This is a genomic window from Kitasatospora sp. NPDC058444 (genome assembly GCF_042721415.1).
In the GTDB taxonomy this organism is placed as follows: domain Bacteria; phylum Actinomycetota; class Actinomycetes; order Streptomycetales; family Streptomycetaceae; genus Kitasatospora.
Genome location: NZ_JBHXLL010000015.1, coordinates 35,316 through 92,863, shown reverse-complemented (window position 1 = coordinate 92,863; position 57,548 = coordinate 35,316). Strand labels below are relative to the sequence as shown.

General features: G+C 72.9%; 47 protein-coding genes (1 of these 47 only partly in view). 25 read left to right on the top strand and 22 right to left on the bottom strand.

The window, feature by feature from the left end; translation table 11 throughout:
* Positions 1-449, top strand: partial view of a MarR family winged helix-turn-helix transcriptional regulator gene (locus ACFWP2_RS17985; RefSeq protein ID WP_380452278.1) — the 3' portion only. It extends 79 nt beyond the left edge of the window; 449 of the gene's 528 nt are visible here — the last part of the coding sequence; its start codon lies beyond the left edge, outside the window; its stop codon occupies positions 447-449.
* Positions 450-640: 191 nt separating this feature from the next.
* Here ACFWP2_RS17985 and ACFWP2_RS17980 read toward each other — a convergent pair whose 3' ends face one another.
* A complete protein-coding gene (locus ACFWP2_RS17980; protein ID WP_380452275.1) occupies positions 641-2,635 on the bottom strand; it encodes a hypothetical protein in 1,995 nt (664 codons plus the stop codon).
* A 273-nt stretch (positions 2,636-2,908) separates the two neighbouring features.
* Between ACFWP2_RS17980 and ACFWP2_RS17975 the strand changes: the two genes are divergently transcribed.
* Positions 2,909-4,891, top strand: a complete 1,983-nt coding sequence (locus tag ACFWP2_RS17975) for a glycoside hydrolase family 5 protein (RefSeq protein ID WP_380452272.1) — start codon at positions 2,909-2,911, stop codon at positions 4,889-4,891.
* A 97-nt stretch (positions 4,892-4,988) separates the two neighbouring features.
* Here the strand turns inward: ACFWP2_RS17975 and ACFWP2_RS17970 are convergent, their stop codons facing one another.
* Positions 4,989-6,074 (bottom strand): NlpC/P60 family protein, encoded by a 1,086-nt coding sequence (locus ACFWP2_RS17970; RefSeq protein ID WP_380452270.1) that lies wholly within the window; start codon positions 6,072-6,074, stop codon positions 4,989-4,991.
* Between the two features lie 491 nt (positions 6,075-6,565).
* Between ACFWP2_RS17970 and mutA the strand changes: the two genes are divergently transcribed.
* The 5 genes from mutA (at position 6,566) to ACFWP2_RS17945 (ending at position 13,115) form a co-directional block, all read left to right on the top strand.
* Positions 6,566-8,434, top strand: coding sequence for a methylmalonyl-CoA mutase small subunit (gene mutA, locus ACFWP2_RS17965; RefSeq protein WP_380452268.1), 1,869 nt, complete (start codon positions 6,566-6,568; stop codon positions 8,432-8,434).
* On the top strand, positions 8,431-10,659 hold the full coding sequence (gene scpA, locus ACFWP2_RS17960) for a methylmalonyl-CoA mutase (protein WP_380452265.1): 2,229 nt from the start codon (positions 8,431-8,433) through the stop codon (positions 10,657-10,659). Before mutA ends, scpA begins: the two co-directional genes overlap by 4 nt.
* 12 nt (positions 10,660-10,671) lie before the next feature.
* Positions 10,672-11,658 (top strand): methylmalonyl Co-A mutase-associated GTPase MeaB, encoded by a 987-nt coding sequence (gene meaB / locus ACFWP2_RS17955; RefSeq protein WP_380452263.1) that lies wholly within the window; start codon positions 10,672-10,674, stop codon positions 11,656-11,658.
* A 301-nt stretch (positions 11,659-11,959) separates the two neighbouring features.
* Positions 11,960-12,310, top strand: a complete 351-nt coding sequence (locus ACFWP2_RS17950; RefSeq protein WP_380452261.1) for a hypothetical protein — start codon at positions 11,960-11,962, stop codon at positions 12,308-12,310.
* A 199-nt stretch (positions 12,311-12,509) separates the two neighbouring features.
* Entirely contained in the window at positions 12,510-13,115 is a 606-nt protein-coding gene (locus ACFWP2_RS17945; RefSeq protein ID WP_380452259.1) for a putative quinol monooxygenase, read from the top strand.
* A gap of 145 nt (positions 13,116-13,260) precedes the next feature.
* On the opposite strand, the gene cyaB is transcribed toward ACFWP2_RS17945, so the two are convergent.
* On the bottom strand, positions 13,261-13,830 hold the full coding sequence (gene cyaB, locus ACFWP2_RS17940; protein ID WP_380452256.1) for a class IV adenylate cyclase: 570 nt from the start codon (positions 13,828-13,830) through the stop codon (positions 13,261-13,263).
* A 327-nt stretch (positions 13,831-14,157) separates the two neighbouring features.
* Here cyaB and ACFWP2_RS17935 point away from each other — a divergent pair, with 327 nt between their 5' ends.
* Positions 14,158-14,745: an RNA polymerase sigma factor gene (locus ACFWP2_RS17935; RefSeq protein WP_380452253.1), complete on the top strand. Its 588-nt coding sequence runs from the start codon at positions 14,158-14,160 to the stop codon at positions 14,743-14,745.
* The gene (locus ACFWP2_RS17930; RefSeq protein WP_380452251.1) at positions 14,746-15,486 is read left to right on the top strand and encodes a hypothetical protein; all 741 of its coding nucleotides are present in this window, start codon (positions 14,746-14,748) and stop codon (positions 15,484-15,486) included.
* A 98-nt stretch (positions 15,487-15,584) separates the two neighbouring features.
* Here the strand turns inward: ACFWP2_RS17930 and ACFWP2_RS17925 are convergent, their stop codons facing one another.
* On the bottom strand, positions 15,585-16,616 hold the full coding sequence (locus ACFWP2_RS17925) for a glycosyltransferase family 2 protein (protein WP_380452248.1): 1,032 nt from the start codon (positions 16,614-16,616) through the stop codon (positions 15,585-15,587).
* A gap of 341 nt (positions 16,617-16,957) precedes the next feature.
* Positions 16,958-17,560, bottom strand: coding sequence for a superoxide dismutase (locus ACFWP2_RS17920; RefSeq protein WP_380452246.1), 603 nt, complete (start codon positions 17,558-17,560; stop codon positions 16,958-16,960).
* A gap of 200 nt (positions 17,561-17,760) precedes the next feature.
* On the opposite strand from ACFWP2_RS17920, the gene tsaD reads away from it, so the two are divergent.
* The 5 genes from tsaD (at position 17,761) to ACFWP2_RS17895 (ending at position 24,719) form a co-directional block, all read left to right on the top strand.
* Positions 17,761-18,813, top strand: a complete 1,053-nt coding sequence (tsaD, locus tag ACFWP2_RS17915; RefSeq protein WP_380452244.1) for a tRNA (adenosine(37)-N6)-threonylcarbamoyltransferase complex transferase subunit TsaD — start codon at positions 17,761-17,763, stop codon at positions 18,811-18,813.
* A 253-nt stretch (positions 18,814-19,066) separates the two neighbouring features.
* Positions 19,067-21,358 carry a M9 family metallopeptidase gene (locus ACFWP2_RS17910; RefSeq protein WP_380452242.1) on the top strand — a complete coding sequence of 764 codons (2,292 nt, stop codon included), beginning with the start codon at positions 19,067-19,069 and terminating at the stop codon, positions 21,356-21,358.
* Positions 21,359-21,918: 560 nt separating this feature from the next.
* Entirely contained in the window at positions 21,919-23,016 is a 1,098-nt protein-coding gene (locus ACFWP2_RS17905) for a cytochrome P450 (protein ID WP_380452239.1), read from the top strand.
* Positions 23,017-23,126: 110 nt separating this feature from the next.
* On the top strand, positions 23,127-24,143 hold the full coding sequence (locus ACFWP2_RS17900; RefSeq protein WP_380452237.1) for a JmjC domain-containing protein: 1,017 nt from the start codon (positions 23,127-23,129) through the stop codon (positions 24,141-24,143).
* 111 nt (positions 24,144-24,254) lie between these two features.
* Entirely contained in the window at positions 24,255-24,719 is a 465-nt protein-coding gene (locus ACFWP2_RS17895) for a DUF6193 family natural product biosynthesis protein (protein WP_380452233.1), read from the top strand.
* Between the two features lie 88 nt (positions 24,720-24,807).
* On the opposite strand, the gene ACFWP2_RS17890 is transcribed toward ACFWP2_RS17895, so the two are convergent.
* Positions 24,808-27,189, bottom strand: coding sequence for an FtsX-like permease family protein (locus tag ACFWP2_RS17890; protein WP_380452230.1), 2,382 nt, complete (start codon positions 27,187-27,189; stop codon positions 24,808-24,810).
* Positions 27,186-27,875: an ABC transporter ATP-binding protein gene (locus tag ACFWP2_RS17885; RefSeq protein ID WP_380452227.1), complete on the bottom strand. Its 690-nt coding sequence runs from the start codon at positions 27,873-27,875 to the stop codon at positions 27,186-27,188. The genes ACFWP2_RS17890 and ACFWP2_RS17885 overlap by 4 nt, the downstream gene beginning before the upstream one ends.
* 207 nt (positions 27,876-28,082) lie before the next feature.
* On the opposite strand from ACFWP2_RS17885, the gene ACFWP2_RS17880 reads away from it, so the two are divergent.
* The gene (locus ACFWP2_RS17880) at positions 28,083-29,321 is read left to right on the top strand and encodes a sensor histidine kinase (protein ID WP_380452225.1); all 1,239 of its coding nucleotides are present in this window, start codon (positions 28,083-28,085) and stop codon (positions 29,319-29,321) included.
* Complete coding sequence (locus tag ACFWP2_RS17875; protein ID WP_380452222.1) at positions 29,318-30,013, top strand: response regulator; 696 nt, start codon at positions 29,318-29,320, stop codon at positions 30,011-30,013. The genes ACFWP2_RS17880 and ACFWP2_RS17875 overlap by 4 nt, the downstream gene beginning before the upstream one ends.
* 70 nt (positions 30,014-30,083) lie before the next feature.
* Here ACFWP2_RS17875 and katG read toward each other — a convergent pair whose 3' ends face one another.
* Positions 30,084-32,300 carry a catalase/peroxidase HPI gene (gene katG, locus ACFWP2_RS17870; RefSeq protein WP_380452219.1) on the bottom strand — a complete coding sequence of 739 codons (2,217 nt, stop codon included), beginning with the start codon at positions 32,298-32,300 and terminating at the stop codon, positions 30,084-30,086.
* A 299-nt stretch (positions 32,301-32,599) separates the two neighbouring features.
* Between katG and ACFWP2_RS17865 the strand changes: the two genes are divergently transcribed.
* Complete coding sequence (locus ACFWP2_RS17865) at positions 32,600-33,031, top strand: Fur family transcriptional regulator (RefSeq protein ID WP_380452216.1); 432 nt, start codon at positions 32,600-32,602, stop codon at positions 33,029-33,031.
* 18 nt (positions 33,032-33,049) lie between these two features.
* Positions 33,050-33,670, top strand: coding sequence for an L-threonylcarbamoyladenylate synthase (locus ACFWP2_RS17860; RefSeq protein ID WP_380452213.1), 621 nt, complete (start codon positions 33,050-33,052; stop codon positions 33,668-33,670).
* Positions 33,671-33,819: 149 nt separating this feature from the next.
* Here the strand turns inward: ACFWP2_RS17860 and ACFWP2_RS17855 are convergent, their stop codons facing one another.
* Positions 33,820-36,030: an MMPL family transporter gene (locus ACFWP2_RS17855; protein WP_380452210.1), complete on the bottom strand. Its 2,211-nt coding sequence runs from the start codon at positions 36,028-36,030 to the stop codon at positions 33,820-33,822.
* A 221-nt stretch (positions 36,031-36,251) separates the two neighbouring features.
* Here ACFWP2_RS17855 and ACFWP2_RS17850 point away from each other — a divergent pair, with 221 nt between their 5' ends.
* Together ACFWP2_RS17850 and ACFWP2_RS17845 are read left to right on the top strand one after the other, a co-directional pair.
* The gene (locus ACFWP2_RS17850; RefSeq protein WP_380452203.1) at positions 36,252-37,589 is read left to right on the top strand and encodes a histidine kinase; all 1,338 of its coding nucleotides are present in this window, start codon (positions 36,252-36,254) and stop codon (positions 37,587-37,589) included.
* Positions 37,586-38,350 (top strand): response regulator, encoded by a 765-nt coding sequence (locus ACFWP2_RS17845; protein WP_380452201.1) that lies wholly within the window; start codon positions 37,586-37,588, stop codon positions 38,348-38,350. The genes ACFWP2_RS17850 and ACFWP2_RS17845 overlap by 4 nt, the downstream gene beginning before the upstream one ends.
* 62 nt (positions 38,351-38,412) lie before the next feature.
* On the opposite strand, the gene ACFWP2_RS17840 is transcribed toward ACFWP2_RS17845, so the two are convergent.
* Complete coding sequence (locus ACFWP2_RS17840; RefSeq protein ID WP_380452199.1) at positions 38,413-39,654, bottom strand: serine hydrolase domain-containing protein; 1,242 nt, start codon at positions 39,652-39,654, stop codon at positions 38,413-38,415.
* Between the two features lie 256 nt (positions 39,655-39,910).
* Positions 39,911-41,212 carry a cytochrome P450 gene (locus ACFWP2_RS17835; RefSeq protein WP_380452195.1) on the bottom strand — a complete coding sequence of 434 codons (1,302 nt, stop codon included), beginning with the start codon at positions 41,210-41,212 and terminating at the stop codon, positions 39,911-39,913.
* 166 nt (positions 41,213-41,378) lie between these two features.
* Between ACFWP2_RS17835 and ACFWP2_RS17830 the strand changes: the two genes are divergently transcribed.
* Positions 41,379-43,388 (top strand): tetratricopeptide repeat protein, encoded by a 2,010-nt coding sequence (locus ACFWP2_RS17830; protein WP_380452192.1) that lies wholly within the window; start codon positions 41,379-41,381, stop codon positions 43,386-43,388.
* Here ACFWP2_RS17830 and ACFWP2_RS17825 read toward each other — a convergent pair.
* Both ACFWP2_RS17825 and ACFWP2_RS17820 read right to left on the bottom strand, forming a co-directional pair.
* Complete coding sequence (locus ACFWP2_RS17825) at positions 43,316-44,155, bottom strand: helix-turn-helix domain-containing protein (RefSeq protein WP_380452190.1); 840 nt, start codon at positions 44,153-44,155, stop codon at positions 43,316-43,318. The genes ACFWP2_RS17830 and ACFWP2_RS17825 overlap by 73 nt on opposite strands.
* 69 nt (positions 44,156-44,224) lie before the next feature.
* Positions 44,225-45,013 (bottom strand): SDR family NAD(P)-dependent oxidoreductase, encoded by a 789-nt coding sequence (locus tag ACFWP2_RS17820; protein WP_380452188.1) that lies wholly within the window; start codon positions 45,011-45,013, stop codon positions 44,225-44,227.
* A 154-nt stretch (positions 45,014-45,167) separates the two neighbouring features.
* On the opposite strand from ACFWP2_RS17820, the gene ACFWP2_RS17815 reads away from it, so the two are divergent.
* Entirely contained in the window at positions 45,168-45,830 is a 663-nt protein-coding gene (locus tag ACFWP2_RS17815; protein ID WP_380452185.1) for an NADPH-dependent F420 reductase, read from the top strand.
* Between the two features lie 119 nt (positions 45,831-45,949).
* The gene (locus tag ACFWP2_RS17810; RefSeq protein ID WP_380452182.1) at positions 45,950-46,822 is read left to right on the top strand and encodes a DeoR/GlpR family DNA-binding transcription regulator; all 873 of its coding nucleotides are present in this window, start codon (positions 45,950-45,952) and stop codon (positions 46,820-46,822) included.
* Here ACFWP2_RS17810 and ACFWP2_RS17805 read toward each other — a convergent pair.
* From ACFWP2_RS17805 to ACFWP2_RS17765, 9 genes are all read right to left on the bottom strand, one after another.
* The gene (locus ACFWP2_RS17805; protein ID WP_380452179.1) at positions 46,819-47,928 is read right to left on the bottom strand and encodes a LacI family DNA-binding transcriptional regulator; all 1,110 of its coding nucleotides are present in this window, start codon (positions 47,926-47,928) and stop codon (positions 46,819-46,821) included. The two genes, ACFWP2_RS17810 and ACFWP2_RS17805, sit on opposite strands and share 4 nt — an antisense overlap.
* A gap of 73 nt (positions 47,929-48,001) precedes the next feature.
* Entirely contained in the window at positions 48,002-49,774 is a 1,773-nt protein-coding gene (locus ACFWP2_RS17800) for a glycoside hydrolase family 36 protein (RefSeq protein ID WP_380452177.1), read from the bottom strand.
* A gap of 2 nt (positions 49,775-49,776) precedes the next feature.
* Positions 49,777-50,604 carry a carbohydrate ABC transporter permease gene (locus ACFWP2_RS17795; protein ID WP_380452174.1) on the bottom strand — a complete coding sequence of 276 codons (828 nt, stop codon included), beginning with the start codon at positions 50,602-50,604 and terminating at the stop codon, positions 49,777-49,779.
* Positions 50,601-51,560, bottom strand: coding sequence for a carbohydrate ABC transporter permease (locus tag ACFWP2_RS17790; RefSeq protein WP_380452172.1), 960 nt, complete (start codon positions 51,558-51,560; stop codon positions 50,601-50,603). The genes ACFWP2_RS17795 and ACFWP2_RS17790 overlap by 4 nt, the downstream gene beginning before the upstream one ends.
* Complete coding sequence (locus ACFWP2_RS17785) at positions 51,557-52,903, bottom strand: extracellular solute-binding protein (protein ID WP_380452169.1); 1,347 nt, start codon at positions 52,901-52,903, stop codon at positions 51,557-51,559. Before ACFWP2_RS17785 ends, ACFWP2_RS17790 begins: the two co-directional genes overlap by 4 nt.
* 235 nt (positions 52,904-53,138) lie before the next feature.
* Positions 53,139-54,365 (bottom strand): radical SAM protein, encoded by a 1,227-nt coding sequence (locus tag ACFWP2_RS17780; protein ID WP_380452167.1) that lies wholly within the window; start codon positions 54,363-54,365, stop codon positions 53,139-53,141.
* 98 nt (positions 54,366-54,463) lie between these two features.
* Positions 54,464-55,198 (bottom strand): hypothetical protein, encoded by a 735-nt coding sequence (locus ACFWP2_RS17775; protein WP_380452164.1) that lies wholly within the window; start codon positions 55,196-55,198, stop codon positions 54,464-54,466.
* 187 nt (positions 55,199-55,385) lie between these two features.
* A complete protein-coding gene (locus ACFWP2_RS17770) occupies positions 55,386-55,640 on the bottom strand; it encodes a hypothetical protein (RefSeq protein ID WP_380452162.1) in 255 nt (84 codons plus the stop codon).
* 20 nt (positions 55,641-55,660) lie between these two features.
* A complete protein-coding gene (locus tag ACFWP2_RS17765; RefSeq protein ID WP_380452160.1) occupies positions 55,661-56,074 on the bottom strand; it encodes an ATP-binding protein in 414 nt (137 codons plus the stop codon).
* 272 nt (positions 56,075-56,346) lie between these two features.
* Here ACFWP2_RS17765 and ACFWP2_RS17760 point away from each other — a divergent pair, with 272 nt between their 5' ends.
* Both ACFWP2_RS17760 and ACFWP2_RS17755 read left to right on the top strand, forming a co-directional pair.
* Positions 56,347-57,234, top strand: coding sequence for a helix-turn-helix domain-containing protein (locus ACFWP2_RS17760; RefSeq protein WP_380452158.1), 888 nt, complete (start codon positions 56,347-56,349; stop codon positions 57,232-57,234).
* Positions 57,221-57,430, top strand: a complete 210-nt coding sequence (locus tag ACFWP2_RS17755) for a DUF397 domain-containing protein (RefSeq protein WP_380452155.1) — start codon at positions 57,221-57,223, stop codon at positions 57,428-57,430. The genes ACFWP2_RS17760 and ACFWP2_RS17755 overlap by 14 nt, the downstream gene beginning before the upstream one ends.
* The last annotated feature ends 118 nt before the right edge of the window (positions 57,431-57,548 follow it).

The following is a 57,548-nucleotide window of genomic DNA, read 5'->3' as shown; positions in this document are numbered from 1 at the left end:
AGCAACCCGCAGACCCGTCCACGGGCGGACCGACGGACCGTCCCGCCGCCCCGGAGCCACTCCTGGTCGAACTGGTCACGCTCGCGCACCGGCGGCTCTCCGGCGGCCTCGCCGCCGCCCTGGCCGAGGAGGACTGCACCGTCGACCAGTGGCGGCTGCTGCGCGCCCTCGCGGACGGCCGGGGGCACGCGATGGGCGAGCTGGCCCAGGCCCTGCTGATCCCGCAGGCGAGCCTGAGCCGGCTGGTGGACTCGCTGTGCGACTCCGGCTGGGCCTACCGGCGCCAGGGCGACCAGGACCGCCGCAGGATCACCGCCCACCTCTCCCGCCAGGGCCGCACCCGGCTGACCCGCCTGGACGCCCTCGCCGCCGCCCACGACGCCGCCGTCCGCCGGGCCTGCGGCCTCACCGACCCGGCGCAGCTGCTGCGACGGCTCGCCGCGCTCTGATCGCCCTGACCGCTCCGACTGCTCCGACTGCTCCGACCGCTCTGACCGCTCCGACCGCTCCGACCGCTCCGACCGCTCCGACCGCTCCGACCGCTCCGACCGCTCCGACCGCAGAACGTCTCGCACAGGCCGACGGCCGGACGCCACCCCCCGGTGAGGAGTGACGCCCGGCCGGATGCCCGGTGCGACGGTCAGGCGAGCTTCTGGCAGAGCAGGGCGTACGGCCGCGCCGCCCACAGCTGCCACCAGGGCTGGCTGTAGGCCACGCCGGCGACGAACTCGTCGTTCGCGCACTGGCCCTTGGCGAAGCCGTACGCGAAGTCGCCGCCCGAGGCCACCGCGGGCCGGTTGTCACCCTTGTCGAACCAGAGCGTGCGGGTCGAAGCGCCCGTCGGGGCGGCCGACTTGGCGCACAGCACGCCCATCGTCCGGCCGTTGCGGCTGTAGCCGGACACGTAGGAGCCGGCGGGGCACTGGGCCTTGCTGTAGCCCGGCGCCCAGTCGGTGTTCACGTAGGTGCCGCCGTGGTCGACGACGTACGCGTGGCCGGCGTCCCACAGGTCCGTCTTCGTGACGTCCGTGCACAGGCCGTCGTCACCGCCGTGGCTGAGACCGATCAGCCGGCTGCCGTCCGGGCAGGACGCCTTGAGGGCGTACGGGTCCCAGTCCGGCCGGGTCTTCAGGTAGGCGGAGTGGGCGTCGTCGGACAGGCCGGCGCTGAGCGAGGTCCAGTCCACCAGGCGCGGCGGGTTCGGGCCGGTGCTCACCGAGGCGAGCAGCCACTCGCGGTGGAACGCGAGGAAGGGCAGATCGGCCGAGAGGATCGGGGTGCCGAGGATGGCGAGCCGCGCCATCAGCGCCCCGTTGATGTCGAGTCCGCCGTAAAGCGCGGCCGTGCCGTTGATGTCCGGGGTGCCGCCGGCGCCGTTGAGGACGATCGAACCGTTGACGGCGGCCCGCAGGTACGGCTCGATCGACGCCTTCACGCCGACGGTGTCGTACAGGGCGATCGAGCCTTCGGCGAGCAGTCCGGCCTTCGCCGAGGCGGAGCCCCTGAGGTCGAGGCGCAGCGGGGTGACGGTGGAGGTCCCGGGGTCGGTGGTGGTGGTCCAGCCCGGGCCCTTGACGTAGTCGGAGTGGACGCCCCACTTGCCGTCGTACGCCTGCTCGGCGTCGAGGGTGACGGTGCCGTCGGCGGCGATGTCGGCGGAGAGGGTGAAGTTCAGGTTGATGACGACGGGCAGGGGGCCCACCATCACCACGGGGCTGGCGCTGTACGTGGCCAGCGGTATCCGGACCGCCCCGGTGCTCGCGGTGAGGTCCGCGCTGACGTGCCAGTCGGCGTGCGCACCCAGGCTGAAGCCGATCCGGGCCTGCTGGGGGTCGATCAGGCCGAGGCCGCCCTGGTAGGAGAAGTCCACGGCCGGGGTGAGCGAGACCGAGCCGGAGAGCTTCGCCGAGGACCCGTTCGGCAGCGGGACGGTGGCGTTGGCGGTGAGCCCCAGGCTCCCGGAGACGGAGCCCTGGCCCGAGGTCGTTCCGAGGTCGGTGGTGACCTGGATGCCGCCGATCTGCGGCTGGACCTGGAACGCGCTCGGGCTGACGGCGCTGTGCAGGCTGGTGCTGGTGGCGCCGAGCAGCTCGGGGAGGGTGGCCGGGCGGGTGGTGACGACGACCTTGCCGTCGGCGGTCGGCTGCACACCGGTGACGGCGACCAGCGCGCCCTGCGGGGCCGCCGGGGTGGGCGGGCTGTCGATCAGCTGGCCGGGCTGGACGGCGGCCGCGGCGTCGGCGGCGGCCGGGGCGTCGGCCCGGGCGGAGAGCGACTGCGGGCCGGTGGCGGTCGGCGCGAGCACGGCGGCGCCGGTGGCCGCGTCATAGGAGGAGAGCGCGAGGCCGGGGGCGGCGGTGGCGGTGGCCGGCGCGCTGCCCTGCGCCGGCGTGGCCACGACGGCCTCGGCCGTACCGGACGCCGGGGGCGCCAGCGTCGCCGGCGTGCCGGGGCCGGCGGCCGGGTCGGCCGTCGCGGTGGTCGTGGCGGTCGCGACGGTCGTGCTGGTCGCGGTGGTCGTACTGTTCGTGGTCGCAGCGGCCGGTGATGCCGCCGCCCCGTTCAGGATGGCGCCGCAGAGGAGGAGCACGGTCGTTGTCGCGGCGGCTGACGACGTCAGCTTGCGCACGGTCACGTGGAGGGTCCCTTCGGGTCAACTGAGCTGAAGCGGAGGTGACTTGTGGTGGGGCGCATGGCCCGGGGCCATCGCACTGGCCCCGACCGACGGGTAACTTAACACTCGCTGACGGTGTTTCTGAATGGTTCGCGCGCTCGCGGATCGCGATCACCGAGACTTCACGATCCCGGAACAGGGCCTTTCCCAAGGGTTAATTCAGGACCTGTTCCGCGGACGGCGGTCCGACGTACCGTCAGCACTCCTGCCCCTGCCCCGCCTCATGGAGACCCAGTGAACCCCAGCTGTCCAGCCCGACCACCGCGGACCCGCCGCCGCTTCCTCGTGGCCACCGTCGCGACGGCGTCCCTGCTCGCCGGACCGGCCGCCGTCGCGGCCCCGGCCCCCGCCTCCCCGACCGTCCCGGCCGCCGCCCCGCAGTCCCCCGCGGCCGCCACGCCGGCCATGGACGGCCCCGCGCTCGCCGCCTCCTGGACCGGCCCGCTGAGCACCCGAGGCCGCTACATCGTCGACGCGAACGGCGACCGGTTCAAACTGAAGGCCGGCAACTGGGCCGGCGCCCAGGGCACTTGGGAGGGCAGCGGCTCGACCACGGACCCGGCGAACAACCAGGCCGGCCAGGTGTCGTACAACATCCCGCTGGGCCTGGACCGGGCGCCGATCAGCCGGATCCTCACCGGCCTGCACGGCCTCGGCCTGAACAGCGTCCGGCTCCCGTTCGCCAACGCGATGATCCACGACACCACCCCGGTGCCGGACGCCGCCGTCACCGCCAACCCGCAGCTCAGGGGCAAGACGCCGCTCCAGGTGTACGACGCCGTCGTCGCCGCGCTGACCGCCGACGGCTTCGCGGTGGTCCTCAACAACCACACCACCAGCTACCGGTTCTGCTGCGGCCTGGACGGCAACGAGCGGTGGAACAGCGGCCAGTCGACCGCGCAGTGGGAGGACGACTGGCTGTTCATGGTGAACCGCTACAAGGCGGACAAGCGCGTCGTCGGCGCCGACCTGCGCAACGAGGTGCGCCGGGACACCTGGGACGACCCCAACTGGGGGATGGGCGACGCCCACGACGAGTACGCCGCCTTCGAGGAGGCCGGCAACCGCATCCTCCAGGCCGACCCGGACATGCTGGTCGTCATGGAGGGCATCAACTGGTACGGGATCCCCGCCGCCGGGTTCTCCCACGGCCGGCCGATGCTCACCCCGGTCGCCACCCTGTCGAACACCCTCGTCCGGTCCGACAAGCTGGTCTACGCCGCGCACTTCTACGCCTACACCGGCCCGGCCAACACCGGCGCGGCCGGCGGTCTGGGCGCCACCGACGACCCGCGCTACCAGGACTTCACACCCGAGCAACTGGCCCAGGTGGTCGACCAGCAGGCGCTGTTCGTCACGCGCTCCGGCCAGCACTTCACCGCACCGGTCTGGATCAGCGAGTTCGGCGCCGCCGGACGCGGTTCGACGAACACCAAGGAACAGGCCTGGTTCGACCGCTTCACCGACATCCTGGCCGCCAACGACACCGACTTCGCCTTCTGGCCGCTGGTCGGCTGGCAGAACGGCGGCGTCCCGAACGACGACTGGGCGCTGCTCTCCTACGACGCCGACGGCCGGCAGCTCGGCCTCGACGACCCGGGCGACTGGCGCGCCGCCGACTGGCACAAGCTGGTCGACGCGCCCTCGTACACCGGCCGGGTCGCACCGGTGAGCCACTGGAACATGCTCGACCTCGACCACGCCGACCAGAACGTCTCCAGCCGCATGCTGGCCCTGCCCGACTGGAGCACCGGCAACCGCAAGGGCAACTGCCCCGACGGCCAGCGGCTGGTCGGCCTCGGCCGCGGCGACAGCCGTGGCCTGTGCACCGACGCCGGCCGGCCCGTCACCGGCGGCGGTGCCTGGGTGACCGTCACCGACCAGCGCTACGTCACCGGGGGCGACTGGGCCTCCGGCTACGACAAGCTCCAGTGCCCCGACAACACGTTCGCCGTCGGCTACAGCGTCAACCGCAACGCCATGTCCGCCCTGCTCTGCGCCCCGTCCGCCACCCCGCTGCCCACCGCCGGCCGGACGGTGTGGTTCGACCACGGCGACAACCGCCCGGCCACCGGCGGCGCCACCGCCGGCGACTGGGCGCCGGGCCACTACAAGGGCCAGTGCTCCGACGACGAGTACGTCGCGGGTGTCGCCGACACCTGGAAGTGGCTCCACTACGGCGTCCCGGACGTCCTGCTCTGCCGCCCGCTGCGCTGACCCCACCGCGGCCGGAGGGCCGCCGTGGGCCGGTGACCCCGGTCCGCGGCGGCCCGCGGCGTTCGTCAGCCCCGCCGGCGGGGCGCGCGGTCAGCGGTCAGGCCGGGCGGACGGCGCCCTTGTAGGGCATCGCGGAGATCGGCAGGACCTCGATGTTCTTGCCCGTGCGCGGGGCGTGGATCATCTTGCCGTCGCCGATGTACAGGCCGACGTGGTGGATGTCGTCGTAGAAGAAGACCAGGTCGCCGGGCTGCAGGTTGGCCCGGTCGACGTGCGGGCCGTCGTTCCACTGGTCCTGGGAGATCCGGGAGAGCTTGACGCCCGCCGCGCGGTAGGCGGCGCCGGTGAGGCCGGAACAGTCGAAGCTGTTGGGGCCGGTCATGCTCCAGCCGTAGGGCTTGCCGAGCTGGGCCTGGGCGAAGGCGATGATGGTCGCGGCCCGGCCGCTGGCCGCCGGCACCGGGGCGTTCATGTCCGGGCGGTCGGCGGAGCGGGAGGCCCGGTCCTTGGCGGCCGCGGTGGCGGCCTGCTGGGCCTCGGCCTTGGCCTTCTCGGCGTTCTGCTGGGCGTTGATCTTGGCGCGGTCCTCGGCGCTGAGCTTGTTCAGCATCGCCTGGGCCTGGGCCAGCTTGCCCTGGATGTCCTTCTTCTGCTCCGCCAGCTGCGTGCCCACCGAGTCGAGCGCGGCCAGCGTGGCGGTGGCCTCGGCGCGGTCCTGGTCGAGCCTGCGCTGCTCGTCCTGGGCCTGCTTGAGCAGGTTCGCCTGGGATTCGGAGACCTGGTTCTGCACCGCGGCGCGCTCCAGGTAGGCGGACGGGTCGGAGTCGAGCATCAGCTGGACCGACGCGTCTATGCCGTTGCTGCGGTACTGGTCGGCGGCGACGGCGCCGAGCCGGGTCCGCAGCTCGTTCATCGTCTCCTGGCCGCGGGCGACCTTCTCCTGGATGAGGTTGGCCTCGCCCTGGAGCTTCTGCTGCTTCTCCTGGAAGCCGTTGAACTTCTCGATCGCCTGCTCGGCCTCCTCGTTGAGCTGGTCGACCTGCTCCTTGACGGTGGCGAGGTTCGGGGCCGGCTCGGCGTGGGCGGTGCCGGAGGCGAGGACCGCGCCGCCGGCCGCCATGGCCGTGGTGAGGACCGCCATGCGGGCCCGGCTCGGGGGGCTGGGCTTGCGACGCTTACCCACGGCGGTCTCCTTCGGGGGATTCTGGGACGGTCCGGACGGGGCCTGGGAGACGGCTCGGCCGGGACCACGGACGACGAAGGCGGGCAGGGCGAGCAACGGGGGGGTGCTGCCCCGCCCACCTTCTTCGAAGTAACTTAATAGATGAGGGGGCGGGTTCCGCAATCCCCCTGATCATGACGTTTTGACCGCATGACGGGACATCGATCGCGTTCCGTGCCATCGGCGTTGACCTCGGACACCGCCGGCCGCCGCCGACGGCTCGGGACCGCCCCGCCGACCACGGCCGCCGACCGCCTCCGCCCGTCGCCTCCAGCACCCCTCCTACCCCTCCGCCCCCACGTCGCGACACCCCTCCCCACCCCCGGTGCCACCTGCACGGACACCCCGTGGCACTCCCCGTCCCGGCGAGTGCTCGAAATCGGCCGGACCGAGGGAAAGGTCACACGGAATCCCCCTCCTGCGGCCCCGCGAACGGGCGCTAACCTGCGCACATGAAGGTCCCGCCCGAAGGGCTCCCCCTCGCAGCCGAGTTCCCGGCCGCGCACCGTGAGCAGTGGCAGCAACTCGTCCAGGGCGTGCTGCGCAAGTCCGGTGCCGAGCCCGAGGACGGCCCCGCCGCCGAGCAGGCGCTCACCACCCGGCTCCAGGACGGGCTGAGCGCCCGCCCGCTGTACACCGCCGAGGACACCGCCGCCGACCCCGGCTACCCGGGCTTCGCGCCGTTCGTGCGCGGCAGCCGGCCGCAGGGCTCCGCCGTGGCGGGCTGGGACGTACGCCAGCGGCACGCCGACCCGGACCGCCGGCGCACCAGCGAGGCCGTGCTGGCCGACCTCGAGCACGGCGTGAGCTCGCTCTGGCTGGAACTGGGCGGTGCGGGCCTCCCGGTGGACGCCCTGCCCGAGGCGCTGTCCGGGGTGTACCTGGACCTGGCCGCCGTCGCGCTCGACGCCGGACCCGAATTCGCCGACGCCGCCGAGCAGTTGTTCCGGCTCTACGAGGAGCGCGAGGTCTCCCCCGGCGCCGCCGCCGGCAACCTCGGCGCCGACCCGCTCGGCCTCCAGGCCCGCACCGGCCAGAGCGCCCGCACCGACGCGCTGCTCGCCCAGGCCACCGCGCTGGCCGCCCGCTGCGCCGCCGGGTACCCCGGCCTGCGGGCGCTCACCGTGGACGCCCTCCCGTACCACGAGGCCGGCGCCTCCCCCGCCCAGGAGCTGGGCTGCTCGCTGGCCACCGGCGTCGCCTACCTGCGCGCGCTGACCGCCGCCGGGCTCTCGGTGGACGAGGCGCTCGGCCAACTGGAGTTCCGCTACGCCGCGGACGGCGACCAGTTCCTCAGCATCGCCAAGTTCCGTGCCGCGCGCCGACTCTGGGCCCGGGTCGCCGAGGTCTCGGGGGCCGGCGTGGCGGCCTCCGCGCAGCGCCAGCACGCCGTCACCTCCCGCGTGATGATGACCGCCCGCGACCCGTGGGTGAACATGCTGCGCACCACGGTCGCCTGCCTGGCCGCCGGGGTCGGCGGCGCCGACTCCGTCACCGTGCTGCCCTTCGACAGCGCGCTCGGCCTGCCGGACGCCTTCGCCCGCCGGATCGCCCGCAACACCCAGGCGATCCTGCTGGAGGAGTCCCACCTGGCCCGGGTGATCGACCCGGCCGGCGGCTCCTGGTACGTCGAGCAGCTGACCGACGAGCTGGCGCGGGCCGCCTGGGCCTGGTTCCAGGAGATCGAGCGGGCCGGCGGCCTGCGCGCCGCCCTGGAGTCCGGCCTCGTCGGCGAGCGGATCGCCGCGACCTGGGCGGAGCGGTCCGTACGGCTCGCCAAGCGGCGCGAACCGATCACCGGCGTCAGCGAGTTCCCGCACCTGGACGAGCAGCCGCTGGTCCGCGAGCCGGCCCCGGCCGCGCCCGGCGGCGGACTGCCGCGGGTGCGCCGCGCCGAGGCCTACGAGGCGCTGCGGGACCGCTCGGACGCCCGGCTCGCCGCGCACGGCGCCCGCCCGACGCTCTTCCTCGCCTCGATCGGCGGCGCCTCCGCGCACACCGCGCGCACCACCTTCGCCGCCAACCTGTTCCAGGCCGGCGGCATCGCGACCGTCTCGGCCGAGTCCGTCGACCCGGCGGCCCTCGCCGAGGCCTTCCGGGCCTCCGGCGCCACCGTCGCCTGCCTCTGCTCCAGCGACGCCCTGTACGCCGAGCACGCCTCGCCCGTCGCCCAGGCCCTGAAGACGGCCGGCGCCGAGAAGGTGCTGCTGGCCGGACGGCTCGGCGAACTCCCGGCCGGAGTGGACGAGTTCATCTTCTCGGGGGGCGACGCGGTTGCCGTCCTGACCTCCCTGCTGGACCAGATCGGAGCCGCTCGATGATCCCCGACTTCACCGGAATCGGACTGGAGGGCGACGCCCCGGGCGCTGCGGACGTCAGCCAGGGCGCGGACGTCACCGACGAGCAGTGGCAGGCCGCCTGGCGGCAGTCCACGGGCAAGGACGTCGACGAGCTGCTCTGGGACACCCCCGAGGGCATCGGCGTCAAGCCGCTCTACACCGGCGCCGACCTGGCCGGCCTGGACTTCCTGGAGACCTACCCGGGCATCGCCCCGTACCTGCGCGGGCCCTACCCGACCATGTACGTCAACCAGCCCTGGACCGTCCGCCAGTACGCGGGCTTCTCCACCGCCGAGGAGTCCAACGCCTTCTACCGCCGCAACCTCGCGGCCGGCCAGAAGGGCCTGTCCGTCGCCTTCGACCTGCCGACCCACCGCGGCTACGACAGCGACCACCCGCGCGTCACCGGCGACGTCGGCATGGCGGGCGTGGCGATCGACTCGATCTACGACATGCGCCAGCTGTTCGACGGCATCCCGCTGGACAAGATGTCGGTGTCGATGACCATGAACGGCGCCGTCCTGCCGATCCTCGCGCTGTACATCGTCGCGGCCGAGGAGCAGGGCGTACCGCCGGAGAAGCTCGCGGGGACCATCCAGAACGACATCCTCAAGGAGTTCATGGTCCGCAACACCTACATCTACCCGCCGCAGCCGTCGATGCGGATCATCTCGGACATCTTCGCGTACACCTCGCAGAAGATGCCCCGGTACAACTCGATCTCCATCTCCGGCTACCACATCCAGGAGGCCGGTGCGACCGCCGACCTGGAGCTCGCCTACACCCTGGCCGACGGGGTGGAGTACCTGCGCGCGGGCCTGGACGTGGGGCTGGACGTGGACGCCTTCGCGCCGCGGCTGTCGTTCTTCTGGGCGATCGGCATGAACTTCTTCATGGAGGTCGCCAAGCTGCGCGCGGCCCGGCTGCTCTGGGCCAAGCTGGTCAAGCAGTTCGACCCGAAGAACCCCAAGTCCCTTTCACTGCGCACCCATTCGCAGACCTCGGGCTGGTCGCTCACCGCCCAGGACGTGTTCAACAACGTCACCCGCACCTGCGTGGAGGCGATGGCCGCGACCCAGGGCCACACCCAGTCGCTGCACACCAACGCCCTGGACGAGGCACTCGCCCTGCCCACCGACTTCTCCGCCCGCATCGCCCGCAACACCCAGCTGCTGCTCCAGCAGGAGTCGGGCACCTGCCGGGTGATCGACCCGTGGGGCGGCTCCGCGTACATCGAGAAGCTGACCCACGACCTCGCGGCGCGGGCCTGGGAGCACATCCAGGAGGTCGAGGCGGCCGGCGGCATGGCCAAGGCCATCGACGCGGGCATCCCCAAGCTGCGCGTCGAGGAGGCCGCCGCCCGCACCCAGGCGCGGATCGACTCCGGCCGCCAGCCGGTGATCGGCGTCAACAAGTACCGGGTGGAGAACGACGAGCAGATCGACGTGCTCAAGGTCGACAACTCCTCGGTGCGGGCGCGGCAGCTCGAGAAGCTGCGCCGGCTGCGCGAGGAGCGCGACGAGGCCGCGTGCCAGGACGCGCTGCACGCCCTCACCCGGGCCGCCGAGGCCGGTCCGCAGCGCGGCGGGCAGTTGGACGGCAACCTGCTGCACCTGGCCGTCAACGCGGCCCGGGCCAAGGCCACCGTCGGCGAGATCTCGGACGCCCTGGAGAAGGTGTACGGCCGCCACTCCGGCCAGATCCGTACCATCTCGGGTGTGTACCGAGACGAAGCGGGCCCGTCGGCCTCCCTCCAGCGCACCCGCGACCTGGTCGAGCGGTTCGAGCAGGCCGAGGGCCGCCGTCCGCGCATCCTGGTCGCCAAGATGGGCCAGGACGGCCACGACCGCGGCCAGAAGGTGATCGCCACCGCCTTCGCCGACCTCGGCTTCACGGTGGACGTCGGCCCCCTGTTCCAGACCCCGGCCGAGGTCGCCCGCCAGGCCGTCGAGGCGGACGTCCACATCGTCGGCGTGTCCTCGCTCGCCGCCGGGCACCTGACGCTGGTGCCCGCGCTGCGCACCGAACTCGCCGCCGCGGGGCGGGAGGACATCACCATCGTGGTCGGCGGCGTGATCCCGCCGCAGGACTTCGACGCCCTGTACGAGGCCGGCGCGGCGGCGGTCTTCCCGCCGGGGACGGTCATCCCGGACGCGGCGTACGACCTGCTGAAGTCCCTGGCGGCCGACCTCGGCCACGAGCTGTGATCGCCTGATCCCATGCCTCCGCGGACGATCGACCTCGACAGCTATGTGACGGGCGTACTGGACGGCTCGCGCGCCTGGATCGCGCGCGCCGTCACCCTCGTCGAATCCACCCGGCCCGACCACCGCGCGCTGGCGCAGCAGCTGCTCCAGCGGCTGCTGCCGCACGCGGGCGGGGCGGTCCGGGTCGGCATCACGGGGGTACCCGGCGTCGGAAAGTCGACCTTCATCGACTCCTTCGGGACGATGCTGACCGGCCAGGGGCACCGGGTCGCGGTGCTCGCCGTCGACCCGACGTCCAGCCGGACGGGCGGGTCCATCCTGGGCGACAAGACCCGGATGGAACGGCTCGCCGTCGACCCCGCGGCCTTCGTCCGGCCGTCCCCGACCTCGGGGACGCTGGGCGGAGTCGCCAAGGCCACCCGGGAGTCCATGGTGGTCATGGAGGCGGCGGGGTACGACGTCGTGCTGATCGAGACGGTCGGCGTCGGCCAGTCCGAGACGGCGGTGGCGGGGATGGTCGACACCTTCCTGCTGCTCAGCCTGGCGCGCACCGGCGACCAGCTCCAGGGCATCAAGAAGGGCGTGCTGGAGCTCGCGGACGTCATCGCCGTCAACAAGGCCGACGGGCCGCACGAGACGGACGCGAAGGCGGCGGCCCGCGAACTCGCGGGCGCGCTGCGGCTGTTGCAGCCCCCGGACGCGGCGTGGACGCCCCCCGTGCTGACGTGCAGCGGCCGCGACGGCGCGGGGCTGGACGTGCTGTGGGAGCGGTTGCAGCAGCACCGCAAGGTGCTGGACGCGACGGGGGCGCTGGCCGCGAAGCGCCGCCAACAGCAGGTCGAGTGGACCTGGGCCATGGTGCACGACCAGCTGTACGCCCGCCTCCACGAGAACCCCGAAGTACGGCGCCTGACCCCGGAGTTGGAGACTCAGGTCCGCGCCGGCACACTGCCCGCCGGGTCGGCCGCCCAACAGATCCTGGACGCCTTCTTCGGCTGATCCGCAGTGCGAACGCCGATCGCCGTGCCCCACTCGAACGTGGGGCACGGCGCTTCGCGGGTCTCGGAGCACTCGAAGAAGTCCAGCTTCCGCCGGCGAACTTGTCCGGCCTCGCCAGACGGCTTGCTTGCCCGCAGGTCGGGCGGCGCATGCTCGTTAATTCAGCGGCCGGGCCTCACTGTGGGTTGTTAGGGTGGGGGCCGGTCAGGGACAGCTAACGTGCGGGGGATCCATGGGTTCGCAAGACGGTAGTGACCGTGCGGGTTTCGGGTGCGTGGCGTGCTGCGCCGAGGACGCTGCGGTGGCGCAGGAGCACCACCGCAGCCGCGACGGGGTTCGGCTCGAGACGATGATTCGGGACGACTCGCATTTCATCGTCTCTGTTCAGCGGTGCGGCCTGTGCTCGCAGGCCTTCGTGAGCGTGTTCACCGAGTTCGTCGACTGGGTCGCCTCGCAGGACGCGCAGTACCGCACCGTGCTGCCGATCACGGACGCCGAGGCGGACGACCTGGTGGCGGGGCGGTTGAGCCCGCACCGGGTAGGGGCCCTGGGACACGGCCGCCGCCATCTGCAGAGCGACTGGCCGAGCGGTGCCGAGGAGCCGTCCGTGTACTGGGACAGCGGCGCCTTCGGGGTCAGCGAGGGGCACTGACCCGGACGGCGTGCTGCGGGCCTGTCGGTTGTGCATGTCGTTGTCGCCCCGCCTACGGGCGGGGGAGTGGTGTCCGGAGAGAGGGGCTCGACTCTCGCGTGCACCGGCGCCGGGAGAGTCCGAGTCCGGGGCGCCAGCGGGTTCGCTGACCGTCCGGGGGTCCGGTGGCGCCGGAGTCGACGCCGGGTGGGCGGCCGCCGTGGTGCTGCGGGAGATCATGCCGGAAGCGCGGCCACGTTCGTGCGGAAACGGCGGAACGGGTGCCCAGAGCGCGCCCTCCCCAGCCGTGTGGAACGGGGCCGTCCGCCTCGCGGTACCTGGCCGAGTCGGCTGCGAGGCCGGGCTCCGGCTGACCTACGACAAGTCCTCGATCTCGTACTGGCTCTCCGGCACGACCCCCCGGGCCGAGGTGCAGGAGGTCGTCCGGGAGACGCTCTCACGCCGGCTCAGGCGCCCGGTGACGCCTGAGGAGACCGGCTTCGGTTCCGACGGGCCCGGAGCGGGATTCGCACTCGTCGTCCGCTTCGTAGCTCGCAACGCCGCAGCGGCCCGCGCCTTCGATCAACTGGCCGCGGCCGCAATCGAAGGCATCCGCGCCGAGGAACCCGGCACGCTCCTCTACATCAACCACACCGTGCCGGACGAGCCGAACGTCCGGCTCTTCTACGAGCTGTACGCGGATCGCTCAGCCTTCGAAGAACACGAGCGACAGCCCCACGTCCGCCGGTTCCTGGCCGAACGCCGCCAGTACCTCGAATCGTTCGAGGTCACGTTCCTGGACACGATGTCCGGCAAGGGGCCTTGAGACACGTTGCGCATCAGGTAGCTGCTTCTCGCCGGCTTCATGCCCGAAGCAGCCCGCAGCCAGTCGAGGGAGTCGGTCGCCAGAACGGCATCGGCCAGGCCGTCCCGTCACTGTCCGGCTCCCCTCGCGCTCCCGGGCGGCGCAGTCACACCGGCCGTGCCGCCGCGACCGCGTCGGTGTACAGCTCGGTCGTCACGTCGTCCTCGCTGATACCGAGTTCCGTCAACACGCTACGGACCAGCGCCAGCGCAGAGGCGAGGTCCGCCTCCGCAGCAGCCGACGTCTCCACCTCGACGAACGTCGCGCCATCCAGTTCCGGAACGCGGACGAGTGTGGCCAGCAGAGGCCAACCGTCCTGCTGGAAACTGTAGTTGCGGCACCGCTTCTCGAACGCGATGCGCGGAGTGAATCCCAGGCCCCGGACGATCTCGTGCAGGGCATCGGCGTCCTCGACCCTGGTCTCGGCCTCCGGCTTCGACCCGGATGCCTCGTCCACCCGAGCGCCCTTGTACGTCAGCACGGTGCGGGTGTCGTCCGGGCCGTGCACCGTGCGGATCCGCAGCTCACGGTCGCCGGCCATCAGGCTGCCGTCCGGCGCGTCGTAGTACGTGTCCTGGTAGACCTCGGCCCGGCCGGTGCCGCACCGCTCCTCCAACTGCTCGAGCACGCCTTCCGGGTCCCGCACGATCGCCTTGAGCTCCGCTTCGATCGCCATCCCTCCGCCTTCCCTCAGATCACACGCTCGGCACTGTCCACCATGGCATCGAACTGCCGGCACCAGCCCCGGTACAGGGGACCGTGCGGGGTGGGCAGCACCTTATAGGTTGCCGACTCGTGCCCTTCCCAATCCGCGTCGAAGGATCCGACGAACAGGCTGCGGTCCAGCCGGATTCTCCGCCCCTTGAGCGCGTCCGGCCGCGGTGGCAGCCGGACGCGCCCTCGGCATCGCTCGACGGAGGACGGCCTGCAGACTGCGGATGTAACGCTCCTGCCGTGCGTCGCCAAGAGGAGATGAGGGGGACGGACGGACAAGGGAGTCGATGTGAGGCAACCGCCGGACAGCGGTCTGGTCGCGCGGATCGGTGAGGATCCGGAGGCGTTCGAGGCCTTCTACCGTGAGCACGTGCAAGCGGTGCTGCGGTACGCGACCCGGCGGACCCGGGACCCGCACGCCGCGGCCGATCTGGTCGCCGAGGTGTTCCTCGCGGCGATCTCCGCCGCCGGCGGGTACCGGCCGCAGCTGGGCACGCCGATCGCCTGGTTGCACGGCATCGCCCGCAACGTGGCCGCGTCCCAGGAACGGCGCGCGGCGCGGATCTGGGCGGCCGAGGGCCGAATAGCCGGCCACCGGCTGCTGGACGGCGATGACATCGCACGGCTGGAGGAGCGCATCGACGCCGAGCGCGCCTCGCGGCAGTTGCTGGAACGCATCGCTCTGCTGCCACCCGGTCCGCGGGAGGTGCTGGAACTGGTGGCGGTGGACGGTCTGAGCGTCTCCGAGGCCGCCAAGGCACTGGGTATCAGCACCGTGGCTGCCCGGGTCCGGCTGCACCGGGCCCGCAAGGCCCTGCAACAGCCCGGCGCCCATCCCGAATCCGCTCCGTCCCCCTCGTCCCTTGTGGAGGCCTGAATGAACGCCGAACGCTTCGAGGAGCGGTTGATGCACGAGCTCAAGAACCACGTCCAGCAGCGGGCTGACAGCCCGCACCCCGACCGGTCGGCCACGGCCCGGCCCCGCCGTGGCGTCCGCGTGCGCTGGGTCCCGGTCGGTTTGGCCTCGGGCCTGGCCGCCGCCGCCGTGGCGGGGGTCGCCCTGACCGTGCTGCCGACCCAGACCGCGGCCGCCTACACCCTGCGGAACGACGGGAGCGACCTCGTCAAACTCACCATCGTCAACCCGGCCGGCACGATCGACCTGGGCAAGCTGCAGAAGGACCTGGACCGCATCGGCGTTCACAGCCGCGTGCTGGCCGGTGACCCCGACTGCGCCACCCCGTGGGGCAGCCCCGACCCGTCCGCGTCCCCCAGCCCGTCCGCGTCCCCCAGCCCGTCCACGTCCCCGTCCACGCCCCCGAGCCCGGAACCGCCCCACAACGAGACGCCGCGCTCGGCACCGCCCGCTTCGGCCAGCCCCAGCCCCGGTGGCACCAGCTCGTCGGCGAACGGTTGGGACATCGGCTGGGAGGACGGCAAGACCGTTCTCTCCATCCGCCCCAGCAGGATCCCCGCCGGCAAGCTGCTCATGGTGGGCTTCCCGCTCGCCAAGACCGACCCCTCCCACGCCTACGGCCTGATCACCGGAGGTCTGCTGGACGGATCGGGCCCGGACTGCCTGCCGGCCCCGCCGCCCGGCACCGTTCACTTCCAGTAGGACCATGACCGTGCCCACGGGAGTCTCGCCCCGGGCCGCGGCGGCACCCTCCGCCGCGGCCCGGGGCGGCTGCGGCTGCGGCTGCGGCTGCGCCGACCTCAGCGGCGGCCGACGGCCTGGCGGGTGCGGCGGACGGCGCGGTGGAGGCGCTGGAGGGCGACGAAGCGGTTCATGCGGTCGGCCTGGGTGAGGCCGTACTTGAGGCGCAGTTGGGGGCTGAGGCCGGCCTGGGCCTCGGGGCCGATGGCCTGGAGGAGGCGGGTGACGTGCCGCTGGTAGGCGGCGCGGTAGGCGCGGTCGCCGTCCGGGACGGTCCAGAAGAACATCGGGATCTCCTCGACCAGGCAGTTGCGGTCGTAGGCGCGCAGGTGGTCGGCGAAGACGGGTTCGGGGCGGGCGAGCAGCCATGCGCGGACGAGTTCCATCGAGCGGACGCGGTCGACCAGGCCGCGCGGGTCGGTCTTCTTCTGGGTGATGGAGAGGTCGCCGTCCTCGCGCACCCGCCAGTGGTAGATCGGATCGGCGAGCACGTCGACGCGTGCGGCGAGGAAGTGGTGGGGCACGCTGACCGGGGCGTCCTCGTACAGGATGCCCTCGGGGTAGAGGATGCCCGCGCCGTCGAAGAAGGAGCGCCGGTAGACCTTGTTCCAGGCGGTGCGGTCGGTGACGAGGGCGGGCAGTTCGCTGACGTGGGTGCGCAGCCGGGTCTCGCAGAACGGGCGGCGGTGGCCGTGCGAGGGGGTGAGGCCGGTGGTGCGCAGGCGCAGCGCGTTGCCGGCGGCGAAGTCGGAGCCGGTCTCGTCCAGGGTGCCGGTCATCAGCTGGTAGGCGTGCGGCGGCAGGGTGTCGTCGCTGTCGACGAAGGCCAGGTACTCGGTGCCGGGGGTGAGGTGGCGCCAGCCGGTGTTGCGGGCGGCGCCCAGGCCCTGGTTGTGCTGGCGGACCAGCCGGAAGCGCGGGTCCTTTCCGGCGTACTCCTCGGCGATGACCGGGCCGTCGTCGGTCGAGCCGTCGTCGACCATGACGCACTCGAAGTCCTCGAAGGTCTGCGCCGCGATCGAGTCCAGGCACTCCCGGAGGTAGCGCTCGACGTTGTAGATCGGGACGACGAGGGACAGACGCGGGGCCATCGGGCGCCCTTTCGCTCGGCGGCGGCGGCAGCGGCAGCGTCGGAGGCGGCGGCTGCGGCAGCGGCAGCGGACGGGCCGGGAGGCCGTTGGCGGCCGGTCACCGGCGGTGGTCCGAGCGAGCGTAGGGAGCGCACGCGACCGGCGGGCGAACGACGGGTGGCGTCCAGCCTGCGGCGGGGTGCACCGGCCGTGTCCGTTCCGGCGCGCGCCGCGGGCAACTCCCGTGGGAGGGCGGGGAAAGGCCCCGGACCGCCCGACCGGCCCGGGACCTTGCGTCACCCGATGCGGATCACCCGATGTGGGGCATCCGACGCGGATCGCCCGAGGTCACCCGATGCGGGTCAGGCGCTCTTGACGGCCGCGAAGCGGTCCGACACGTCCTGCCAGTTGACGACGTCCCACAGGCGGGTGACGTAGTCCGGGCGGACGTTGCGGTACTGCAGGTAGTAGGCGTGCTCCCACGCGTCGAAGGCCAGCAGCGGGGTGGTGTTCTGGCCGACGTTGCCGTGGTGGTCGTAGACCTGCTCGACGATCAGGCGCTGCCCGAGCGGCTCCCAGGACAGGATGCCCCAACCGGAGCCCTGCACGCCGGTGGTGGCGGTCGAGAGCTGCTTCTTGAAGGCCTCGAAGCTGCCGAAGTGCTCGGTGATGGCGTCGGCCAGCTCGCCCTCGGGGCGGTCGCCGCCCTCGGGCGAGAGGTTCTGCCAGAACAGCGAGTGCAGCACGTGGCCGGACAGGTGGAAGGCGAAGGTCTTCTGCAGCCCGACCAGGCCGCCGAACTGCTCCTTGTCGCGGGCCTCGGCCAGCTGGTCGAGGGTGTCGTTGGCGCCCTTGACGTAGGCGGCGTGGTGCTTGGAGTGGTGCAGCTCCAGGATCTCGGCCGACATCGCCCGCTCCAGTGCGGAGTAGTCGTACGGCAGGTCGGGAAGCGTGTAGGCGCTCATCAGGTCTCGGCCCCTTTCGGCGGGCTGAACGATGGTCATCGTGCGGGTGGTCGTCGTGCGGTGGTGGTGCGGTGATCGTGCCGGGGACACACTATTGCGTATCAGTTGCAAGAGCACAGTATGGGCTCCTGCTTATTCCTCACGTCCCGTCGGGCACAATGGTCACCGTTCCGTGTAATGACCGACAAGGGTGAGTGACTATGACAGGGTCGCCGGTGGTGCTGGGCATCGAGTCCTCCTGCGACGAGACCGGCGCGGGGCTGGTGCGCGACGGCGTGCTGCTCGGGCAGGCGGTGGCCTCCTCGATGGACGAGCACGCCCGGTACGGCGGAGTGGTGCCCGAGATCGCCGCCCGGGCGCACGTGCACGCGATGGCGCCGGTGGTCCGGGAGGCGCTGGACCGGGCCGGGCTCACCCTGGCGGACGTCGGCGCGGTCGCGGTGACCACCGGCCCGGGACTGGCCGGGGCGCTCCAGGTGGGCGTGGCCGCCGCCAAGGGGTACGCCTTCTCGCTGGGTGTCCCGCTGTACGGCGTGCACCACCTCGCCGGGCACGTCGCCGCGGCCGCGCTGGACGGCGGGCCGCTGCCCGACCCCTGCGTGGTGCTCATCGTCTCCGGCGGCCACACCTCGCTGCTGCTGGTGCGCGACCTGGCCCGGGACCCGATCGTCCACCTCGGCGACACCCTGGACGACGCGGCCGGCGAGTGCTTCGACAAGGTCGCCCGGATCCTCGGACTCCCCTACCCGGGCGGCCCGGCGATCGACCGCGCCGCGCGCGAGGGCGACCCGACGGCCGTGCGGCTGCCGCGCCCGCTGACCGGGCCGCGGGACGACCCGTACGCGTTCTCCTTCTCCGGACTGAAGACCGCCGCCGCCCGCTGGGTGGAGTCCCGACGCGAGCCGCGGGTGCCGGACGCGGCGGCCGCGCTACAGGAGGCGATCGCCGACGTGCTGACCCGCAAGGCGGTGCGGGCCTGCGTGGACCACGGGATCGGCAGCCTGGTGGTGGTCGGCGGGGTCGCGGCCAACTCCCGGGTGCGGGCGCTGGCCGAGCAGCGGTGCGCGGCGGCCGGGATCGCGCTGCGGGTGCCGCCGCTGCGGCTGTGCACCGACAACGGCGCGATGGTGGCGGCGGCCGGGGACCTGCTGGTCCGCGCGGGTGCGGAGCCGGCCCCGGCGGACCTGTCGGTGGACCCGTCGGCGCCGCTGGAGTTCGCGGCGCTCATCCCTCGGCCGCTCGCGCGGGCCTGACGGCCCCACACACACCCGACAGCCGCACACACCCGACAGCCGCACGGACCCGCCGCCCGCGCGGGCCCGACGCCCACACGGACCGTTCGCCCGCGCGAACCTGACAACGTTTCGGTCTCGCCGGGCGGCAATCCGTTCCCGGCCCTTCCCTCCGCGTTCTCCGTTGTGCCATTTTACATGTCACACAGCAAGGCCCGTGCGCCCCACGCAGCACGGCAGCCCCCACCCTCGACGGCCCCGGAGGCCCCCACAGATGCGTCCCTCCTCGATAGCGAAGGACACCGCGCGCAGACTCCCCGCGCTCGGCACCGCACTCCTCCTCTCGCTCGGCCTGTTCGCGCCGGCCGCGCAGGCCGCCGGCACCACCGGCGCCGCACCGGCCGGGAGCCCGGCCGCCTCGGCCACCCCCGCCTCCGCCGCCGGGAAGGCCGCGCCGCGCACCATCCCGGTGCCCAAGTCCCCCGACACCCCCAAGGACGCCCGCCCGCTCGCCTCCGACCCGCAGGCCAAGGCGACCGCCCCGACGGCGGGCAGCTCCGTCGGCGCCGCCAAGTCGGCCCGGCAGTTCTCCGCCGCGGCCGCCTGCGACGTCTCGGCCTTCACCGGCAAGTCCGGTGCCGCGCTGGTCCAGCAGGTCAAGTCGGCCGGGCTCGACTGCGTCAACACGCTGTTCCAGCTCACCGGCAACGACGCCAAGGGCGCCTTCAACGAGGCCCAGATGGTCACCGTCGCCAACGCCCTGCGCGACACCGCCGCCACCTACCCCGGCGACAACTCCACCTCGGCCGGGAACCTGGTGCTCTTCCTGCGCGCCGGCTACTACGTCCAGTGGTACAACAAGGACGCCGTCGGCCCGTACGGCGACAGCCTCAAGACCGCCATCCGCGGCGCGCTGGACTCCTTCTTCGCGGCCCCGCGCACCAGGGACATCAGCGACGCCAACGGCAACACCCTCGGCGAGGCCGTCACCCTGATCGACAGCGCCCAGGAGAACGCCCGCTACACCGGCGTCGTCAAGCGGCTGCTGAACGACTACACCGGCAGCTGGCCGGCCGCGATGACCACCGCCGTGGCCAACACCGAGACCGTCATCGAGCGCGGCTTCGACCTGCCGGAGTTCGTCTCCGCGCTCCAGGCCGACCCCACCTTCGCCACCACCGCGGCCTCCTTCGTCACCCGCAACAGCGGCCTGATCAACGGTGGCGACGTGGTCACCAAGATCGGCATCCAGCTGGGCAACCTGGTCGCCCACGACGAGCTGCGCCCCCAGGGCCGGCCGATCCTCAAGGACCTGATCAACCGCTACCCGCTGGTCGGCAACACCGGTCCGCTCACCATGAACCTGCTCTGGTTCACGGAGAAGAAGGACGAGGGCAACTGTTCCCTCTACGGCACCTGTGACGTCCCGGCCAAGCTGGTCCCGCTGGTGCTCACCGTCGACCACACCTGCAACGCCAACCTGCGCGTCCGCGCCCAGGACATGACCGCGCAGCAGCTCGCCGACACCTGCACCAGCCTGATCAACCAGGACGCGTTCTTCCACAAGATCGTGAAGGACAACGGCCCGGTCGCCAACGACAACAACACCAACCTCGAGGTCGTCGTCTTCGACGACTACTACAACTACAGCCTGTACGCCTGGGAGATGTACAAGATCGACGTCGACAACGGCGGCATGTACGAGGAGGGCGACCCGGCCAAGGCCGGCAACCAGGCCCGCTTCATCGCCCACGAGGCCTCCTGGCTGCGCCCCCAGTTCCAGATCTGGAACCTCAACCACGAGTACACCCACTACCTCGACGGCCGCTACGACATGTACGGCGACTTCAACGCCGGCATGACCACCCCGACCATCTGGTGGGTCGAGGGCCTCGCCGAGTACGTCTCCTACAGCTACCGCGGCGAGCACTACGACGCGGCGGTCGCCCAGGCCGGCCAGGGCACCTACGCGCTGAGCACCCTGTTCGACACCACCTACGAGAACTCGAACTCCACCCGGACCTACAACTGGGGCTACCTGGCGGTCCGCTACATGCTCCAGTCGCACCCGGACGACGTCACCGCGCTGCTCGCCAAGTACCGCGCCGGTGACTGGAACGGCGCCCGCACCCTGCTGAAGACCACCATCGGCACCAAGTACGACGCCGACTTCGCCACCTGGCTCAAGTCCTGCGCCGCCGACAACTGCGGCTCGCTGCCCACCACCCAGGCCCCCCTGTGCACTGCCGCCGACGCCCGCCAGTTCGACAAGAACTGCCGCCGTGACAACGTCGCCGCCACCACCGGGAACTACAGCTACAGCTTCCTGACCCTGCCGGCCGGCGTGAAGCAGCTGACCATCACCACGAGCGGCGGCACCGGCAACGCCGACCTGTACTACAACAGCGGCGCCTGGGCCACCACCGGCTCGTACCAGGCCAAGTCGACCACCAGTGGCAACGGCGAGACCCTGACCATCACCAACCCGCCGGCCGGTTACGTCTTCTTCAGCCTCTACGCCCAGCAGGGCTTCGGCGGCGTCACCGTCACCACGACCTACAACTGACCGACCGCGCCGTAGGCGCCGTACGTACGGTACGCACCGTACGCGCGCACCGTGCGCACAGAAGGGCCCCGCGGCTTCGCGGGGCCCTTTCGCGTTCCCGTTCCCCTCCCCCGCCATGGATATCCATGGGTTATAACGATTCGACCATCGAATAGATCGTCAACACCCCGCAAGAGATCGCATAATCCTCTGTCGAGGGGGTGTCCGGACGACGAAGTTTCGGTTAGGGTCCATGAACAGATCAACCGTTCGGCGTCCGGCACCGGAACGCCGAATATCTCTGACGGCTCGAGTGCGGCATTCTCGCCGTACCCGCCGATCCCCGGAATGGAGAGTAGTCATGAAGATGGTCAAGGCGCTCGTCAAGAAGTTCAAGAAGAACGACGACCTCGCGAACCACGCGTGGGTGCTGCACGTCATCTGACGTGGTCAGCCGCTGGCGGGGGCCCGGGTCGGCCGTGCCCCCGCCGGCGCCACGGCGCGTCCGGGATTCCTCCGCCCGCCGTACTGAACGCACTGACCGGCCATTTCGCATTGGAGGCAGAATTCCCGTGGAAGAAATGGCGACGGCAACCCCGCGCAGCCATTCCATCGTGTTCGCCCCGAGGATTCAGGACCTGCTGGCCAGGGACGAGAAGGTGTTCCGGATCGACCCGGGCAAGGTGGGCGTCTCGGACTCCCGGCTGATGGCCGAAATCGTCGCGGCCCGCCCGGTGCTTTCCACCGAACGCTCGGTCTACAAACCCGCCGCCGGCGCCGAAATCCCCCATGACAGCGCGACCCGGACGATCCGGGCACTGGGGCAGGACGCCATGGCGGGCATCCGCAAGCCGCCGCCCCTGGTGCGCGGGATGGCCGGCTCCTGGCCCTACGCCGGCACCTCCTACCTGCGCCGCTGGCTGTTCTCCGCCGACCCGCTGCCCGTCTCCCTGCTGTCGAAGCGCGGCGTCACCCGCTCCGACACCCTCTCCCGGCTCGTCGACCGCGCCGTCACCCGCTGGCCGGGCTCCGCGGACCAGGACGGACGGCAGGACGGACCGCAGGACAGACCGCAGGACGGACGGCCGGACGGCGGCACCGCGCTGGCCGGGCTGATCCGCGGTGCCGGCGACACCCTGGAGCGCAAGCAGGCCGTCGCGATGTACCGGCGGGCGACGGCCACCCTCTGCGACGGCGTGGCCGCCCTGACCGGCAACGCCCTGTGGCTGATGGGCCCGGAGCGGGACCGGCCGGAGCACCGCGCCGACCTCACCGCCGTCCTCTGGGAGACGCTGCGGCTGCTCCCGCCGGCCTGGATGCTGTACCGCAACGGCGGCGCCGCGTACACCGCGCTGCACCCCGAGATCCGCCCCGAGGACGACGTCGCGCTCTTCCCGCTGCTGATGCACCGCCACCCGGACTACTGGTCCGACCCGCTGGAGTTCCGCCCCGAGCGGTGGGACGGCGTCGCGGACCCGGAGAAGGCACCCGCGTTCATGCCCTTCGGCTTCGACGGCGCCCGCTGCTGGGCCAAGCACCTGGTGGTGCCGCTGGCCGAGCGCCTGCTGACCGTCGCTCTGGACAGCCGGCTGGTCGTCCACAGCCCGCGGCAGGAGGCGCAGGTGCCCCTGCGCTCGCTGCTCTCCGTCCGGTTCGAGGCCCGGGTCGCCGGGGCCTGACGGCCCTCCACCCCGGGCACACGGCGCCCCCGAACACGCTGGAAACACCCCGGAACACCCCGGAACACCCCGGAACACCCTGGAACACCCCTGACACCACGGGACACACCATGGAATCGCCCACACTGGCCGACTGGGTCGGCGACGTCCGGAGCTTCGCCGGCCGCCAGTGGCAGCGCGAGCCCGCGCTCTTCCCCCGGACGGACCCGACGGCCCCCGCCCCACCGTTCGACCTCGACGAGCTGGACGCCGCCTTCGACGGCGGACTGCTGCGCACCCCCTACCTGGAGATGGTCCGCTCCGACAAGGTCACCGTCCCGCCCGAGGCCTTCACCACCGCACGCGTGATCAACGGCGTCAGCCACCACGGCTTCGCCGACCGCGCGAAGGTCCTCGCCCTGCTGCGCGGCGGGGCGACACTGCTGCTGCGCTGCGTCGACCAGTGGCACGGCCCGACCGGCGAACTGGTGGCCCGGCTGTCCGAGGAGCTCGACCGGCGGGTGGAGGCCTTCTTCTTCGTCACCCCGGCCGGCGGCCAGGGCCTCGCGGTGCACCGCGACGACGCGGACGTCTTCGTCCTCCAGGCCGCCGGGCGCAAGACCTGGTACGTCCACGACGCGCCGGCGGCGGCGGACTGGCGGCTCGGCGAACTCCCGGACGACGAGCGCTCCCCACTGCGCCTGCACGGCGTCCTCGAACCCGGCGGCGTGCTCTACGTCCCGCGTGGCTTCGCGCACCGGGCGGTCGGCGCCGGGGGCCTGTCCGCCCACCTGTCGCTGACCGTCCGCGACCTCTCCGTGCAGGACCTGCGCACCGCCCTGGAAGGGCAGTTGACCGAGGGCCTCGGCCTCCCGGCCCGCCCGCTCGGCGAGGCCGCGATCCGCGAGGCCTGCGCCACCCTGCTCGACCACGCCCGGGCGCGGCTCGACGCGCTCGGACCGGAGGACCTGCTGCGCGCCGCCCGGGCCGCCCGGCCCCGGCCCCCGGGTGCCGGGGCCGCCACCGAGACCCTCGCCGAGGCGGCCCGGGACTGGGAGTCCGGCGCACCCACCGCCGGACGCACCGGGCCGGCCGCCGTCGGCCGTACCTGGCGCAGGCTGCGCGCCGCGGCCCGCGCCAAGGCCTGACGGCCGTACGGATCACGCCTCTTCTCCTCAGGGAGGGCGAGTTGACGGCAATCGGCCACCGGGATCTCCGAAACGCTCGATCCCGGGAACCGCTGGGGCAGACTGCTCACCATGCGATCCGATGATCAGCGGGCTCCTCTGCCCCAGCCCGTCCTGCCCGACCTCGCCGCCGCCCGCGCGATCGGGCCCGAGGCGGCGGTCGAGGCGCGCTGGGAGGCGTCCGTCCTGAACTGGGAGTGGCGCCTGCGGGAGAACCGGCACGGCCCCGGCAGCGAGAATGCCGGACTGGTGCGACTGCTGAAGGCCGCCCGCGCCGAGCCCCGGCTGGGCCGGCTCTTCCCCTGGACCAGCCACTACGACCTGCACTTCAGCCTGTCCACCTCGCACCCCTGGGTCGACGAGAGCCTCCCCCACGCCCGGCCGCAGCACGGCGGCCGCTACCTCATCGGCCGGTGGCAGGAACCCGAGGCGCTCGACACCGCGGCCACCCCGGAGGAGGCCGTCGCCCTGCTGGTCGCACACCTCCCGCCGGACCTCGGTCCGGCCTTCAACCACCCCGCGGACGGGCCGCGCTGAGGCCGCCGTCACGGCAGTGAAACCTGCCCCGAGGGCCATACGGGACAGGGCGCCAACCCGCCCCGTCCCGTACGTGACCCCGCCGCCGTCACTCCGCCCGCAGCGCGTCCACCGTCCGCGCCCGCGCCGCCCGGACGGCCGGGAGCAGCGCGCCGAGCAGGGCGATCAGCACCCCGCCGAGGCCGAGCAGGACCAGCGCCGGGGTGCCGAGGACGTCCAGCGCGGCGGACGGGAAGGTCAGTCCGGCGCTGTGGCCCATCGCAGGCACCGTCAGGCCGTGCAGCAGCAGGCCCGCCGGCAGGCCGATCGCGCCGCCGACGGCCCCGACCAGCAGCACCGAGGCGAGGACGACGCCCACGGTCTGCGCCGGGGTCATGCCGAGCGACTTGGTGACGCCCATGTCCCGGGCGCGCTCGCGGATCTCCAGCACGACGGTGTTGAACACCCCGAGCCCGGCGACCACGAGCAGCAGCACGGTCAGTGTGGCGGTGAGCGAGTTCAGCGCGGCGATCGAGTCGCTGGAGCCGTGCGGCCCGCCGGTGTCGGCGGTCATCCGGGTGGGGGCGAGCGCGGCGGTGACGGCCGTGGCGTAGGCGGTGCGGTCGGTGCCCGGTTTCAGCTTGACGGTCCAGAAGTCGGGCCGCGGGGCCGCTCCGGGCGGGTAGCCGGCGGCGTCGGTGAACAGCTCGTTGGTCTGCACGTGCGGGTCGAAGACCTCGCCGACGATCCGGACGGTGACGGCCCGGCCGTGGGTCGTGAAGGTCACCTGGTCGCCGAGCCGGACCGAGGCCTCGGTCAGGAAGGTGGCCGGGGCGACGGCCTCACCCGGGCCCCGGTACCAGCGCCCGGCGACCATCCGGTAGCCGGCCCAGGAGGAGTCGCCGTCGAAGGCGGTCACCGTGGTGCTGCCCGCCACCCCGGGGACGGTGACCTCCTCGGTGCCGACGCCGAAGTAGGCGGCCGTGCCCGGCTGGGCGTCCAGCGCGGCGGTGACGGCGGCCCGGTCAGCGGGGACGGGCCTGCCCGCCGGGGCCGCTCCGGGCGGGCCGTCCGGGCGCGTCGGGTGCACCACGAGGTCCCCGGCGTCCCGCGTCTTCGCCTGCTGCACCCAGCCCATCGTCCCGCCCATGCCCACCGCGAAGACGGCCGCCGCTGTGCCGAACAGCACCGCCGCGAGCATTCCGGCGGCGCGGGCCGGGCGGGCGAAGGGCTGGGCCAGGCCCAGGCTCAGCGGCCGGGGCAGCGGCAGCCGGGCTGCCAGCGCGGCGGCACGGCGGGCGACCGTGTCCCGCCGGCTGCCGCCCGCGGTACGGCCGACGGCGAGCGCGTCCACGGCGCGCAGCCGGCCGGCCCGGGCGGCGGCCGCCCAGGCGACCAGGGCGACGGCGGTCAGGGTCCCGCCCGCCACCGCGGCGTCCACCCAGGGGGCGAGGCCTGAGGTGGTGGTGCCGTAGAGCGAGCCGGTGGTGGCGAGCACCGGGACGGCCAGCGCGTTGCCGGCGACGACCCCGAGCAGGGTGCCGACGCCGGCCGGGATCAGCGCCTGGGCGACGTACGCGCGCACCACCTGGGCGGGGGTGCAGCCGAGCGCCTTGAGCACGCCGATCCGCCGGGTGGCGGTGCCGACGGCGCCGGCCACCACGTTGCCCGCGACCAGGACCGACATCGCCATGCCGAGTAGGCCGAAGGCGAGCATGAAGGGCAGGAACAGGGCGGTGTTGCGGTCCGAGCCCTGTTTGGCGGTGAGCCAGGACTGGGCCCCGGTGAGCGCCCCGGCGGGGGCGGCCGCCGTGACGGCGGCTCGGTCGGTGGCAAGGGCGTCGGCGCTGCGGGCGTCCGTAAAGCGGTAGAGCATCTCGTAGCCGGGGGTGCTGCCGGGCGTTGTGAGGGCGGCGATGCCGTCCGGGGTCACCCAGGCGTCCGAGGTGCGGCTGACGGACCGGGCGAAGCCGACGACCTTGAGCGTCGGCGCGCCCGGCAGGCCGGGCAGACGGAGGGTTCCGCCCAGTTCCCGGGGCCGGTCGCCGTACCCGGCCTCGATCGCCACCTCGCCCGGCTGCTGCGGCCAACTCCCCTGGAGAAGAGTCACGTTGTCGACCCCGATGGTGGCCTCGGCGCGGCCGGTGACGGTCATCGGCGCCATCCTGATCCCGGGCGGCAGGTCCAGGCCGGAGCCGGGCTCGGGGTCGACGGTGACGGTGCGGTACGGCCCGGCGGCGTCCGTCACGCCGGGGGCGTGCGCGGTCGCGGCGAGCTGGTCGGCGCTCACCCGGGCGCCGTCGAAGCGTGCGGTGAGGTGGGCGCCGCGCTGGCCGTCGAAGGCCTGCTCGAAGGGGGCCCGGGAGGCGACCAGCAGCGAGCCGCCGAGGACGGAACAGGTGGTGGCCACCAGCGCGGCCAGCCCGACCGCGACGGACTGCGTCCGGCGCCTGCGCACGCCGGCCCGCACCACCCGGCCCAGGGCGCTCATGCCGCCACCGCCGAGTCCGCCTCGACCCGGCCGTCCCGCATCCTGACCGTGCGGGTGGCACAGTCCTCGGCCAGCGAAAGATCGTGGGTGACGAGCAGGACGGTCTGCCCGTCCTCGTGCAGATCGCGGAACAGCTCCTTGACGTCCTCGGCCGCGGCCGAGTCCAGTGCGCCGGTCGGCTCGTCCGCCAGCAGCAGCGTCGGCCGGTTCATCAACGCCCGCGCCACCGCCACGCGTTGACGCTCGCCACCGGAGAGCCGACCCGGGTGGGCGCGGGCGTGGCGGTCGATGCCGAGCGACTCCAGCAGCTCGTCGGCCCGATGCCGGGCCTCGGCGCGCGGGACTCCGGCCAGCTCGCCGGCCAGCACCACGTTGTCGGCCACGGTGAGGTCGTCCAACAGGTTGAAGAACTGGAACACCATGCCGATCGTGCCGCGCCGGAAGCGGGCCGAGGCCGCCTCGTTCAGCCGGTCCACCCGGGTGCCGGTGACCGTCACGGTGCCCGCACTCGGCCGGTCCAGCCCGGCGACCAGGTTCAGCAGGGTGGACTTCCCGCTGCCGGACGGGCCGAGCACGGCCACCGACTCCCCCGCCCGTACGCTCAGCGTGACGCCGTCCAGGGCCGCCCGGGCGCCCTCGTAGTGGCGGCTCACGCCGCTCAGTTCGATCACCGGTTCGCTGCTCATGTCCCCGCTCCTCGTCGCTTCCTGTTCGCCGACGGGACGAAGGTACGAACGGGCGGGGCGCCTGCGCGTCCGCCGTGCGCGGCAACCCCGCTACCGCGTCCGGCGGACCGGGGCGCGCCGTCATCCTTCCGACGTAGTCGCCGGGAGTACGGGCCGCCCGCCGTCCGCGGGCTGTCCCGCTGGGCCCGCGGCCTCCACAATGTCCCGGTGATCAACCATCCGACGGTCCGACGGCTGCGCGCGGCGGTCCGCCCGGCCGGCGGCCCGGGCGCCGCTCCGCCGCCCGGGCCGACCCGGCGCGGCCAGGTCTTCGACGCGGCCCTGGCCCTCTTCCTCGCCCTCACCAGCGGGCGCTACGCGACCATCGCGGGCGGCCCGCACGGGACGAGCCTGTCCTGGCTGCTGCTGGTGCCGCTCGTACCGCTGCCGCTGGTGCTGCGCCGCCGCCACCCGCTGGCGGTGCTGTGGACGGTGGTGCCGGCCGCTCTGCTGGTCCGGTACCAGTCGCAGGACATCGCGTACTCGGCAGGCGTGGCGGTGATGGTCGCCGCGTACAGCGCGGCCGCGTACGGGCGCCGCGGGACGGCCCTGCTGCTGAGCCTGTCGGCCGCGACCGTCGCGCTCGTGGCGCTCTTCTCCGCGGCCAAGCTGCCGCACTTCCCCAACGGGGTGATCGCGGTCCTGGTCCTGGCGCCGGTGTTCGCGGTCGCCTACGAGCTGCGGATGTGGCGCCGCCGGGTGGACGAGGGGCGGGAACGGCTCTCCGCCCTGGAGCGCGAGCAGCTGGCCGCGCTTCAGCGCGCGGTGGAGCTCGAACGGGCCCGGATCGCCCGGGAGTTGCACGACGTCGTCACCCACAATGTGAGCATGATGACGATTCAGGCCGGCGCGGCCCGCAAGATCCTGGACACCGCCCCGGACAAGGCCCGTGAGGCGATGGCCGCGGTGGAGTCCGGCGGGCGCGCGGCGATGACCGAACTGCGGCACGTGATGGGCCTGTTGACCATCGACTCGGAAACCGGCGACGCCCCGGACGCCGAGGCCGGCCTCAGCCCGCAACCCGGCCTCGGCCAGCTGGACGCCCTGGTCGAGGGCGTCCGGCGGGCCGGCCTTCCGGTGGAGCTGGCCGTCCGCGGCGAGCGCCGGCCCGTTCCGCCCGGGGTCGAACTGGCCGCCTACCGGGTGGTCCAGGAGGCGCTCACCAACACCGTCAAGCATGCGGGCGGCGCCGACGCCGCGGTGACCGTCGAGTACGCCCCCGACCGGCTGCTGGTCGAGGTCACCGACACCGGCGGCCGCCCCACCGGTGCCGCCGCCACCGGCGACGGACGCGGCCTGCTCGGCCTGCGCGAACGCCTCGCCGTCTACGGCGGCACCCTGCACACCGGCCCCCGGCCGCGCGGCGGCTACCGCGTCACCGCCCGTATCCCCTTGGAGAGTTCATGAACGAGCAGCTGCTGCGGGTGGTGGTCGTCGACGACCAGGCCCTGGTCCGCACCGGGTTCCGGCTGATCCTGGAGTCGGAGGGGATCGAGGTGGTGACCGAGGCGGAGGACGGCGAGCAGGCCGTCGCCGCCGTCCGCCGCTGCCGACCGGACGTGGTGTTGATGGACATCCGGATGCCGGGCCTGGACGGGCTGGAGGCGGCCCGTCGGATCCTGGCGGACGGCGCGCAGGAACCGCCGAGGATCATCATGCTGACCACGTTCGACCTCGACCACTACGTCTACGCGGCGATGGCCGCCGGGGCCAGCGGCTTCCTGCTGAAGGACGTCACCCCGGAGCACCTGGTGGCCGCCGTCCGGCTGGTCCGCACCGGAGACGCGCTGCTCGCCCCGGCGATCACCCGCCGTCTGGTCGAGCGCTTCGCCCGCCCCGACGACCCGGGCGGCGCCGCCGTCGCCCCGCACCGCGAGCTCGGCACGCTCACTCCGCGCGAGCTGGAGGTGACGACGCTGCTCGCCCGCGGCCTCAGCAACGCCGAACTCGCCGCCCGGCTGGGGCTGTCCGAGGCGACGGTGAAGACGCACGTGGCCCGGATCCTCGGCAAGCTGGGCCTGCGGGACCGGGCCCAGGTGGTGGTCGCGGCGTACGAGACCGGGCTGGTCAGCGTGGGCTCCGCGGCCGAGGGCCGGTGACGCGCGGCCGGAATCCGGGGATCGGCTCCCCGGACTCCCGCCGCGTCATCCGCCGGTGCGGATCAACGGATCACACCAGGTCGAAGCGGTCCGCGTTCATGACCTTGGCCCAGGCCGCGACGAAGTCCTCGACGAACTTCTCCTTGGCGTCGTCGGCCGCGTACACCTCGGCGACGGCCCGCAGTTCGGCGTTCGAGCCGAACACCAGGTCGGCGCGGGTGCCGGTCCACCGCACCCGGCCCGAGGCGTCCCGGCCCTCGAAGGTGTGGGCGTCCTCCGAGATGGACTTCCAACTGGTGTCCAGGTCCAGCAGGTTGACGAAGTAGTCGTTCGTCAGCACGCCGGGGGTCTCGGTGAGCACACCGTGCGTGGAGCCGCCGTGGTTGGCGCCCAGCACGCGCAGGCCACCGACCAGGACGGTCAGCTCGGGCGCGCTGACGCCCAGCAGGTTGGCCTTGTCGAGCAGCAGGTACTCGGCCGGCAGCCGGTTGCCCTTGCCGACCCAGTTGCGGAAGCCGTCCGCCTTGGGCTCCAGCGCGGCGAAGGACTCGGTGTCGGTCAGCTCCTGCGGCGCGTCCACCCGGCCGGGCGCGAACGGCACCTCGACGGCCAGGCCGGCCGCCTTGGCGGCCTGCTCGATGCCGACGCCGCCGGCCAGCACCACCAGGTCCGCGAGCGAGACCCGCTTGTCGCCGGCCTGCGCGTTGAACTCCTGCTGCACGCCTTCGAGGGCGCGCAGCACCGTGGCGAGCCGGTCGGGCTCGTTGACCTCCCAGCCGATCTGCGGCTGGAGCCGGATGCGGCCGCCGTTGGCGCCGCCGCGCTTGTCGCTGGAGCGGAAGGAGGAGGCCGCCGCCCAGGCGGTGGAGACCAGTTCGGACACCGACAGGCCGGTGGCGGCGATCCGCCGCTTGAGGTCGGCGACGTCGGCCGCACCGATCGGCTGGTACGTGACGCCCGGCAGCGGGTCCTGCCAGAGCAGGTGCTCGCTGGGGACCTCCGGGCCGAGGTAGCGGACCACCGGGCCCATGTCGCGGTGGGTCAGCTTGTACCAGGCGCGGGCGAAGGCGTCGGCGAACTCCTCCGGGTTCTCCAGGAAGCGCCGGGAGATCGGCTCGTAGACCGGGTCGAGGCGCAGCGACAGGTCGGTGGTGAGCATGATCGGCACGTGCCGCTTGCTCGGGTCGTGCGCGTCCGGGACGGTGCCCTCGCCGCCGCCGTCCTTGGGCTTCCACTGGTGGGCGCCGGCCGGGCTCTTGGTGAGCTCCCACTCGTAGCCGAACAGCGTCTCGAAGAAGCTGTTGTCCCAGGTGATCGGGGTGGGCGTCCAGGTGCCCTCCAGACCGCTGGTGATCGCGTCGCCGCCGACGCCGGTGCCGTAGCTGCTCTTCCAGCCGATGCCCTGCTGCTCCATCGGGGCGGCCTCGGGGTCCGGGCCGACGTTGTCGGCCGGGCCGGCGCCGTGGGTCTTGCCGAAGGTGTGGCCGCCGGCGATCAGCGCGACGGTCTCCTCGTCGTTCATCGCCATCCGGTAGAAGGTCTCGCGGATGTCGCGGGCGGCGGCGATCGGGTCCGGGTTGCCGTTGGGGCCCTCGGGGTTGACGTAGATCAGGCCCATCTGGACGGCGGCCAGCGGGTTCTCCAGCTGACGGTCGCCGGTGTAGCGCTCGTCGCCGAGCCAGGTGGTCTCCGGGCCCCAGTAGACGTCCTCGTCCGGCTCCCACTCGTCGACGCGGCCGCCGCCGAAGCCGAAGGTCGGGAAGCCCATGCCCTCCAGGGCCACGTTGCCGGACAGGATGATCAGGTCGGCCCAGGACAGGGCGCGCCCGTACTTCTTCTTCACCGGCCACAGCAGCCGGCGGGCCTTGTCCAGGCTGGCGTTGTCGGGCCAGCTGTTCAGCGGGGCGAAGCGCTGCTGGCCGCCGCCGGCGCCGCCGCGGCCGTCGCTGATCCGGTAGGTGCCGGCGCTGTGCCAGGCCATCCGGATGATGAAGGGACCGTAGTAGCCGAAGTCGGCCGGCCACCATTCCTTCGAGGTCGAGAGGGCCTCCTGGATGTCCCGCTTGACGGCCGGGAGGTCGAGCGTCCTGAAGGCCGCGGCGTAGTCGAATTCCCCGCCGAGCGGATTGGCCACCGCCGGGTTCTTCGCGAGGATCTTCAGGTTGAGCCGTTCCGGCCACCACTGGCGGTTCCCGCCGCCCTGGGTGGGGTGCGGAGCCCGCCCGTGGTTCACCGGGCAGCCCTCCGCGTTCGCCTCTACGCCGGTTGCATCGTGGATGTCAGACATGGGAATCCTTCCCTCACAAGGCGGATCACGGTGTCTTCTCTGCTACCTACGGCACCTACTGCTGCTGTCTGGTCCTGCTGCGCCACGTGTGGCCACTGCTCGGCACTGCTCGCCGTTGCGCACGGCAGTGACGGGAGTCACGTGCTGCTGCTACCCAGGCTAGCGCCGGAGCCGATCCTACGATGGACGGATTCCAAGTCAAGAAAGACACCAAAGCCATATCCGATCGGGAACCGGAAGGCGCCGGAGCTGAATTGGTAAACTCCGGTCCTCCCCTTGACCTGAATAGGTGAACCGATATGAGTGACCTGCTGGAGCGGCTCCGCGGGCGCGGCTGGCGCCTCACCTCCCAGCGGCGTGTCGTGGCCGAGGTCCTGGACGGCGAGCACGTGCACCTGACCGCCGACGAGGTGCACGCCAGGGCGGCGGAGCGCCTCCCGGAGATCTCCCGCGCGACGGTCTACAACACGCTCGGTGAACTGGTCACCCTGGGCGAGGTCGTCGAGGTGTCCACCGACGGGCGGGCCAAGCGCTACGACCCGAACGCGCACCGCCCCCACCAGCACCTGATCTGCACGGGCTGCGGCGCCATCCGCGACGTCCACCCCGGAGGCAATCCACTGGCCGACCTCCCGGCCGAGCAGCGCTTCGGCTTCGCCGTGTCGCAGGCCGAGGTCACCTACCGGGGGCTGTGCCCGGACTGCGCGGGCTGCGCCGATCGACGACCGTGATCCCGTAGGGTCGGCCGAATGGCGAAGTACTTCGACGTGCATCCAGAGTCCCCCCAGCCGCGCACCATCGGCACCGTGGCCGCCGGTCTCCGCTCCGGAGAGCTGATCGCGTACCCGACCGACTCCTGTTTCGCCCTGGGCTGCCGGCTGGAGAACCGCGACGGCCTCGAACGGATCCGGTCGATCCGGCGTCTCGACGACCGCCACCACTTCACGCTGATGTGCATGGACTTCGCCCAGCTGGGCCAGTTCGTCCACATCGACAACAACGTCTTCCGGGCCGTGAAGGCCGCGACGCCGGGCGGCTACACCTTCATCCTGCCCGCCACCAAGGAGGTGCCGCGGCGCCTGATGCACCCGAAGAAGAAGACGGTCGGGGTGCGGATCCCCGACCACACCGTGACCAGGGCGCTGCTCGCCGAACTCGGCGAGCCGCTGGTCTCCAGCACCCTGCTCCTCCCCGGCGAGGACGAACCGATGACCCAGGGCTGGGAGATCAAGGAGCGGCTCGACCACGTGCTCGACACCGTGCTGGACTCCGGCGAGTGCGGCACGGTGCCGACGACGGTCGTCGACTTCTCCGGCGGCGAGGCGGAGATCGTCCGGCGCGGGGCCGGCGACCCCGCGCGCTTCGAGTGACGGGCCGGGCGGCGCGGCGGCCGTGACGCCGGGGACCCCTTCGGCCCGGCTCGGGGCCGGGCCGAAGGGGTCCCCGGGAGGGCGCGTCCCGGTGGGAACCGGGGTGCCGGTGGGAACCGGTGTGCCGGTGTGCCGCTGTGCCGGTCTGCTCAGCGGGTGCCGATGCGGTCCGGGGCGGGCCGCGGCGCGGCCACCGGCGGGACGGTGTCCGTCGCCGTCGTGGCCGGGGCGGTCCGCTGGGGCCACCAGAGGGCGCGGCCGAGGAGGGCGGCCAGAGCCGGGACGACGACCAGGGAGAGCACCAGGGCGGAGAGCAGGATGCCGAGGGTCAGCGAGAAGGCGATCTGCTCGCTGCCCGGGGTGGTCGCCAGGGTGGCGAAGGAACCCGCCAGGACGAGCCCGGCCGTGGCCACGGCCGGGGCGGTGTGCCGGACGGCACGGGCCACCGCGGCGCGGGGCGGACCCGGTCGCCGCATCTCCTCGCGGATGCGGTCGGTGATGAGGATGTTGTAGTCGGTGCCCAGGGCGACGACGAACAGGAACAGCACCAACGGGAGCGTGAAGGCGACGCCGGGCTCGCCCAGGCCGTGCTGGAAGAGCAGCGTGGCGGCGCCGAGGGTGGCGGCGAACCCGAGGCCGACGGCCAGCATCAGCACCACCGGGGCCAGCAGGCTGCGCAGGAGCAGCAGCAGGATCAGCGCGATCAGGACGGCCGCGACCGGGAAGACCACGGTCAGGTCGTGGTCGACGGCGGTGGAGACGTCGGCGAAGACCGCCGCGGTGCCGCCGACGTGGGCGCCGGTCCCGGGCGGGGTGTGCGCGGCGACCGCGGCCCGGACCGGACCGGAGGCCAGGTCGCGAGCCCGCTGGCTCTGCGGGTCGGCGTCGAGGTAGAGGTCGATCCGGGCGGCGCGACGGTTCTCGTTGAGGACGGTCCCGCCCACCTGGCCGACGCCCTCGACCCCGGTCAGGGCGCGGGAGAGACCGTCGAACCGGCCGGCGTCGAGGGTGCCGCCGTCCACGGCGACGAGGTAGACGGTCGTCGGGTCGGACACGCCGGCCGGCAGGGCGCGGGAGATCTCCGCGGCGGTGGCCGAGGCCGCCGTCGTGGAGCCGTCCGCCAGGCTGTAGTTCATCCGGACCCCGGCGGTGCCGGCGGCCAGGGCCCCGAGCAGGGCGACGGAGGCCGCCAGCAGCGCCATCGGCCGGCGGGCGACGAGGCCTCCGAAGCGGCCGGCGACGCCCTCGCGCCGGACCTGCCGCAGACCGCGCGAGGGCCAGAACATCCTGCGGCCGCAGGCCGCGAGCAGGGCGGGCATCAGGGTGAGGCTGCCCAGCAGCATGACCAGCACCGCGACGGCGATGGCCGGGCCCAGCGAACGGAACTGGCCGAAGGTCGCCACGCCCAGGGTCGCGAAGGCGGCGACGATGGTCAGCGCGGCGGAGGTGATCGCGGTGCCCACCCGGCCCGACACCTCGGCGGCCGCCTCCCGGGCGGGCTGGTCGGGCCGCGCCCGCAGGTGCTCGCGGAACCGGAAGAGCAGGAACAGCAGGTAGTCGACGCCGATGCCGAGCAGGACCACGGCGATCAGGCCCGGGGTGGAGGCGTCCAGCTTCAGACCGGTGAGCGCCGCCGCACCGGCCACGGCACCACCGGCCACGCCGCCGATCACGGCGACCGCGAGCAGCGGCAGCAGGGCCGCGAGAACGCTGCGGAACACCAGCACGTTGAGCAGCACGATCAGCACCGAGACGAGGGCGCTGCCGATCATCGAGGCTGTCCGGTTGGCGTCGGCGCTGTCGGCGGCCTGGGCCAGGCCGCCGGTGAACCCGGTGCGCATCCCGAGGTCGGCGAACCGCGCGCGGGCGTCGTCCCGGAAGGCCTTGTAGACGCCCTGCACCCCCTCCTCCGCGGCATTGCCGGTCAGCTCGACCGAGAGCAGTTCGAAGGTCCGGTCGGGCGCCACCATGGCGGGTGCGATCCGGGGCGTCTGGGAGTGGTCGGGCACCAGGAACTCCGGCTCGTCCTCCTTCCTCGGCATGACGACCCGGCGCTTGGCGAGCTTCGCCGCCTCGGCCTCGACCTGCTGCTGGTCGGCGGCGGTGAGCGCCCCGCCGTCGGTCCGGGCGACCAGCACCGTGACCGTGGTGGCGTCCGGCTTCACGCCGAACTCCTCCTCGGCGATCCGCAGCGCGGCGGCCGAGTCGTAGCTGCGCGGCAGGAAGTCCCCGCTCTGTGCCCCGGTCACCCGGGACATCAGCATCGGTGTCAGGACGCTCAGCCCCATGCCCAGCACCGCCCAGACGGCGATGACCTTCCACGCGTGTCTGGTGGAGAATCCGGTCAGTGCGCGGATCACGATTCCTCCGGCTGATGGACGCGAACGTCGGTGTCGGCGCCGGGGGTTCCCGGCCCGCCTACAGACCATCAGGGCGAGGGGGTGCCGGGCGTCCGGGCAGCGGACGATCCGTGCCGGGGCCCGCGGTCCTCCACCCGGGGCGGAACCAGGACCGTGGTCCTGGTCCGTCCTCCCGGCGTCGGCCGCGGGGACCACGCCCGGGTCGCCGGGCCGGTGCCAGAATGGCTGCGTCAGTGATCAGCCGGGAGGACCAGATGGACGGGCGTCAGCGCGCCGGGGCGGCCGCGGTTACGGACGGCCCGCCGGAGGAACGGGCGGGGCACCGCGGGGGGAAGGACCACGACGGGCGGTCGGGACGGTGGACCGGCGGACTGCCGGGGCGGTGGACGGGCGGGCTGCCGTGGACCCAGGGCGACGCCCTGGTGGCCGTCGGCGCCGGCACGGTCGACCTGATCGGGTTCCTGCTCGTCGATCAGGTGGTCGGCAGCCGGGGCATCACCGTGCCGCTCTTCGTCCTGGTCGCCCTCTCGGGCCTGCCGCTGCTCGCCCGGCGCAGCCGCCCGGTGCCGGCGCTCGCCGCCGTCCTGGTGCTCCAGACGGCCATCGAGCTCTCCACCGCCCCGACCAGCACCCGCTTCGGCGCCGTTCTGACCGTCGCCCTGTACTCGGTCGGCCGCAACTGCACCGTCCCGGTCACGGTGGCCGCCGGCGCGGCGACGGCGGTGGTCACGCCACTGAGCCAGGGCCACTTCCACTCCCTCACCTGGCAGGGTGCCGTCGCCGCGCCCTTCTCCGCCGCCCTGGTCGGCGGCGCCGGTCTGGCGGTCTCGCGCTGGCAGCGGGAGGTGGCCGCCAACCGCCGGCTGCTGGCCGACCGCGCGGTCGCCGAGGAGCGCCGCCGCATCGCCCGGGAACTGCACGACATCGTCGCCCACCACATCACCACCATGCAGCTGATGGCCGGTGGCGCCCGCGCCAACCTGGCCAGGCCGGAGGTGGTCCGGGACGCCCTGGTCACCCTGGAGTCCTCCGGACGGCTGGCCCTGCGCGAGATGCGCCAACTGCTGGACGTCCTGCGGGCCGGCGACGAACCGGACACCGCCCCGCCGTCGCCCCAGCCCGGGGCGGAGGAACTCGACCGGCTGGTCGACGAGTCCTGCCTGGCCGGACTGTCGACCGAGCTCACCGTCGACGGGCCCCGGCGCCCGCTGCCGCCCACCGTCGGCCTGACCGTGTTCCGGATCGTCCAGGAGGGCCTCACCAACGCCCGCAAGTACGCCGGCCCCGCGCGGGCCTCCGTCCGCCTGGCGTACCACCAGGACCGGGTCACCGTCGAGGTGCGGGACGACGGCGGCGGCGTCCCCGCGCCGGAGTACCCGTCGGGTGCGGGCCGGGCGGGGTACGGCCTGATCGGCATGCGCGAGCGGGTCGCCCTGCACGGCGGCACGCTGGAGACCGGCCCCCAGCCGGGCGGCGGCTTCGCCGTGGTGGCCGAGCTGCCGCTGAGCTCCGCCGAATCGTCCGAGGCGGCCGTCCAGCACAGCGGGGCGAGCCGATGAGCGACCCGACCGGCACGACCGGTCTGTACGGCCCGACCGGCACGGCCGACTCCACCGGGCCCGCCCCCGCGATCAAGGTGCTCATCGTCGACGACCAGCCGCTGGTTCGCCGCGGCCTGTCCCTGATCCTCTGGCCCGACCCGTCCTTCGAGGTGGTCGGCGAGGCCGAGGACGGTGAGCGGGCCGTCGCCGCCGCCCTCCGGCTGCGCCCCGACGTCGTGGTGATGGACATCCGGATGCCCGTCCTGGACGGCGTCGGCGCGACCGCGGAACTGGCCCGCGTCCTGCCCGGCTGCCGGGTGCTCGCCCTCAGCACCTTCGACATGGACGAGTACGTGGTGGCCGCGCTGCGCGCCGGCGCCCACGGGTTCCTGCCCAAGGACGTCTCCCCGGAGGACCTGGGCGCGGCGATCCGGACCGTGCACGCCGGGGAGGCGGTCGTCGCCCCGCGCCTGCTCACCCGGCTGATCTCCGCCTACGTCCGGACCCCGGCCGCCACCACCGCGCCACCGGCCGCCGCCGGCACGGGCGACCTCACGCCCCGGGAGGTCGAGGTGTGGCGGCTGATCGCCACCGGCCTCGACAACACCGCGATCTCGCTGGCCCTGGACATCAGCGTGTCGACGGTGAAGAACTACATCACCAGCATCTTCGGCAAGCTCGACGTCCGGGACCGCGCCCAGGCGGTCATCGCGGCCTACGAGTCCGGCCTGGTCACCGCCCGTACGGGCAACGGCGACCAGGCCGGAGGGGATGCCTAGGCACAGGGGGGCTCAGGGCGGGGGCGGCCCGCCCGGTCGGCTCACCGGGCGGGCCGCGGACGTCACTTGGCGCAGAGCGCCGTGTCGAGCACGGCCTCGAAGTGCGGCACCGCGTTCGGGCCGGGCACGAGGTTCGCGGTGACGACGACGGTGGCGGCGCGACCGTCCTCGGTCACCCCCGGGAGGGAGTGGAAGCCCGGCGTGGCGCCGCCGTGCCCCCAGGAGGCCCCGCCGCAGCTCAACGGCCGGCGGAACAACCCGAGCCCGTACTCCAGGCCGGGCGCGGCACCCGGGTGATCCGGCACCTTGACCGTGGTCTTCATCTCGGCGAGTTGGGCCGGCGCAAGGAGCCTGCCGCCCAACAGGGCGGAGAAGAACCGGTTCAGATCGCTCGGAGTGGAGACCGCATCCCCCGCGGCCCAGGCCCAGGAGGCGTCCAGCTCGGTGACATCGGTCAGCGGCCCGCCCGTCGGGGGCGCGTGGTAGCCGTGCGGGTGCGCCTCCCGGATGCCCTCCTCGCCCGCGGCCGGGAAGTAGGTGTGCCGCAGTCCGACGCGGTCGATCACCCGCTTGGTGACCTGCTCGGCGAACGGACGGCCGGTGACCTTCTCGATCAGCAGGCCGGCCAGCACGTAGTTGGTGTTGCTGTACGACCATTCGGTGCCGGGGACGAACAGCGCCTTGTGGGCGAACGCGAGGTCGAGCAGGGCACGCGGCTGGTAGTAGCGGTGGCGGTTCTCCCCGAAGACGTCCTCGAAGATGTCGTCGGTGAAGTTCGGCAGTCCGCTGGTGTGCTGGAGCAGCTGGCGCACCGTGATGGCCCGGCCGTCGATGCCCTCGCCGCGCACCAGCCCGGGCAGGTAGCGGTCGATCGGGGCGTCCAGCTCGACCTTGCCCTCGCCGACCAGCTGCAGGACGACCACGGCGGCGAAGGACTTGGTGTTGCTGCCCGCCCGCACCTGGCCGTCCACCGGCACCCGGGCCGCGGTCCGCAGGTCCGCGACGCCCGCGGTGTAGTGGCGGACCTGCCCTCCCCGGGTGGACGTCGAGACCATCGCGGCGGGGTACCGGTCGTCCGTCACCAGCCGTTCCAGCCCGGCCCGCACGGCGTCCTTCGGACCGGTGGGCGAAGCCGCGGTGGCGGGCGGGATGCCGGCGCCGAGGGCCGCCGCCGCCACCAGCAGCACCGTGAGCGAGCGCCACGACGACGATGCCGACGGTGTCCCCGCGGCGGTCGGACCGGTGCCGGGCTCGACCCCGGTGGACGCTGTGCCCCGGTGGCGGCGGAAGTGAGGATCGGCCATGCACAAGCTCCTTGGACTACGGCGCCACGAGGGCGCGGAGGAAAGGGAGTCGAGGTGACGGCGGCCCCGCCCCGCGGGTGATCCGCCGGGCGGACGAACCGCGCGGTCACGCTCCCGAGACTAGGAAGCGGGCCCGCCGCGGGTCATCGCCCGCCGGCACGAGGACCGGGCTCCTGATCCGCCACTGGACCGGTACTCCGGTCCCCGGCCCCGTGTCCCCCGTCCCTCCTGTCCCGGCTCTCCCCTGCTCTCCCGGCTACGCCCACCGGACCGGCAGCGACTTGAGGCCGTTCTGGAAGTTGGAGACCAGCCGCCGGGGTGGCCGGCCCGGCACCAGCGCGAGTCCGGGCAGGCCTTCGACCAGCCGGCGTAGCATGGATCGCAGCTGGATCCGGGCGAGTTGGGCGCCGAGGCAGAAGTGCGGGCCGTAGCCGAAGCTCACGTGGTCGTTCGGGCTGCGGGTGATGTCGAAGCGGTCCGGCTCGGGGAACACCGTCCCGTCCCGGTTGGCGGAGGCGTGGTAGACCACCACCTTGTCGCCCCGCCGGACCACCCGCCCGCCCAGCTCCACGTCCCGCGTCGCGGTGCGGCGGAAGTCCATCACCGGCGGCCAGTACCGCAGCATCTCCTCGACGGCGGAGGGGACCAACTCCGGGTTCGCGCGGAGCAGTTCGTACTGCTCGGGATGGCTGAGCAGGGCGAGGAGCCCGCCGGGCAGCCCGTTGCGGACGGTCTCGTTCCCGGCGACGGCGAAGAGGAAGAACATGGTCTCGAACTCCTCGACCGTCAGGCCCGCTTCGAGCGTCCGGGCGAGCAGGCCGCCCGGGGCGGGCCGTCGGGCCAGGCCGTGGGCGTAGCCGAACATGTCCGAAAGCGCTGCGCGGGAACGGGGGTTGACCGGGCGGCCGTCCGGGCCGGCCAGGGTGGTGGGGCGCCGGGCGAGCGCGGCCCGGCCGAGGTCGGTGAGCGCGGCCGCATCGACGGTGCTGGAGTGGGCGTAGTCGGCGTCCTGGTAGCCGATCACCCGGTTCGCCCAGTCCAGCAGCAGCCCCCGGTCCCGCTCCGGCACGCCCATCACCCGGGCCAGCGTCCACACCGGCAGGTCGGCGGCGAGCCGGACGAAGTCCGCACCACCGGCCGGGCGCACCTCCTCCACCATCTCCCACACCCGGCCGTCGACCGCCTCGGCCAGCTCCGCCAGGGCGCGCGGGGTGAACGCGGCGGCGACGATCCGGCGCAGCCGGGAGTGGTCGGGCGGGTCCTGGTTGAGCATCATCGCCCGGGCGAACTCCAGGTCCGCCGGGGTGTCGGGGTCGCGGATCTGGGTGGCGCCCAGGTGCGAGGAGAACAGCTCGGGGCTGCGCAGCACGTGCTTGACGTCCGCGTGCCGCAGCACCGCCCAGTACCCCGGACCGCCCGGCCAGCCACCGACCGGAGGCTCCTCGACCCAGCAGACGGGAACGGACTCGCGGAGCGTCCGCAGGAGGTCGTAGGGAACGCCGTGGGCGTAGGTGCCCGGGAGGAAGATCTGGTTGACGTACTCCTGGTCGAGGGTCACAGGGATGGACGGTACGTCAGGGTGAGCACGAAGTCATCGGCTCGGCTCCCATAATGGAGGCCACGACACGCGGGGCGGTGGGGGCGAGCAGGTGCAGCAGGGGTGGCAGGTCCGGAACGGGATCGACGGCGGGACCGTCAACGGCCATGCCTTCCAGGCGGGAGAGATGACCGTCCATCAGTACGCCGCGCCGGCCGCCGCCGAGGTGCGGTGGCCGGTGGTGATCGGGCGGATCCCGCCGAAGGCGACGGCCTTCCAGCCCCGGGCGGAGCTGCGGCGGGAGATCGACGAGGCCCGTGGGGAGTACGGGACGGTCGTGCTGAGCCAGGTGCTGGCGGGCGGCGGGGGCGTCGGGAAGTCGCAGCTCGCGGCGCACTACGCGCGCGAGGCCGTCGAGGCGGGCACCGACCTGGTGCTGTGGGCCGACGCCGCCGAGCCCTCCGCCGTGACCGACCTGTACGCCCGGGCCGCCGTGGAGCTCCGGGTGCCCGGGGCGAACGGCGAGGCGGCCGAGCAGGACGCCGAGCGCTTCCTGTCCTGGCTCGCCGCCACCGAGCGGGGCTGGCTGGTCGTCCTCGACAACACCACCGAGCACACCCCCGAACAACTGTGGCCCGCCACCAGCCGGGGCGGCCGGGGGCGGGTCATCGGGACCACCCGCCACCGGGGAGCGGCCAGTACGGGCGGCGACCGGATGCTCGTCGACGTCACCACGTACTCCCCCGCCGAGTCGGCCGCCTACCTGAGCGAGCGGCTGGAGCGCGCGAAGTGCGCCCGCTTCCTCGACGCGCACGCGGCCGAGCTGGCCGAGGAGTTGGGCCACCTGCCGCTGGCGCTGGCCCACGCGGCCGCCTACATGGTCAACACCCGGCGCAGCTGCGGCCGTTACCTGGAACTCTTCCGCGACCGCACCCGCAGCCTGGACGCCGTCCTGCCCGCCCGCTCCGGCGCCGACGGCTACCGGGGCCCGGTCACGGCGGCACTGCTGCTCGCCCTCGACGCGGCGATGCAGGAGGAGCCGGTCGGGCTCGCCGGGCCCGTGCTCCACGTGGCCGCACTACTCGACCCGGCCGGCCACCCGGAACAACTGTGGGGCACCGAGTCGGTGTTGGACCACCTCAGCAGCATCCGCGGCAGGCCTGTCACGGCCGACGACGCACTGGACGCGCTCGCCGTGCTGCACAACTACAGCCTCATCAACCACACGGAGGCCTCCCACCGAGAGGTGGCCCTCCACGCGCTCACCGCCCGTGCCGCCCTCGACATCGGCCCCGACACGCCGCAGGCAGTCCTCGCGGCCGCCAATGCCCTCCTCGAACTGTGGCCGAGCGCGGACTACCGCGCGCAGGGCCTGGCCGCGACGCTCCGGGCCAACACCGACGTCCTCGCCGGACATGATGCCGCCCACCTGATTCAACCGTCGCGGGGAATCCACGGACTTCTCTTCCGCTGCGGAATCAGCCTGTTGCAGGCAGGCCTGTACACCACCGGCATCCAGTACTGGGGCAGTCTCTCCACCACGAGCGAGCGCCTCCTGGGCAACGACCACCTCGACACCCTCAGCACCCGCCACAATCTCGCCTCCGCGTACTGGGAGGCCGACGACATCGATCAGGCGATGCTCCTCCAGGAACAGGTGCTCGCCGACCGCCAACGCCTCGTCGACGCCGACGACCCGGCCCTCCTCACCTCCCTCAACAACCTCGCCGTCACCTACTGGGACGCCGGGCGCATCGACGAGGCCAGGAATCTCCAGGAGCAGGTCCTCGCCGATCGCGAACGCGTCCTGGGCACCGACCACCTCGACACCCTCATGACCCGCAACAACCTCGCCATCGTCTATGCGGAGACCGGGCGCACGGACGACGCCGTCCGAGTCCAGGAGCAGGTGCTCGCCGACCGCCGACGTCTCCTGGGCACCGACGACCCCGACACCCTCATGGCTCGCAGCAACCTCGCCTGCATCTACTGGGCCGCCGGACGCCCGGCCCGTGCGGTGGAGATGCTCCGTCAGACAGTGGCCGATCTCGACCGAATCCTCGGACCGGAGCATCCGAACACCGAACTGGCCAGGGAGAACCTGATCGCGTTCACCCAGGATCCTCAGCCCGACGCCGCCCAGGACAGCAGCAGCCGCAGCCCGTCGTCCGACGGCGAGCCCGGGTCGGCGGTGTAGGTCACCAGCGCCTGGCCCGGGTCGTCGGCGGGCCGCAGGGTGTCGTAGGCGAGGTCGAGCGTCCCGGCCAGGGGGTGGCGGAAGGACTTGCGGCCGGAGGTCTTGTCGGCGACCGGGTGCTCGGCCCACATCCCGTGGAACTCCTCGCTGCCCAGGCAGAGTCGGCCGACCAGCTCGGCGAGCAGCGGGTCGTCGGGGCGGCGGCCGGCTTCCAGGTGGAGGAAGGCGACGTTCTCCCTCGCGCAGGCGGCCCAGTCGGCGTAGAGCTCGCGGGAGACCGGGTCGAGGAAGGTGATGCGGGCGATGTTGCGGTCCTCGACGGGCAGGGCGCCGTAGTCGCCGAAGAGGGCGACGGCGGCGTGGTTCCAGGCCAGGATGTCCATCCGGTGGCCCATCACCACGGCCGGGGTGTGGTGGAGTTGCTCGAGCAGGCGCAGGAGTGAGGGGCGCGGCTGCTGGCGGGCGACGGGACGGCGGCGGGGGCGGGCCGTGGGCCGGGCGAGGCGGTGGAGGTGGCCGGACTCGTCGGGGGCCAGGCGCAGGGCGCGGGCGACGGCGTCGAGGACGGCGTCGGACGGGTTGCCGACGCGGCCCTGTTCGAGGCGGGTGTAGTAGTCGACGCTGACCCCGGCGAGGTGGGCGAGTTCCTCGCGGCGCAGCCCGGCGACGCGGCGGCGGCCGCCGTAGTCGGGGAGGTCGACGTCCTCGGGCCGCAGGCCGGCGCGGCGGGTGCGGAGGAATTCGCTCAGGGCGCTGCTCGGGTTCACGTCATGGATTCTCACCCGGACGGGTGCGGCTGTGCCTGGCCCTGCCAGGACCAGGCACAGCGGGGGCGCTCAGCCGGTCAGGGACGGGAAGGCCGGGACGAGGCCGCCGTCGATCACGATGTCCTGCCCGGTGATGTACGAGGAGCGGTCGGAGAGCAGGAAGGCGACGGTCTGGGCGACGTCCTCGGCGGTGCCCAGCCGGCCGAGCGGGACGTGGCCGCGGATCGGCTCGTGGTCGGCCGGGTCCGGGACGGCGGCGTGGAACATCTCGGTGACGATGTAGCCGGGGCTGACCGAGTTGACCCGGATGCCGCGCCCGGCCAGTTCGCTGCCGAGGGTGCGGGCGAGGCTGAGGACGGCGGCCTTGGTGGCGGCGTAGACGGCGGCGCCGGGCAGGCCGCGGTGCGGGGTCCAGGAGGCGTTGAGGACGACCGATCCGCCGCCGGCGGCGTCCAGCAGCGGCAGGGCGTGCTGGACGGTGAAGAACACGCCCTTGAGGTTGGTGGCGACGATCCGGTCGAACTCGGCCTCCGTCACCTCGCCGACCGGCTGGAAGCCGGCCACGCCGGCGTTGGCGAAGACCCCGTCGAGCCGGCCGTACCGCTCCCGCACGATGTCGGCCAGCCGGGTGAGGTCGGCCGGTACGGAGGAGTCGGCGCGCACGGCGAGCAGTCGGTCGCCGTCCGCGCCGAGCTGTTCCGCCGCGCGGGCGAGCCGGGCGTCGTCACGGCCGGTGACGACGACCCGGGCGCCGGCGGCGAGGAGGTGACGGGCGGTGGCGAGGCCCATGCCGCTGGTGCCGCCGGTGACGAGGACGGTGGGCTGGGAGGCGGAGGGGGAGGAGGAAGTGTGGCTCATGTCGTCCACCCTCGCGACCCGGGCCGGACCGGCACCAGGCCCGCCCGGACCATGGGTTTCGGAAGACCACCCTCACGACCGGGAATCGGGCCGTTCGCCGGGTGGTTGGGCCAAGGCGACGGTCCACTACGGCACTCTCGACGAGGGGTTTCCCATGAAGATCGGCATCATCGGCGCGGGCAACATCGGCGGCAACCTGACGCGACGGCTGACCGCGCTGGGGCACGAGGTATCGGTGGCCAACTCCCGTGGCCCGGGGACGCTCAAGGCGCTGGTCGAGGAGACCGGGGCGAAGGCGGTGACGGTCTCCGAGGCCGCCCGGGGCGCCCAGGTCGTGGTGGTGACGGTGCCGCTGAAGAACGTGCCGGACCTGCCCGCCGGGCTGCTGGACGGCGCCGCCGAGGGTGTCGCGGTGATCGACACCGGCAACTACTACCCGAAGGAGCGCGACGGCCGGATCGACGCGATCGAGGACGGCGGGCTCACCGAGAGCCGGTGGACGGAGCAGCACCTCGGGCACGGGGTGGTGAAGGTGTTCAACGGCACCTACGCCCAGGACCTGCTGGAGCGCCCGCGCCCGGCGGGCGACCCGGAGCGGATCGCTGTGCCCGTCTCCTCGGACGACGAGGCGGCCAAGCGGGTGGTGCGGGCGCTGGTCGACGAGCTGGGCTTCGACTCCGTGGACGCGGGCGGGATCGACGAGTCGTGGCGCCAGCAGCCGGCCACCCCGGTGTACGGGCTGCGCGCCGGGGTCGAGGGGGTCGCCCGGGCGCTCGCGGAGGCGTCCCCGGAGCGTCCGGAGGCCCACAAGGCCTGAGCCTGAGCCGGCGCCGGGGCCGCCTCCCCGGCTTGACCACAGAGAATCAACAGAAAGCTACACTATCGAACAATATCCACCGTGAGCACTCCTCAGAAGTGCCCGAAGGAGGCCTCCCGATGGCTGACAGCGCCCAGCCGCTCGCCGGACAGCGCCGCGTGCTGATCCTGGAGCAGATCCGCGAGCGCGGCGGGGTCCGGGTCACCGAACTGGTCCGCGACCTCGGGGTGTCCGACATGACGGTCCGGCGCGACCTGGACGCACTGGCCCGCCGGGGCCTGGTCCACAAGGTGCACGGCGGCGCGGTCCGGATCGAGGCGCCGGCCACCGGCGAGCCCGGGTTCGAGGCCAAGGCGCACTGGGAGCTGCCCGCCAAGGAGGCGATCGCCCGCGCCGCCGCCGCGCTCGTCCCGCCGGGTTCGGCGGTCGGCCTGGCCGGCGGGACGACCACGTTCGCGGTCGCCCGGCACCTGCGCGCGGTCGAGGGCCTCACCGTGGTGACCAACTCGCTGCGGATCGCCGACCTGCTGGAACAGCCCGCCGAGGACGGCACGCCGGCCACCGCCACGGTGATCCGCACCGGCGGCGTGCGGACGCCCTCGGACTCGCTGGTCGGGCCGGTGGCCGACCAGGCGATCCGCTCCCTGCACGTCAACCTGCTGATCCTGGGCTGCCACGGCCTCTCCCCCGAGGCCGGGCTGACCACCCCGAACCTGGCCGAGGCGGAGACCAACCGCGCCTTCCTCCGGTCGGCCCGCCGGGTGGCGGTGGTCGCGGACCACACCAAGTGGAACGCGGTCGGCCTGGCCTCCTTCGCGGACCTGGGCCAGGTGGACGTCCTGGTCACCGACGACGCCCTGCCCGCCGATCAGCGTGCGGCCGCCGCCGGGATGGTCGGCGAGCTGATCGTGGCGGCGACGGCGGACCGCGCGAGCCGGCCCGGCCGGGCCGAACTCCCCGGCCAGCCGAACCAGCCCGGCCTCCCCGGCTAGCCCGTCCGGCCCGAACTCCCGCGCACCACCAGCTCGGTGGGCAGCTCCAGCCCCTCGCCCGGCGCGGCCTCCCCGCGCACCCGGTCCAGCAGCCGGCCGACCAGCGCCGTGGCGATCGCCCGCAGCGGCAGCCGGACCGAGGTCAGCGCGGGGTGGAGGTGCCGGCAGAGCGGCGTGTCGTGGAACCCGGTGACGGCCACCCCGCCGGGCCCGACCACCAGCCCCTCCGCCCGGACCGCCTCGTACACGTCCAGGGCCAGCAGGTCGCTGCCGGCCGCGACGGCGGTCGGCCGGTCGGGCCCGCGCAGCAGCGCCCGTACGGAGGCCACCACGGAGCCCTCAGCGGCCGCCCCGGAAGCACCCACCCCCGCTGCGCCCGCATCCGCCGCGCCCGTCGCCACCGCGCCCGCATCCGCCGCGCCCGTCGCCACCGCCGACAGGCCGAGCCGCTGCGCCTCGGCCAGGAACCCGGCCCGCCGTGCCGCCATCCAGGGCAGCTCCTCGGCGGCCCCGAGGTAGCCGATCCGGCGGTGGCCGAGCGCCGCGAGGTGCCGCACCACCTCGGCCATCGCCGCCTCGTTGCCGATGTCCACCCAGGACTGCGGCTCCCCGGGCCCGGTCCGTCCGAAACTGACGAACGGGACGCCCAGCCGGGCCACGTGGGCGATCCGGACGTCCTCGTGCAGCACGTCGGCCAGGACCAGCCCGTCCACCTGACGGGCCGCCACCAGTTCGTCGATCGCCGCCACCGGGTCGGCGGCGCCCTGCCCCGGCCGGAACAGCAGCACCCGCTGCCCGGCCGCCCCGGCCGCGTCGACCAGGGCCTCCAGGAAGCCGGCCATCAGCGGGTTCGGGTCGAGCGGGTCGTCCACCGGCACGAGGTAGCCGATGGTGCGCCGGGCGCCGCTGCGCAGCGAGCGGGCCGACTGGTCGGGCTGGTAGCCGAGTTCGCGGATCGCGGCGTTCACCCGTTCCAGGGTCGCCGGGCGGACCCGCTGCGGCGCGTTCAGCGTGTTGGAGACGGTCTGCCGGGAGACCCCGGCCGCCCGGGCGACCTCCTCGATCGTGGTGGCGCCGCGGCGCGGCCGGTGCGGTCCCTCGCGCATGTGTTCTCCAGACGTGGTCGGGTGCGCGGGGCGGGCCGGGGCCCGAAGACGGCCCGGCCCGCCCCGGGGGCGGTCAGCGGCGCAGGGTCAGCAGCCCGCCGCGCGGCACCAGGATCGCGTCCACCAGGTCCAGCTCGGCACCGCCCTGCCGGACGATACGCCCCCGGGCGTCCTGCACCGTCACCGCCACCTGCCCGCGCCCGCCGGTGAGCCGGACGTCCGGGTCGGCGTCGGCGTTGGCGACCAGCAGGGTGCGCCAGTCGTCGCCGGAGACGTCCACCGGCAGTGCGGCGTAGCGGGCCACCGCCACGGTGTCGGTGCCGCGCGCGGTGACCGCCGGGTAGCCGAGGTCCGGGCGGGCCGGGAGCAGTTCGCCGAGCTGGAGGGTGGCGGTGTGCTCGCGGAAGACGCCGAGCCAGAAGGCGATCGCCTCGCGCTGGGCCTCGGTCTGGGTGGCGAGGTCGACGGAGACCTGCGGCACCGAGAACAGCACGTTGATCAGGTGGCAGGCGACCTGCTCGGCCGACTCGTCCCGGTGCCACATCAGCATGTCGGCGTGGACGGGGACGGGCCCGGCCGCGAGCCGCACGTCGATGGTCCGCTGCCGGTTCTCCTGCGGGCTGAGCGGGCAGTCGGTGGCGCGGATCATGGTGACGTACGGCCACAGGCCGGGGCTGACGTACGGCTGGCGGTGCTCGATCATCGCCTCCGGGTTCGCGGCGGTGATCCGGGCGCGGATCGCGGCGAGCAGCCGCTCCACGCCCTCCTCGACGCTCGCGCAGTCCGCGCCGGGGCGGGCCGGCGGGGCGTCGGCGCTCTGGGCGGCGCGGGCGAACCAGTCGACGAAGTCCACCTTGAGGCCGTCCATGCCCCACTCCTCGACGGCCCGGGCGAGCCGGTCGGTGAGGAAGGCCCGGACCTCTGGGTGGCGCGGGTCGGCGACGATCGCGCCCATGTGGGCGGCGTCGGCCAGCGCGAGGTGGCCGATCTCCCGGTACGCGGCGCTGTCCTTGCCGATGAACGGCAGCGCGTACCAGAGCATGTAGCGCACACCGAGGTCGTGCACCCGCTGGACGTGGGCGGCGGTGTCGGGCAGCGAGACCGGCTCCCAGTCGCCGCAGTGGGCGTAGCCGCGGGTGCGGTCGGCGGTCATCCAGCCGTCGTCGACGATGATCACGTCCAGGCCGAGCTCCTTGCCGAGCGCGGCCTGGGTCTCGACGCCCTTGGGGGTGATGTCCTGGTGCATCGCGTACCAGGTGGAGTAGGCGGGGCGGCGCGCGGCCTCCGGGATGTCGGCGGCGCGGCCCTCGCCCCACCAGGCGGCGAGGTCGGCCAGGGCGCGGCCGAAGTGCCGGCGCGAGGTGTCGATCCGGACGGTGAGCCGGTCGGTGGCCTGGGCCCAGAACCGGAACTCACCGGTCTCCTCGACCACGCCGGCCCCGGCCAGCACGTCCGGACGCCAGGCGGCGAAGGCGCACAGGGCGACGTCCCCGGTGCCGACCAGCGCGGCGATCGGCGCGCCGTTGGCCAGCGAGGTGCGGCGCGGGGCGCTCCAGGCGGCGGGCAGCCAGCCGGTGCCGCGCGGCTCGGGGGTCCACAGGGCGGTGGCGTCCACGCAGGGCACCCGCCACTCGATCCGCACCTCGCCCGCGCCCTCGGCGGTGACCTCCACCACGCCGTCGGCGATGCCCCGGGCCGTGCCGGTGCCGCTCACCCGCAGGTCCAGCCCGTCGGCGTAGAGCGCGTGCAGGCCTCCGGCGGCGGGGGCGTGCGGCTCCCAGACCTCGGCCGCGGCGCTGTCGTTCGAGGAGGCAGCGTCCGTGGCGGCAGCGTTCGTTCCGGTCATCGTCAGCCCTTCGTGGCGCCGGCCAGCAGGCCGGAGATGAACTGCCGCTGGAGGACCAGGAAGAGGACCATCATCGGCAGGGTGGACAGCGCGGTGCCGGAGAGGATCGCGCCGTAGTCGGTGTTGGACTTGTTGCCGTGCAGCGTCGCCAGGGCGACCGGCAGGGTGTGCATCTCGGGGCTGCGCAGCGCGATCAGCGGCCAGACGAACTGGTTCCAGGAGCCCAGGAACAGGAAGATCGACAGGGCTGCCAGCACCGGCCGCATGACCGGCACCACCACGCTGAACAGCACCCGCAGTTCACCCGCGCCGTCGACCCGGGCGGCGTCCAGGAGTTCGTCCGGCAGGCTGCTCAGCGACTGCCGCATCAGGAAGATGGCGAACGGCACGCACAGGCCGGGCAGGATCAGCGCCTGGTACGTGTCCAGCAGGCCGAAGTTCATCATCATCTTGAACAGCGGTACCAGCGTGACCTGTTCGGGCACCACCAGGGTGGACAGCAGCAGGGCGAACAGCAGGGTGCGGCCGCGGAAGCGGAACTTGGCGAAGGCATAGCCCGCGAGCAGCGCCACGACGAGGGCGCCCAGCGTCTGGACTCCCGCCACCAGCACGGAGTTTCCGAGCACCCGGAGCAGTCCGATCTTCTGCTCCAGGTGGCTCAGGTTCTCGCCGAGGCTCCCGCCGGGCAGCAGCTTGGGCGGCCAGTCGAAGACCTCGGTGTCCTTGCGGGTGGCGGAGACCACCAGCCAGTAGAAGGGGGCGATCGACAGCCCGGTGACGGCGGCCAGCAGGAAGGTCAGCGGCCAGCCGCGCAGCTTCTTGAGGTTCATTTGTCCTTCTCCCCCATCAGGCGCATCTGGACGGCGCCGAGCACCGACACGAGCAGGGTGAGCGCGTAGGCGATGGCGGAGGCGTAGCCGAAGTCGAAGTACCGGAAGCCGTTCTGGTACAGGTACATGGAGACGGTCAGGGTGGCGTTGTCCGGCCCGCCGCCGGTCAGCACGTAGGGCTCGTCGAAGAGTTGGAGCGTGCCGATGGTCGAGAGCACGACCGTGAACAGCAGCACCGGACGCAGCGCGGGGACGGTGATCGAGGTGAAGCGGCGGATCGGGCCGGCCCCGTCGACCATCGCCGCCTCGTACAACTCCCTGGGGATGGACTGGAGTCCGGCGAGGTAGATGACCGCGTTGTAGCCGGTGTAGTGCCAGGTGAGCACCACGACGACGGCCATCCGGGCCCAGACGGGCTGGCCCAGCCAGTCGACGGACGGCAGGCCGACGGCGTTCAGCACCCAGTTGACCGCGCCGTCGTCGGCCTTGAGCAGGTAGGCGAACATCACGCCGGTGGCGACCAGGCCGGTGACGGACGGCATGAAGACGCCGAGCCGCCACACCGTGCGCCAGCGCACCAGCGCGGAGTTGATGCCGACGGCCATCAGCAGGGCCAGTCCGAGCATCAGCGGGACCTGGATGACGAGGATCTCGCCGGTGTTGCGCAGGGCCGTCCAGAACAGCGGATCGTCCAGCAGGCGCCGGTAGTTGGCGATTCCGGCGTTGCGGGTGGCGGCGCCGGATCCGGTGGTGAAGGACAGCAGCAGCGAGTCGATGACCGGGTAGGCCTTGAACACGCCGAAGGTCACCAGGGCCGGGGCGAGCAGCAGGTACGGCAGGGCGGTGCGCCGCCAACGGCTGGGCCTGGCCTTCGCGGTGAGGGCGGCGGAGCTCGGGCCGGCGGGGGCGGGGCCGGAAGGAGCGGGACCGGCGGCGGTCGGACTGGCGGCACTCATGCGATACCGCGCCCCGTCTGCTGGGCGAGCTGCTTGGCGGCGTCCTGGAGGACGGCGGCCGGGTCGGAGCCCTTGAGCAGGACCTTGGTCTGGGCGTCGCTGACCAGCTTGAGGGCGCGGGCGTAGTCGCCGGAGTAGTTGGTGGGGTCGCCGCCCTCGGTGGCGAGGTCGGCGAAGGTCCTGAGCACCGGCTGGCCGCCGTAGAAGGCGCTCGGCGCGGCGTACAGCGGGTCGGTGTAGGCATCGGTGAGGGCCGGGAAGACGCCGCCCGCGTTGAACATGGCGTTCACCGAGGCGGGCCGGGTGACGGCGTACTCGACGAACTTCCAGGCGGCGCGGCGGCGCGGGCTGGAGGCGGCGACGGCCAGGTGGGTGGAGTTGACGAGGGCGGTGCGCTTGCCACCGGGGGTGACCGCCGGGGGCTTGGTGAGGCGCCAGTTGCCGCTCTGGTCGGGGAACTTCTTCTCCAGGTAGTGCGCGACCCAGGCGGGCATCGCGGCCACCGCGAGCTTGCCGGTCTTCATCACCGGCGGCCAGCTCTGCACGCCGGGGGTGTCGCCGATCAGCCCGGCCTCGTCCAGCCGCTTGATGATGGTCAGGGCTCGCACGGCCTGCTCCGAGCCGACGGTGATCTTGCCCTGGAGGTCGAAGTAGAAGGCGCCCTGGAGCTGCATCAGGGACTGGAGGAAGTCCAGGTCGGGTGTGGGGTTGGCGGCCCGGTTGAGGCCGATCAGGGCGACTCCGGGGTTGGCGGCCTTGAAGCGGTCGGCGGCGGCGATCAGGTCGTCCCAGGTGGCGAGGGACTCGGGGTCGATGCCCGCCTTGTCGAAGTAGTCCTTGCGGTAGAAGAAGCCGAGCGGGTTGACCTCCCAGGGCAGCGCGTAGGCGTGGCCGTCCTTGCCGGTGACGACCGGCCACAGGCCCTTGGCGAACTTGTCCTTGTGGGCGTCGGCACCGAGGGCGGAGAGGTCGGCCAGGCCGCCGGGGAACTTCTCCTGGTAGCCGGGCAGGTAGTCACAGCCGATGTGCAGGACGTCGCCGAGGCCCTGGCCGCCGGCCGCCAGTCCGACGGTGATCTTGTCCCAGATGGCGGGCTCGCCGATGTCCTGGACATCGACCTTGATCCCCGGGTTGTCCTTCTCGAAGGCCGGGACGATGCCGCGCAGGGCGTCGGCGGCGGTGGCCCAGGACCAGACGGTGATCGTGCCGGTGTCGGCGTCCCCGCCGGCGGCGCCTCCCGAGCCGGAGCCGCCGCCGCAGGCCGCGAGGGTGCCGCCGGCGGCGACGGCCAGCAGGCCGGCTCCGGACGCGCGGAGAAGGTCGCGGCGAGAAAGGTGTGACATTGCATTCCTCTCGGTGGGGTGGCGCCGGAAGGCTGTGAGGCGAAGGGGGGCATTGGGGCGCGGTGGGGGTTGTTCAGCGAGTTGCCCGCGTTTTGAACGTTCAAACACACAAAACAAACCAGAACCAAACAGGCTTCAACGAGCGGACACAGCAAACGCCCGCCCTCCCCGTGCCGTCAAGCCCTGGAGAGGGGAAGGGCGGGCTCCGCAACCGTTCCGTTATCAGTGGAGGGCGTCAGCCCTGGGCGGCGTCCACCGGAGCGAACACGGTTCCGGGGGTGACCGGGATCCCCCGGGACATGGCCTCGAAGTCCAGGATCGGATGGGTCAGGATCTCCTCGACCTCGTCGGTCAGCAGGTTGCCCAGGATGAACTCCTCCTCCGCGCCCGAACCGAAGGTGACGACCTGTCCGCTGGACTGGATCATCCAGTTCAACAGCTCCCGCTCACTGCTCTCCGCGAGGTGGACCTCCCGGCCCGGGTGGTCGCGGCGGATCCCCTCCACCACCTCGCGGACGTCCTCCACCGCCACCCCCAGCCGACGCACCGTGGCCGGCGAAGCCCGCCGGCCCCACCACTGGAAGATCACCCACTGGGCGACCGACGGGTGGGACATGATCTCGGCGGCCAGCTCCGGCAGTTGGTGGAGGTTCTCGGCGCTCGCCACGGTGTGCACCCGCACCCGGTCGAAGCCCTCGGCGTCACACAGGGCGAGGGACTCCAGCAGCGCGTCGAGCAGCCTGTCGTCCGGGCTGCGCCGGAAGGCCCGCTGCACCTCCGGGGTGACGGCGTCCAGCGGCAGCCGCAGCGAGGACAGCCCGCGCAGGCGGTCGAGCTTCTCCGCGGTCAGCGTGTAGCCGGTGGTGTCGAGGCCGACCTTGAGGCCGGCGGCCACGGCGCGGTCGACCACGTCGAAGATCGGCGGCCACAGCAGCGGGTCGCCGCCCGCCAGGACCAGGTCCGAGGTCCCGTGCGCGGCCAGCTTCCCGATGATCAGCTCCGCCTGGGCGAGGCCGATCTGCTCCGCCGCGAACGGGTTGTAGCAGCCCTGGCAGGACATCGGACAGCGGTTGTTGATCGACCAGTTGACCCGCCGGACGCGCCGGCCGGTGCGCGGCCGGTCGGCCCGGCTCCGGATCCCCGCCACCAGGTGCGCCAGGCGCAGGGACTGCGGCAGGGTGGCGCCGGCGAGCAGTTCCTCGGCCCGTTCGACGGCGGCCGCGGTGGCGTTGTTCTGGAGCAGCAGGAACGCCAGGCGCCACCGCATGGTCTCGTCGGCGGGGTCCTGGACCAGGGCCCGTTCGACCCGCTCGGCCAGGGCGCCGAGGTAGCCGGGGTTGAAGTTGTCGGGCTCCAGGCGGCGTTGGAAGTCATCGGCTATCGAACCGCGCTCCAAGGACCTGTCGTAGCCGGCCCGGAGCGGGTGCGGGGGAAGGATCTCCACGTGCTGCCGAGTGGACATGGGGTGCGGCTCCGGTCGTGGTCGGTTCGGTACAGGCGGTGGCGGTCAGTCCGGGGGCGGCCAGTCCGGGAGGTAGCGGCCGGTCCGGAGGCCGGCGGTCAGTTCGGGACGGACGGCAGCAGGATGACCATCGAGTCGGCGGACGACAGGCCCATGCTCTCGACGAAGACGGCGTCGCGGACGATCTGCGCGACGGCGGGATGGGTGGGGGCGTCGAGGTAACGGGCGGTGGATTCCAGCGGGGTGACGCCGCGTTCGGCGATCAGGGCGTGCAGGGCGCGCGGGAGGTTGTCGAGGCCGTCGCGTATCAGCTGGAGGTCGAACCGGTCGGCCAGCCGCAGCGCGGCCCGGCGGGCCTTGGCGAGGTTGGTCGTCGGGTCCACGCTGGTGGCCTTCGCCAGGTAGTACGGGACGGGCTGCATCATCCAGGCGAGCGCCGTACGCGGGTCCTCCTCGTCGCGACCGGGCAACTCGAAGCCCTCCACACCGAGTTCGAGGCCGTCGCAGAACCACTCGCGCCGCATGCTGATCCGGTAGTGGGCGTGGCCGGCCTGCCGGAACACCGGGAGCCTGGCGATGACGGAGGTCGTCTCGATGCCGAAGGTGTCGGAGATCCGCCGCATCCTCCGCCCGACCACGTGACGGACTTCGGGCACGTCCGCGTCCTCGGCCACCACGTGGACCAGGTCGAGGTTGGAGACGACGTCGCCACCGGGCCCGGTGCGGTGGTCGCCCCGGGCGAGCGACCCTGTCGCCGCCACCGACATGTCGGTCACGTCCGCGAACTCGCGGGACAGCTCCTGGAACAGCAGGGGGACGTCATCGGGTCTCACGTGGCTCCTCGGGTGTCGGCGGGCGGCGGTGGTCGAGAGCTTTCACGCTCTCTTCCAAGTCCTTTTACATCGTGGAGACTTCGTATTCAGGCGCGCAGCCTAACAGCGGCGCGCCACAAATGGTCGAGTTCGCATCAACTGCCTCAGGCGTATTGACTGACCGAGCGACAGAAGCAGTCATTTCCGGTCAGTCGAAGGCCGCCCGACGCACATAGATCGGAAACGGGTCGGGCCCGACGAATGCGACGGCCCCCACCGCACCGAAGTGGTACAGCCGGTGGCCGATCTCCCCCGCGGACCGGGGGCCGAACCGGCTGATGAGGGCGTCGGCCTGGTCGACGTCGAGGGCGAGCAGGGAAAGGCCGGCCCGGAGAACGGCGAGGGCGTCGAAGAGGCTGTCGAAGGTGGTGGGCTTGGTGAGGCCCACGATCTCGACACTCACGGAGAAGGGGAAACCGTCGCTCACCGGGGGCCTTCGATCTGAGCCCACATCACCTTGCCGATGCCACCCTCGCGCGGGCAGCACCCCCAGCGGACGGAGAGCTGGGAGACGAGGAAGAGCCCCCGCCCCGCCTCGTCGGTTTCCGAGGCCGGGTCGGAGGGGGCGGTCGGCGGCGTGGCGTCGGCGTCGTGGACCTCGATGCGGAGGGCATCGGACTGGCGCTCGAAGCGGATGAAGAGGAGCCGCCCGGGCGGGGTCTTGGCGTGGACGACGGCGTTGGTGACCAGCTCGCTTAGCACCAACTGGCTGGCGTCGAGCAACAGTTCGTCGGGGGTGTGGTCGAAGAGGAATTCGCGGAGCAGCTTTCTGGCGATGGCGACGGACTTGCGGTGACGGGGCAGCCAGCAGGAGTACTTCTCCAGGGTTCCGGGCATGGCGGTACCTCCTCCAGTTGGGGGCTCGCAGCAGACGTCGACGGCCGGGAGCAGGCACGGCAATGCCCGGGTGGCCATCCCAGATCGCCTCACAGCGAGCTCGGACTACTGCCCGTAGTCTGACCCCAACTCTCCGCAATCTGCAAGACTTCATTTTGGGTGCTTCGGTTCGATGACTCAGCCGGTTGACGTTCATTGCGAAGCGGGCATGCAGGTGCTTTCATTTCGAGCGCTGACGGTGCTTCATACTGGAAGCCAGGAAGGGGAAGGCCATGCCAGAGGGGCCAACTGGATCAACGGTGCCGCGCAGGCAACTCGGTCGGTACCTGCGAGATCTGCGCAACCGATCACGACTCACAGTGCGGGCGGCAGCCCGCAGTCTGGAGTGGTCGGAAGCGAAGATGTGGCGCATCGAGACCGGTCAAACGTCCTTGCGAAGCCTCGATGTCGAAGCAATGTGCAAGGTCTACGGCGCGCCGGCCGAACTGACCGAAGCGCTGATGGGGTTGGCGAAGGAGACCAAGGCCCGAGGCTGGTGGCACGCCTACGGGGATGTGATCCCGGAGGGGTTCGACCTCTTCATCGGTCTGGAAGAAGCCGCTTCGAAGATCGCTTGGTACGAGAGCGAGTTGGTTCCCGGCCTGCTGCAGACCGAGGACTACTCGCGCACGATCATGCGGGCTGGCATGCCTCACGAAGATGACGACGAGATCGAGCGACGAGTCCACCTGCGCTCGACTCGCCAGGTGCTTCTCACCAGGGTCACCGATCCGCCGGTTTACAACGTCGCACTCAGTGAGGCGATACTGCGGCGTCCCATCGGTGGCAACAAGGTCATGGCTGGACAGCTCGCCCACCTGCTGGAGGTGAGTGAGCTCCCCAACGTCACCATCAAGGTGGTCCCGTTCAACGCGGGTCTCCACCTGGGCGTCTTGTCAGGCCCGTTCGGAATTCTGCGCTTCCCGCTCAACGGCGACGGTTCCGAGACAGAACCGCCGACCGTCTACGCGGACGGCTACACCGGCGACCTGTATCTCGACAAGCCCAACGAAGTGGAACGCTACGACGCCGCGTTCACGAACATCTGGGAGACAGCGCTCAGTGAGCAGGCGTCGAAACTGCTGATCTCCGAAGTGGCAGGAAGTTATGGACACGATTGATCTGACCGAAGCCGCGTGGTTCAAGTCCACCCGCAGCAACGCACAGTCCGCATGCGTTGAGGTCGCGTTCCTCGACGCCGGCGTCGTTCCCGTCCGGGACTCCAAGGACCCCGGCGGCCCCGCGCTCGTCTTCCAGGCCGCCGCGTGGTCCGCCTTCCTCACCGCCCTCAAGGCCGGCGAGATCCCCAACATCTAAGCGAGAGGGCCTGCCGTGAGAAGTCGGCCCGGGCGGCAGGTCTACGCCGCGGGGCCCCGCGCCGGCGGGGGGGGACACCCGCGGCCCCACCCACGCCCGCCCGGCCGTGGACCCCGGA

Bases quoted from the DNA above. Each gene is read 5' to 3' on its own strand.
- mutA (WP_380452268.1), top strand. From the start codon at position 6,566: ATGAAGGTCCCGCCCGAAGGGCTCCCCCTCGCAGCCGAGTTCCCGGCC.
- scpA (WP_380452265.1), top strand. From the start codon at position 8,431: ATGATCCCCGACTTCACCGGAATCGGACTGGAGGGCGACGCCCCGGGC.
- meaB (WP_380452263.1), top strand. From the start codon at position 10,672: ATGCCTCCGCGGACGATCGACCTCGACAGCTATGTGACGGGCGTACTG.
- cyaB (WP_380452256.1), bottom strand. From the start codon at position 13,830: ATGGCGATCGAAGCGGAGCTCAAGGCGATCGTGCGGGACCCGGAAGGC.
- ACFWP2_RS17930 (WP_380452251.1), top strand. From the start codon at position 14,746: ATGAACGCCGAACGCTTCGAGGAGCGGTTGATGCACGAGCTCAAGAAC.
- ACFWP2_RS17925 (WP_380452248.1), bottom strand. From the start codon at position 16,616: ATGGCCCCGCGTCTGTCCCTCGTCGTCCCGATCTACAACGTCGAGCGC.
- ACFWP2_RS17920 (WP_380452246.1), bottom strand. From the start codon at position 17,560: ATGAGCGCCTACACGCTTCCCGACCTGCCGTACGACTACTCCGCACTG.
- tsaD (WP_380452244.1), top strand. From the start codon at position 17,761: ATGACAGGGTCGCCGGTGGTGCTGGGCATCGAGTCCTCCTGCGACGAG.
- ACFWP2_RS17910 (WP_380452242.1), top strand. From the start codon at position 19,067: ATGCGTCCCTCCTCGATAGCGAAGGACACCGCGCGCAGACTCCCCGCG.
- ACFWP2_RS17905 (WP_380452239.1), top strand. From the start codon at position 21,919: ATGGCGACGGCAACCCCGCGCAGCCATTCCATCGTGTTCGCCCCGAGG.
- ACFWP2_RS17900 (WP_380452237.1), top strand. From the start codon at position 23,127: ATGGAATCGCCCACACTGGCCGACTGGGTCGGCGACGTCCGGAGCTTC.
- ACFWP2_RS17895 (WP_380452233.1), top strand. From the start codon at position 24,255: ATGCGATCCGATGATCAGCGGGCTCCTCTGCCCCAGCCCGTCCTGCCC.
- ACFWP2_RS17890 (WP_380452230.1), bottom strand. From the start codon at position 27,189: ATGAGCGCCCTGGGCCGGGTGGTGCGGGCCGGCGTGCGCAGGCGCCGG.
- ACFWP2_RS17885 (WP_380452227.1), bottom strand. From the start codon at position 27,875: ATGAGCAGCGAACCGGTGATCGAACTGAGCGGCGTGAGCCGCCACTAC.
- ACFWP2_RS17875 (WP_380452222.1), top strand. From the start codon at position 29,318: ATGAACGAGCAGCTGCTGCGGGTGGTGGTCGTCGACGACCAGGCCCTG.
- katG (WP_380452219.1), bottom strand. From the start codon at position 32,300: ATGTCTGACATCCACGATGCAACCGGCGTAGAGGCGAACGCGGAGGGC.
- ACFWP2_RS17865 (WP_380452216.1), top strand. From the start codon at position 32,600: ATGAGTGACCTGCTGGAGCGGCTCCGCGGGCGCGGCTGGCGCCTCACC.
- ACFWP2_RS17860 (WP_380452213.1), top strand. From the start codon at position 33,050: ATGGCGAAGTACTTCGACGTGCATCCAGAGTCCCCCCAGCCGCGCACC.
- ACFWP2_RS17850 (WP_380452203.1), top strand. From the start codon at position 36,252: ATGGCTGCGTCAGTGATCAGCCGGGAGGACCAGATGGACGGGCGTCAG.
- ACFWP2_RS17845 (WP_380452201.1), top strand. From the start codon at position 37,586: ATGAGCGACCCGACCGGCACGACCGGTCTGTACGGCCCGACCGGCACG.
- ACFWP2_RS17840 (WP_380452199.1), bottom strand. From the start codon at position 39,654: ATGGCCGATCCTCACTTCCGCCGCCACCGGGGCACAGCGTCCACCGGG.
- ACFWP2_RS17830 (WP_380452192.1), top strand. From the start codon at position 41,379: ATGACCGTCCATCAGTACGCCGCGCCGGCCGCCGCCGAGGTGCGGTGG.
- ACFWP2_RS17820 (WP_380452188.1), bottom strand. From the start codon at position 45,013: ATGAGCCACACTTCCTCCTCCCCCTCCGCCTCCCAGCCCACCGTCCTC.
- ACFWP2_RS17815 (WP_380452185.1), top strand. From the start codon at position 45,168: ATGAAGATCGGCATCATCGGCGCGGGCAACATCGGCGGCAACCTGACG.
- ACFWP2_RS17810 (WP_380452182.1), top strand. From the start codon at position 45,950: ATGGCTGACAGCGCCCAGCCGCTCGCCGGACAGCGCCGCGTGCTGATC.
- ACFWP2_RS17805 (WP_380452179.1), bottom strand. From the start codon at position 47,928: ATGCGCGAGGGACCGCACCGGCCGCGCCGCGGCGCCACCACGATCGAG.
- ACFWP2_RS17800 (WP_380452177.1), bottom strand. From the start codon at position 49,774: ATGACCGGAACGAACGCTGCCGCCACGGACGCTGCCTCCTCGAACGAC.
- ACFWP2_RS17795 (WP_380452174.1), bottom strand. From the start codon at position 50,604: ATGAACCTCAAGAAGCTGCGCGGCTGGCCGCTGACCTTCCTGCTGGCC.
- ACFWP2_RS17790 (WP_380452172.1), bottom strand. From the start codon at position 51,560: ATGAGTGCCGCCAGTCCGACCGCCGCCGGTCCCGCTCCTTCCGGCCCC.
- ACFWP2_RS17785 (WP_380452169.1), bottom strand. From the start codon at position 52,903: ATGTCACACCTTTCTCGCCGCGACCTTCTCCGCGCGTCCGGAGCCGGC.
- ACFWP2_RS17780 (WP_380452167.1), bottom strand. From the start codon at position 54,365: ATGTCCACTCGGCAGCACGTGGAGATCCTTCCCCCGCACCCGCTCCGG.
- ACFWP2_RS17765 (WP_380452160.1), bottom strand. From the start codon at position 56,074: ATGCCCGGAACCCTGGAGAAGTACTCCTGCTGGCTGCCCCGTCACCGC.
- ACFWP2_RS17760 (WP_380452158.1), top strand. From the start codon at position 56,347: ATGCCAGAGGGGCCAACTGGATCAACGGTGCCGCGCAGGCAACTCGGT.
- ACFWP2_RS17755 (WP_380452155.1), top strand. From the start codon at position 57,221: ATGGACACGATTGATCTGACCGAAGCCGCGTGGTTCAAGTCCACCCGC.